Source organism: Microcoleus sp. PH2017_09_SFU_O_A (assembly GCF_020738625.1).
In the GTDB taxonomy this organism is placed as follows: domain Bacteria; phylum Cyanobacteriota; class Cyanobacteriia; order Cyanobacteriales; family Microcoleaceae; genus Microcoleus.
The window spans coordinates 187,747-245,417 of record NZ_JAEQCF010000007.1; the positions used below are offsets into that span (position 1 = coordinate 187,747).

51 protein-coding genes and 1 pseudogene (2 of these 52 only partly in view) are annotated in these 57,671 nt (G+C 44.1%); 32 read left to right on the forward strand and 20 right to left on the reverse strand.

Annotated elements, in window-relative coordinates; translation table 11 throughout:
* A protein-coding gene (locus JGK16_RS05215) for a response regulator (RefSeq protein ID WP_293189810.1) crosses the window boundary here: on the reverse strand, positions 1-961 show its 5' portion. The gene continues 959 nt to the left of window position 1, outside the view; the window shows 961 of its 1,920 coding nt (coding positions 1-961); it begins with the start codon at positions 959-961; its stop codon lies beyond the left edge, outside the window.
* A gap of 442 nt (positions 962-1,403) precedes the next feature.
* Positions 1,404-2,690, reverse strand: a complete 1,287-nt coding sequence (locus JGK16_RS05220; protein ID WP_293175564.1) for a chemotaxis protein — start codon at positions 2,688-2,690, stop codon at positions 1,404-1,406.
* Positions 2,691-3,116: 426 nt separating this feature from the next.
* Here JGK16_RS05220 and JGK16_RS05225 point away from each other — a divergent pair, with 426 nt between their 5' ends.
* The 4 genes from JGK16_RS05225 (at position 3,117) to mrdA (ending at position 9,079) form a co-directional block, all read left to right on the forward strand.
* On the forward strand, positions 3,117-5,660 hold the full coding sequence (locus JGK16_RS05225) for a GAF domain-containing hybrid sensor histidine kinase/response regulator (protein ID WP_293175562.1): 2,544 nt from the start codon (positions 3,117-3,119) through the stop codon (positions 5,658-5,660).
* Positions 5,661-5,731: 71 nt separating this feature from the next.
* Positions 5,732-6,097: a four helix bundle protein gene (locus tag JGK16_RS05230; protein ID WP_293189812.1), complete on the forward strand. Its 366-nt coding sequence runs from the start codon at positions 5,732-5,734 to the stop codon at positions 6,095-6,097.
* 117 nt (positions 6,098-6,214) lie between these two features.
* Positions 6,215-6,901, forward strand: coding sequence for an N-acetylmannosamine-6-phosphate 2-epimerase (locus JGK16_RS05235; protein WP_293175844.1), 687 nt, complete (start codon positions 6,215-6,217; stop codon positions 6,899-6,901).
* Positions 6,902-7,261: 360 nt separating this feature from the next.
* Positions 7,262-9,079: a penicillin-binding protein 2 gene (gene mrdA / locus JGK16_RS05240; protein WP_293175558.1), complete on the forward strand. Its 1,818-nt coding sequence runs from the start codon at positions 7,262-7,264 to the stop codon at positions 9,077-9,079.
* Positions 9,080-9,443: 364 nt separating this feature from the next.
* Here mrdA and JGK16_RS05245 read toward each other — a convergent pair whose 3' ends face one another.
* On the reverse strand, positions 9,444-9,671 hold the full coding sequence (locus JGK16_RS05245; RefSeq protein ID WP_293189813.1) for a hypothetical protein: 228 nt from the start codon (positions 9,669-9,671) through the stop codon (positions 9,444-9,446).
* Positions 9,672-9,728: 57 nt separating this feature from the next.
* Between JGK16_RS05245 and JGK16_RS05250 the strand changes: the two genes are divergently transcribed.
* From JGK16_RS05250 to JGK16_RS05275, 6 genes are all read left to right on the forward strand, one after another.
* Positions 9,729-10,307, forward strand: coding sequence for a pentapeptide repeat-containing protein (locus JGK16_RS05250; protein ID WP_293202846.1), 579 nt, complete (start codon positions 9,729-9,731; stop codon positions 10,305-10,307).
* Between the two features lie 110 nt (positions 10,308-10,417).
* Positions 10,418-10,990 carry a pentapeptide repeat-containing protein gene (locus tag JGK16_RS05255; protein ID WP_293189815.1) on the forward strand — a complete coding sequence of 191 codons (573 nt, stop codon included), beginning with the start codon at positions 10,418-10,420 and terminating at the stop codon, positions 10,988-10,990.
* A gap of 52 nt (positions 10,991-11,042) precedes the next feature.
* The gene (locus JGK16_RS05260; protein ID WP_293175550.1) at positions 11,043-12,116 is read left to right on the forward strand and encodes a pentapeptide repeat-containing protein; all 1,074 of its coding nucleotides are present in this window, start codon (positions 11,043-11,045) and stop codon (positions 12,114-12,116) included.
* 351 nt (positions 12,117-12,467) lie between these two features.
* Positions 12,468-13,001 (forward strand): pentapeptide repeat-containing protein, encoded by a 534-nt coding sequence (locus JGK16_RS05265; protein WP_293202847.1) that lies wholly within the window; start codon positions 12,468-12,470, stop codon positions 12,999-13,001.
* 325 nt (positions 13,002-13,326) lie between these two features.
* On the forward strand, positions 13,327-13,809 hold the full coding sequence (locus tag JGK16_RS05270) for a pentapeptide repeat-containing protein (protein ID WP_293175546.1): 483 nt from the start codon (positions 13,327-13,329) through the stop codon (positions 13,807-13,809).
* A 352-nt stretch (positions 13,810-14,161) separates the two neighbouring features.
* Positions 14,162-14,659 carry a pentapeptide repeat-containing protein gene (locus JGK16_RS05275; protein WP_293202849.1) on the forward strand — a complete coding sequence of 166 codons (498 nt, stop codon included), beginning with the start codon at positions 14,162-14,164 and terminating at the stop codon, positions 14,657-14,659.
* A 190-nt stretch (positions 14,660-14,849) separates the two neighbouring features.
* On the opposite strand, the gene JGK16_RS05280 is transcribed toward JGK16_RS05275, so the two are convergent.
* Positions 14,850-19,214, reverse strand: a complete 4,365-nt coding sequence (locus JGK16_RS05280) for a DNA/RNA non-specific endonuclease (RefSeq protein WP_293202851.1) — start codon at positions 19,212-19,214, stop codon at positions 14,850-14,852.
* A gap of 421 nt (positions 19,215-19,635) precedes the next feature.
* Complete coding sequence (locus JGK16_RS05285; RefSeq protein ID WP_293175540.1) at positions 19,636-20,664, reverse strand: hypothetical protein; 1,029 nt, start codon at positions 20,662-20,664, stop codon at positions 19,636-19,638.
* Between the two features lie 103 nt (positions 20,665-20,767).
* Here JGK16_RS05285 and JGK16_RS05290 point away from each other — a divergent pair, with 103 nt between their 5' ends.
* On the forward strand, positions 20,768-21,703 hold the full coding sequence (locus tag JGK16_RS05290; RefSeq protein ID WP_293175538.1) for a metallophosphoesterase: 936 nt from the start codon (positions 20,768-20,770) through the stop codon (positions 21,701-21,703).
* Positions 21,704-21,859: 156 nt separating this feature from the next.
* On the opposite strand, the pseudogene JGK16_RS05295 reads toward JGK16_RS05290, so the two are convergent.
* From JGK16_RS05295 to rpe, 3 genes and pseudogenes are all read right to left on the reverse strand, one after another.
* Positions 21,860-22,060 (reverse strand): annotated as a pseudogene (locus JGK16_RS05295) (transposase); the annotation flags it as partial.
* Positions 22,061-22,419: 359 nt separating this feature from the next.
* Positions 22,420-22,773 (reverse strand): hypothetical protein, encoded by a 354-nt coding sequence (locus JGK16_RS05300; protein ID WP_293191563.1) that lies wholly within the window; start codon positions 22,771-22,773, stop codon positions 22,420-22,422.
* 376 nt (positions 22,774-23,149) lie between these two features.
* A complete protein-coding gene (rpe, locus tag JGK16_RS05305; protein WP_293175534.1) occupies positions 23,150-23,851 on the reverse strand; it encodes a ribulose-phosphate 3-epimerase in 702 nt (233 codons plus the stop codon).
* A gap of 240 nt (positions 23,852-24,091) precedes the next feature.
* Here rpe and JGK16_RS05310 point away from each other — a divergent pair, with 240 nt between their 5' ends.
* Both JGK16_RS05310 and JGK16_RS05315 read left to right on the forward strand, forming a co-directional pair.
* Positions 24,092-24,466, forward strand: a complete 375-nt coding sequence (locus JGK16_RS05310) for a hypothetical protein (protein ID WP_293156757.1) — start codon at positions 24,092-24,094, stop codon at positions 24,464-24,466.
* 104 nt (positions 24,467-24,570) lie between these two features.
* Entirely contained in the window at positions 24,571-25,977 is a 1,407-nt protein-coding gene (locus JGK16_RS05315) for an LCP family protein (RefSeq protein WP_293191565.1), read from the forward strand.
* Positions 25,978-26,088: 111 nt separating this feature from the next.
* Here the strand turns inward: JGK16_RS05315 and JGK16_RS05320 are convergent, their stop codons facing one another.
* Positions 26,089-26,511 carry a DUF2809 domain-containing protein gene (locus tag JGK16_RS05320; RefSeq protein WP_293175530.1) on the reverse strand — a complete coding sequence of 141 codons (423 nt, stop codon included), beginning with the start codon at positions 26,509-26,511 and terminating at the stop codon, positions 26,089-26,091.
* Positions 26,512-26,670: 159 nt separating this feature from the next.
* Between JGK16_RS05320 and JGK16_RS05325 the strand changes: the two genes are divergently transcribed.
* Positions 26,671-27,312 carry a ceramidase domain-containing protein gene (locus JGK16_RS05325; protein WP_293191566.1) on the forward strand — a complete coding sequence of 214 codons (642 nt, stop codon included), beginning with the start codon at positions 26,671-26,673 and terminating at the stop codon, positions 27,310-27,312.
* Between the two features lie 433 nt (positions 27,313-27,745).
* Here JGK16_RS05325 and JGK16_RS05330 read toward each other — a convergent pair whose 3' ends face one another.
* Positions 27,746-30,436 (reverse strand): ABC transporter substrate-binding protein, encoded by a 2,691-nt coding sequence (locus tag JGK16_RS05330; protein ID WP_293191567.1) that lies wholly within the window; start codon positions 30,434-30,436, stop codon positions 27,746-27,748.
* 93 nt (positions 30,437-30,529) lie between these two features.
* Here JGK16_RS05330 and JGK16_RS05335 point away from each other — a divergent pair, with 93 nt between their 5' ends.
* Positions 30,530-30,667, forward strand: coding sequence for a hypothetical protein (locus tag JGK16_RS05335; RefSeq protein WP_293175524.1), 138 nt, complete (start codon positions 30,530-30,532; stop codon positions 30,665-30,667).
* 88 nt (positions 30,668-30,755) lie between these two features.
* Here JGK16_RS05335 and JGK16_RS05340 read toward each other — a convergent pair whose 3' ends face one another.
* Positions 30,756-30,989 carry an ATP-binding protein gene (locus JGK16_RS05340; protein WP_325315812.1) on the reverse strand — a complete coding sequence of 78 codons (234 nt, stop codon included), beginning with the start codon at positions 30,987-30,989 and terminating at the stop codon, positions 30,756-30,758.
* A gap of 224 nt (positions 30,990-31,213) precedes the next feature.
* On the opposite strand from JGK16_RS05340, the gene JGK16_RS05345 reads away from it, so the two are divergent.
* Positions 31,214-31,555 carry a hypothetical protein gene (locus JGK16_RS05345; protein ID WP_293175520.1) on the forward strand — a complete coding sequence of 114 codons (342 nt, stop codon included), beginning with the start codon at positions 31,214-31,216 and terminating at the stop codon, positions 31,553-31,555.
* Between the two features lie 97 nt (positions 31,556-31,652).
* Here the strand turns inward: JGK16_RS05345 and JGK16_RS05350 are convergent, their stop codons facing one another.
* On the reverse strand, positions 31,653-32,552 hold the full coding sequence (locus JGK16_RS05350) for an alpha/beta fold hydrolase (RefSeq protein ID WP_293175518.1): 900 nt from the start codon (positions 32,550-32,552) through the stop codon (positions 31,653-31,655).
* Positions 32,553-32,781: 229 nt separating this feature from the next.
* On the opposite strand from JGK16_RS05350, the gene speB reads away from it, so the two are divergent.
* The 9 genes from speB (at position 32,782) to JGK16_RS05395 (ending at position 44,291) form a co-directional block, all read left to right on the forward strand.
* The gene (gene speB / locus JGK16_RS05355) at positions 32,782-33,711 is read left to right on the forward strand and encodes an agmatinase (RefSeq protein WP_293175516.1); all 930 of its coding nucleotides are present in this window, start codon (positions 32,782-32,784) and stop codon (positions 33,709-33,711) included.
* A gap of 133 nt (positions 33,712-33,844) precedes the next feature.
* Positions 33,845-34,402, forward strand: a complete 558-nt coding sequence (locus JGK16_RS05360) for a thioredoxin family protein (RefSeq protein ID WP_293175514.1) — start codon at positions 33,845-33,847, stop codon at positions 34,400-34,402.
* A gap of 243 nt (positions 34,403-34,645) precedes the next feature.
* On the forward strand, positions 34,646-35,434 hold the full coding sequence (gene modA, locus JGK16_RS05365; RefSeq protein ID WP_325315809.1) for a molybdate ABC transporter substrate-binding protein: 789 nt from the start codon (positions 34,646-34,648) through the stop codon (positions 35,432-35,434).
* A gap of 166 nt (positions 35,435-35,600) precedes the next feature.
* A complete protein-coding gene (gene modB / locus JGK16_RS05370; RefSeq protein WP_293175512.1) occupies positions 35,601-37,595 on the forward strand; it encodes a molybdate ABC transporter permease subunit in 1,995 nt (664 codons plus the stop codon).
* A gap of 314 nt (positions 37,596-37,909) precedes the next feature.
* Positions 37,910-38,308 carry a peptide-methionine (R)-S-oxide reductase MsrB gene (msrB, locus tag JGK16_RS05375; protein ID WP_293175510.1) on the forward strand — a complete coding sequence of 133 codons (399 nt, stop codon included), beginning with the start codon at positions 37,910-37,912 and terminating at the stop codon, positions 38,306-38,308.
* Positions 38,309-38,437: 129 nt separating this feature from the next.
* On the forward strand, positions 38,438-39,166 hold the full coding sequence (gene pyrH / locus JGK16_RS05380; RefSeq protein WP_293156721.1) for a UMP kinase: 729 nt from the start codon (positions 38,438-38,440) through the stop codon (positions 39,164-39,166).
* On the forward strand, positions 39,153-39,701 hold the full coding sequence (frr, locus tag JGK16_RS05385; protein ID WP_293175508.1) for a ribosome recycling factor: 549 nt from the start codon (positions 39,153-39,155) through the stop codon (positions 39,699-39,701). Before pyrH ends, frr begins: the two co-directional genes overlap by 14 nt.
* 771 nt (positions 39,702-40,472) lie before the next feature.
* A complete protein-coding gene (locus JGK16_RS05390) occupies positions 40,473-40,943 on the forward strand; it encodes an NADAR family protein (RefSeq protein ID WP_293175505.1) in 471 nt (156 codons plus the stop codon).
* 345 nt (positions 40,944-41,288) lie between these two features.
* Positions 41,289-44,291 carry a GAF domain-containing protein gene (locus JGK16_RS05395; RefSeq protein ID WP_293175503.1) on the forward strand — a complete coding sequence of 1,001 codons (3,003 nt, stop codon included), beginning with the start codon at positions 41,289-41,291 and terminating at the stop codon, positions 44,289-44,291.
* A 33-nt stretch (positions 44,292-44,324) separates the two neighbouring features.
* Here JGK16_RS05395 and JGK16_RS05400 read toward each other — a convergent pair whose 3' ends face one another.
* The 3 genes from JGK16_RS05400 to JGK16_RS05410 all read right to left on the reverse strand — a co-directional run bounded on the left by JGK16_RS05400 (position 44,325) and on the right by JGK16_RS05410 (position 46,268).
* A complete protein-coding gene (locus tag JGK16_RS05400; RefSeq protein ID WP_293175501.1) occupies positions 44,325-45,092 on the reverse strand; it encodes a pentapeptide repeat-containing protein in 768 nt (255 codons plus the stop codon).
* 190 nt (positions 45,093-45,282) lie between these two features.
* On the reverse strand, positions 45,283-45,405 hold the full coding sequence (locus tag JGK16_RS05405) for a hypothetical protein (RefSeq protein WP_293175499.1): 123 nt from the start codon (positions 45,403-45,405) through the stop codon (positions 45,283-45,285).
* 218 nt (positions 45,406-45,623) lie between these two features.
* A complete protein-coding gene (locus tag JGK16_RS05410) occupies positions 45,624-46,268 on the reverse strand; it encodes a pentapeptide repeat-containing protein (protein ID WP_293191569.1) in 645 nt (214 codons plus the stop codon).
* Positions 46,269-47,319: 1,051 nt separating this feature from the next.
* On the opposite strand from JGK16_RS05410, the gene JGK16_RS05415 reads away from it, so the two are divergent.
* Both JGK16_RS05415 and JGK16_RS05420 read left to right on the forward strand, forming a co-directional pair.
* Positions 47,320-47,757 carry a helix-turn-helix domain-containing protein gene (locus JGK16_RS05415; RefSeq protein ID WP_293175495.1) on the forward strand — a complete coding sequence of 146 codons (438 nt, stop codon included), beginning with the start codon at positions 47,320-47,322 and terminating at the stop codon, positions 47,755-47,757.
* 406 nt (positions 47,758-48,163) lie between these two features.
* On the forward strand, positions 48,164-48,331 hold the full coding sequence (locus JGK16_RS05420; RefSeq protein WP_293175493.1) for a hypothetical protein: 168 nt from the start codon (positions 48,164-48,166) through the stop codon (positions 48,329-48,331).
* A 40-nt stretch (positions 48,332-48,371) separates the two neighbouring features.
* Here the strand turns inward: JGK16_RS05420 and JGK16_RS05425 are convergent, their stop codons facing one another.
* Positions 48,372-48,728 (reverse strand): metal-sensitive transcriptional regulator, encoded by a 357-nt coding sequence (locus JGK16_RS05425; RefSeq protein WP_293175491.1) that lies wholly within the window; start codon positions 48,726-48,728, stop codon positions 48,372-48,374.
* 285 nt (positions 48,729-49,013) lie between these two features.
* Here JGK16_RS05425 and JGK16_RS05430 point away from each other — a divergent pair, with 285 nt between their 5' ends.
* Positions 49,014-50,297, forward strand: coding sequence for an HhoA/HhoB/HtrA family serine endopeptidase (locus tag JGK16_RS05430; protein ID WP_293175489.1), 1,284 nt, complete (start codon positions 49,014-49,016; stop codon positions 50,295-50,297).
* A 244-nt stretch (positions 50,298-50,541) separates the two neighbouring features.
* On the opposite strand, the gene sbnB is transcribed toward JGK16_RS05430, so the two are convergent.
* Together sbnB and sbnA are read right to left on the reverse strand one after the other, a co-directional pair.
* Positions 50,542-51,567, reverse strand: a complete 1,026-nt coding sequence (gene sbnB / locus JGK16_RS05435; RefSeq protein ID WP_293175487.1) for a 2,3-diaminopropionate biosynthesis protein SbnB — start codon at positions 51,565-51,567, stop codon at positions 50,542-50,544.
* A 21-nt stretch (positions 51,568-51,588) separates the two neighbouring features.
* The gene (sbnA, locus tag JGK16_RS05440) at positions 51,589-52,641 is read right to left on the reverse strand and encodes a 2,3-diaminopropionate biosynthesis protein SbnA (protein WP_293191570.1); all 1,053 of its coding nucleotides are present in this window, start codon (positions 52,639-52,641) and stop codon (positions 51,589-51,591) included.
* Between the two features lie 234 nt (positions 52,642-52,875).
* Between sbnA and JGK16_RS05445 the strand changes: the two genes are divergently transcribed.
* Both JGK16_RS05445 and JGK16_RS05450 read left to right on the forward strand, forming a co-directional pair.
* Positions 52,876-53,814: a DMT family transporter gene (locus JGK16_RS05445; RefSeq protein WP_293191571.1), complete on the forward strand. Its 939-nt coding sequence runs from the start codon at positions 52,876-52,878 to the stop codon at positions 53,812-53,814.
* Between the two features lie 133 nt (positions 53,815-53,947).
* A complete protein-coding gene (locus tag JGK16_RS05450) occupies positions 53,948-54,856 on the forward strand; it encodes a formyltransferase family protein (protein WP_293191572.1) in 909 nt (302 codons plus the stop codon).
* A gap of 46 nt (positions 54,857-54,902) precedes the next feature.
* Here the strand turns inward: JGK16_RS05450 and JGK16_RS05455 are convergent, their stop codons facing one another.
* Complete coding sequence (locus tag JGK16_RS05455) at positions 54,903-55,049, reverse strand: hypothetical protein (RefSeq protein ID WP_293175479.1); 147 nt, start codon at positions 55,047-55,049, stop codon at positions 54,903-54,905.
* Positions 55,050-55,290: 241 nt separating this feature from the next.
* Here JGK16_RS05455 and JGK16_RS05460 point away from each other — a divergent pair, with 241 nt between their 5' ends.
* Together JGK16_RS05460 and JGK16_RS05465 are read left to right on the forward strand one after the other, a co-directional pair.
* On the forward strand, positions 55,291-55,548 hold the full coding sequence (locus JGK16_RS05460; RefSeq protein WP_293191573.1) for a hypothetical protein: 258 nt from the start codon (positions 55,291-55,293) through the stop codon (positions 55,546-55,548).
* Positions 55,549-56,257: 709 nt separating this feature from the next.
* A complete protein-coding gene (locus tag JGK16_RS05465) occupies positions 56,258-56,779 on the forward strand; it encodes a hypothetical protein (RefSeq protein WP_293202854.1) in 522 nt (173 codons plus the stop codon).
* Positions 56,780-57,223: 444 nt separating this feature from the next.
* Here JGK16_RS05465 and JGK16_RS05470 read toward each other — a convergent pair whose 3' ends face one another.
* Positions 57,224-57,671 carry the 3' end of a UDP-glucose/GDP-mannose dehydrogenase family protein gene (locus JGK16_RS05470; protein ID WP_293177056.1) on the reverse strand. The gene runs 941 nt beyond the window's last position, so only the last 448 of its 1,389 coding nucleotides appear in the window; the start codon falls outside the window, past its right edge; it ends in the stop codon at positions 57,224-57,226.

A 57,671-nucleotide genomic window follows, 5' to 3' on the forward strand; every position in this document is an offset into this window, starting at 1 on the left:
AAGAACCGACTAATTTGTGAGCTTGCTCCTGGGCTTCCCGCCGCAGTTGGTTGTCCAAGGTTCCGGTTTTCAGTTGGGCGATCGCGCGATCGAATATCACCACCTTTTCGATAAAATTAGCTTTTAACTTGCCCCGAATTTCCGCAACCACACTCAGGACTTGGAGGCGGCGCTCATCGTTGCTTAATTCCTGGCTGTGTGCGATCGATTCAGCAGGTACATTTTCTTGACTTTTAGCAGTTTCTGCCGTATCCCGGGCAACTTTTGGACTCTCAATCTCCTCCGGCAGACTTTTGAGCCGGTAGCCCAATCCATACACCGTTTCCACTAAATCTACAGTCATCCCGGCTGCTTTCAGCTTGTGCCGCAGCCCCTTGATATGAGCGGTAACGGCTTCTTCTTGAGGAAATTCGCCCGCCGACCAAATGCGATCGAGCATGGCACTGCGGCTGAAAATGCGCCGGGGATTTCTCAGAAAAAGTTCCAGCAGATTGTACTCTTTGGGAGTCAAATGCAGAACTTTTTCGCCATAAGTTACTTCCGTAGTATCCGGGTTGACTTGCAGTTTTTCCCAAGTCAAACTTGTACTCGACAAACTTGCCTTACCCCGGCGCAGCAAAGCCCGAATTCGAGCAATTAATTCTTGGAGATTAAAGGGTTTCACCACATAATCGTCTGCACCCGCTTCTAAACCTTGAACTCGATCGTTACTGCTATCTAGCGCTGTCAGCAATAAAATCGGCATTTGGCAGCCGGACGATCGCAATTCCCGACACAAACTAATACCGTCGAGTTTAGGAATCAGCACATCCAAAACAATCAAGTCGTAATCGTAGGCTTGTGCCAACTGCAAGGCTGTTTCGCCGTCTTCCGCCGTATTCACATTGTAATTATGAGCATTCAGCGCTCTGGTCAGCAAATTGATTGTAATTGTGTCATCTTCTACTAGCAAAATTTTCATAAGCCTAGCCTGTTATTTGACCAATTCTTGTGACTTTAAATCAAAATCTTGTGATGCAAATAGCGTTGCCTAACTCTTAATTTATTCGTATTAACCTCCTTCAAACAAATAGTATTGTGCAAATTGTAAAATTGTTACTTTTTATTTTTTCAGACCAACCGCCCCGACGATTATGAAGTTCTTGAAACACGAGCTTTTTTCCAGATATCACGACGATAACTCAAGGCGTCTTCCTTTTTCCTTCTCCTTCTCCTATATAGCGGTTCTCAAGCGTAGTGAGTATGCCCTGTTTGGCCGATGCCCCATGCCCTGTTTGCCCCATGCCCTGTTTGGCCGATGCCCGATGCCCTGTTTGCCCCATGCCCTATGCCCATTCGTACCTCATATGAGAGCTAGAAAGGCTATACATATCGAAAAGTTAAATCAGATGAGCCCTAGAATTTTAGGGCTTTTTCGACTTCAGCGCCTGCTGAATTTTTTGAATCAGATATTGCGATGAATCTTGCTGCTTAACTATATCTTCCCATTCAGAAATTTCAGCTTCAGCGTCTTCTAAATCTTTAACTAAAGAATGAGCAACAACACTTTTTTTAACTCCCAAATTTTCTTTAATGGCGGTCGGTGAATTGAAATCTTTTTCCGCTATTAATTCCTCCAACTCTAACAAAGCCATTTCCGCACGATCGATCTTGATGGTCACCGATTTAGCTACATTAGCACCCGCTCTTGCTGCCTCCGTGAGTTCGTGAACCCGAAGTTTAAATCGGCTGGCAATTTGCTCGATTTGGGTCCCCAATTCAAAAGTTTTACTTGCCAGTCTGCCAATTTCCAAACTCACCTTGCTCAGACCGCTGGGCTGATTTCCCATTTGATTGGTAACTACAGCCACCTGTACTGCTAAATGCCTGACTTGTTCGATCGCCTCCCCGATGGTTCGGGAAGTGCGGTTAACCGTTTCTAAATCATTAGCTATTGCTTTGCTAATACCCAAAATTTTCTGTGTATTATTGCAAATAGAATTAGCACCTTGAAAAGTAGCTTGAAATGCTTGGCGGCCTTCTGAAGAAATTAACTTCGCAATCCTCACAAATCGCTGATTTATTTGAGAAATTTCTTCAGCTTGTTTGACCAGTGTCACTTGCTCGCGACTCGGAGTATTCTGCAATACTTGGGCTTGAAGGTGTTGGGATTTTAGCAACTCCTGGCATTCATAAAATTTTGCCTGTTCTTGTTGAATGATTCCCATATATTTCTGTCTTTCTACTCTGTATTTTTGAATAAGCTTGTTAGCTTGAGCTAAAATTTTAGACTGGGCAATCACCAGAGTCCGAACGTCCAAAAGGCGGAAACTCTGATTGTCCATTACCACAATAATTGGTTCATAAATTAAATCTTTATGCCTGTTGAGAGACGCTTGTACGGCATCCTCAACTTTCCAGTTTTCCTCCATCAGCAAAGGCGGTATTCTCATAAAATCTAACAAGGCTCGAATCGGATGCTGACCGTAAATTTCTACGCGATCGGGGAGACTCATTTGTTCTCGAAATTTGACGCGAGAAATCATGCCCAATACCTGTGATTCGTGAGTAATAATCACTCCCGGTAGGTCTGGTTCTTGCTCGAATCTTTGAGCCACTACCTGTCCTGGAGTTGCAGCACTGACTTGGAAGTGGTGACACGGCAGATGTCCGATCGTGAAATCGGGGGTGAGTTGAGTTGGATTGCTCATTTACCCGGATAGTGTTAAGTAGAAGTTAACAAATTATATATTGATATTATACTGGATTAAGATTGTTTAAAGTAGTCAGCAACCCAGTCTTAAAAGAACTGAGCTTGTAAGAGTAATATCTCGCAAGCTGTGTTGACCAGCCTCAGCCTTAACTGGCTACGTTATTTGAGTCACGACACCGCAGAAAAACGGATACAAGCGCGCGACTTAAGTTGCGAGCAGCCCAAAATCTTAGCTCGAAGTTCCTGCTCCGGTGATTCACGAAGCTGCAAGTAAATCTAAAATCTAAAATCTAAGATCTAAAATCGACTGACTTCTTTGATCTCAAGTCTTTTGGAGCGGCCCCGTCTGCTGCGCCCCTGGTTCCCTCCCCAAAACAGCGGCATTCATATTTTGTCCTTTAAAACAACCGGGAAAATACCTAGATTGAAACCAAAAACCTTAAATCGAACTTTGCCGATCGCAACCTTTGAGGCTGCTTACCAGTTGTTACAGCAAATGGCTGAACTCCCGGGGGCGATTTGGCTCGCCGACGATGCGATCGCCAATCCTGAAAATGGGGAAGGAAACTCGTCCCAAAGGTTTGCAGCAGTGGTATCAGCTCGGTTTAGCGCGCTGCTGCGGGGCGAGGCATTAGATGAGTTGGCAACAAACGGACGCAAACACAGTGAAAAACATCTCACTTCGCAATTAAATGTGGATTTGACTTTCGATCCAGGGGCGATCGCCAAATTCCTCTCTCCCCTCGCAGACAAACTCGCAGAAATAACGCCCGCACCGCCAAGACAAATTGACATTCGCGCCCTCAAACAAGCAATTAAGAACATACAGCCGAACTCGGCAATTTTACAAAGCGAATTCACCCTAAATTTGCTGGATCTTCTCGCTACCGATGCCAGCAAAAACAGTCCCCTGCCCCTAAAGCTCCCAACAGAAATAGAGGGAAACTCAGCGTTAAAACCGATCGCTCCAGAAACGCTACACCACCAGATTGCCGAAGCCGTCAATCACTTACAAATTGCCAGTCCCTGCATTTCATTTTGTCAGTCTGTGGAAGATGCTTTGCAGCAGCAGCTAGAACAAGAGCGACTTTTGAATCAGGTGACAACTCAAATCCGCCAGAGTTTGGAATTACCAGTAATTTTGTCAAAAGCAGTTTCGAGAGTGCGAGAGTTTTTGGATGTCGATCGCCTGTTAATTTATCAATTTGAAAAAGTGCCAGCCCCCCACCATGCCGAATTAGGTAAAGAAATACCTATGGCGGTTTCTGGCGAAGTCAAAGAAAATCCCGGTTCTTACTTGTATTTAGGTCGCGTTACCTACGAAGCTTTAGCCAGCGATGCTATCTCGTCTGTACTGAATTTTAGTGAAGGCGCCCAGTGTTTTCCCGATGGAGTCATTGACAGAGAGAAATATCGCAAAGGTTTGGCTTTGTGCGTCACTGATGTGGAAATAACTTACTCTTCGCACTCTTGTTTTTTAGAGTTGATGCGGCGGGCGAAGGTGCGGGCGAAGTTGCTAGTACCGATCGTAGTTCAAGACGAATTGTGGGGGCTGCTAATCGCCCACCAGTGTACTGTGTGCGAGTGGGAAGAAAGCAAAAAAACATTTTTGCGGCAAATAGCAGAACATTTGGCGATCGCCATTTACCAAGCCGAACTTTATGCAGAAGTCCAGCAGCAAAAGTGTACCTCTGAACAGCGCGTCATAGAGCGAACGCAAGAACTGCGCGATGCCCTTGCTACCGCCCAGTCTGCCAGCCTCGCCAAAAGCGAATTTTTGGCAGCTATGAGCCACGAATTGCGGACTCCCCTCACCTGCGTCATCGGCATTTCGGACACGCTGCTGCGGTGGTCTTACGGCAAAGTTGGCACCAAAGAAGTACCAATTGCCAAACAGCGACAGTACCTGCAAACTATCCGGGACAGCGGCGACCACTTATTAGAATTAATTAACGATATTTTAGATTTATCGCAAGTAGAAGCAGGAAAAGCAGTATTAAAAATTAGTGAATTTTCAATTTCTAAATTAGCTTCTCAGAGCCTGCACGCCTTCAAAGAAAAAGCTATAGCTAAAGGCGTGGAACTCGTGCAAGAACAGCGGATCAAACAAGAGTGCGATCGCTTCACCGCAGACCCGCGCCGCTTGAGACAAATTCTGTTCAATCTTTTAGGAAATGCGATTAAATTTACTCCCGAAGGCGGGCGAATCGTCCTGCGAGTGTGGGTGACAGAAGATAAAACTCGGACGCCAGCAGTGCGACAGCCCGGTACTGCACCCCCAGGTAGCACCGCTGTTTTTCAAATCAAAGATACCGGCATTGGAATTCCCGAAGATCAGCGATCGCTCTTGTTTCAAAAATTCCAGCAGTTAGATTCCCCATACCGCCGCGAATACGGCGGCACCGGTTTGGGATTGGCATTGACCAAACAATTAGTAGAACTTCACGGCGGCGCGATCGAAGTCAACTCTACAGTTGATGTTGGCTCTACTTTTACAGTTTTTATACCAATGCAAACTAAAAGCAAAGATGAATCCACAAAATTCAAATATGAAAAATCGAATTCATCTTTACCGCTGCACTCTTCCTCCTTGCGGGGCAGCCTCGTCCTCGTAGAAGAAGATGAAGAAACTGCCATGCTGATTTGCGATATCCTGACAGCCGCAGGAATGCAGGTAGTGTGGATGATTGAAGGCTCGGCGGCGGTAGAACAAATTGAACTTTTGCAGCCCAATGCTGTGATTGTGGATATGCGTTTACCCGGGATGAACGGCTGCGAAATAATTCAACAACTTCGCCAAAAACCCGCTACTGAAAATCTCAAAATTCTGGCTTTAAGCGCTAAAGAAATTCCCGCAGATGAAATATCTTTTGTGACGGCGGGAGCTAACGATTGTTTGGCTAAACCGATTCACCCCGAGCAATTGCTTGACAAAATTCTTTCTTTAATGGCCGGGATTAATGGATAATGGGGCATGGGGCATGGGGCATGGGGTATGGGGCATGGGGCATTTAATATAATTGAGTTTTTGAGGTAATTATGGGAAGACCTGATTTTGAGGAATTAGAGGTTTATAAGTTGGCGGAAAGTTTGGCGAATCAGATTTGGGAGATTGTTAAAAAATGGGATTACTTCACAAAAGATACGATGGGCAAACAGATAGTTCGGTCTGCTGATAGTGTCTGTGCTAATATTGCTGAAGGAAGAGGTCGTTATAATGATCAAGATAATCGGCGTTTTGTAAAAATTGCCAGAGGCTCTTTGTACGAAACCGTAAACTGGTTAAGATTAGCCTATGCTAGACACCTTATCACCAGCGAAGAAGTAAGCAAATTCAAACCAATTGTCGATAAATTACTACCAAAACTTAACGCTTATTTGAGTTCAATAGGACACAGGGAATAAATCACAAAAAAAGCCCAATGCCCTGTTTGCCCAATGCCCGATGCCCCCTGCCCAATGCCCGATGCCCAATGCCCAATGCCCGATGCCCAATGCCCCATGCCCCATGCCCCATACCCCATGATTAACTGTCAAATTCCTACAGGATTAATTGTTTCTTGTCAAGCACCTGCTGATTCGCCGCTGCACGATCCGATCGTGATTGCAGCAATGGCTCGCACCGCCATCAATCGAGGTGCATCGGGCGTGCGGATTGACACCCCGGCTCACGTTGCAGCGGTGCGACAACAGGTATCGGCTCCCGTAATTGGCATTTGGAAGCAGCAATTGGCGGGATGCGAGATTTACATTACTCCTCGGTTTGAAGACGCACGGGCGATCGCACTTGCAGGAGCAGATATTATCGCCATTGACGCTACTTTGCGAAACCGCCCTGCTGGCGAAGACTTAAAGACGTTAATCGATCGCATTCACAAAGAATTAGGGAAATTAGTCATGGCGGATGTAGATACTATAGAATCTGCGATCGCCGCTGCTGAAGCTGGTGCAGATACTGTCGGTACTACTCTTTTTGGCTACACACCCCAAACAGAAAGTTTCTCGCCGCCCGGATTTGATTTGCTAGCGCAAATGGTAGCAAAGCTCAAGATTCCCGTTATCTGCGAAGGCGGAATCTCTGGGCCCTCCATGGCTCAAAAAGCATTGAATTTAGGAGCAACGGCTGTTGTTGTCGGTGGAGATATTACTGGAATTGATATTAAGGTGACAGCCTATGCGTCGTTCATTCAGTTGACAGTTGACAGTTGACAGTTGACAGTTGATCTGTTGTAGGGGCAGTGCCCCCGTGAGAGCCCTCTTAGTTGACAGTTGACCGCTTGAGGGCAACCTCTACCTGGAAGTCCGAGGATTGGAGTAATGAATCGTCTGATTTTAATTTCTACGCCAAACCCAGAGGCTTTCAAGCAATTATTTATGCTAATAGGAAAATAAATAGGAAATTGTAGAACAAGAACTGTACGGGATTTTACGTATTTATGTATCTGCCAATAGGCATATTTATGTCGGTCACTAAAGAGCTAAAAGTTGTCATCGCTGTATCCTCCCCGAAATAATCCGGATGAGAATTAGATCTGCCTGTTAATTCAATCAAAGAGCAGATTAATTAATATGGCTAGCGATTTTTCTTTTAACTCTAAAGTCCGATTAAACAAAAATACCTCGGACAATCCTGCACAGCAACGGAGTCGATCGCTCCAAGTGATGATTTTTATGCTGATCGTCACTACATTAGTGACGATGCCGATGTTTCGTCTAGCCGAATTGCAACTGGTACAGGGAGCCTACAACCGACAGCGGGCGGAAAATAACCGCATTCGCCCTGTCTCAGTCGCAGCGACTCGCGGTCAAATTTTAGATCGCAACGGCAAAATTTTGGCGGCGAACCGCGTATCGCGATCGGTGTATTTGTGGCCAAAAGAGCGATCGGCAAAGGATTGGCAAGAAGTCGCGGCTACACTGAGCCCGATCGTCAAACTTCCCGCCACCGAAATCATCAAAAAAATCGATGTAGCCGGCTACAAATCAGCCCTGCCAGTGCGAATTAGTAAAGATATCGATGTCGCTACTTTCGTCGCTTTGGGAGAACAAAGCAATACTTTGCGGGGAGTTGAAATTCGCGTAGAATCGAGCCGCGACAATCCCAACCAGCAATTAGCAGCTCACCTTTTGGGGTACGTCGGTGAAGCTACTTTAGACGAATTAAAAGCTAATCCTGCATATCCAATGGGGATGATCGTCGGTCAAATGGGAGTTGAAAAGTTAGCCAATCCAACTTTAGAAGGCGTTTGGGGGAACCGTTTGATCGAGGTGAACGCTAAGGGCGAGGAAATTCAAGATTTAGGCGTAAAAGAGCCTATTCCCGGCAAACCCGTGCAGCTAACTTTAGATTTAGATATGCAAAAAACTGCCGAAAAAGCTTTGGGCGATCGCCTGGGTGCCGTTGTAGCGATCGACGTGAAAACCGGAGCGCTTTTAACAATGGCTAGTTGGCCGACATTTGACCCCAACATTTTCACCCGCAAGGTGACTCAAACAGAATGGGATCGACTGCAAGGGCCAGAAAAACCATTTTTAAATCGGGCAGTTCAAGGCTATCCAGTCGGCAGCACTTTTAAGATTGTAACTTCTGTCGCCGGCATGGAATCGGGCAAGTTTTCTCCTGACTCGACTTTAGTATCATCTTCTTCAATTACGATCGGTGGCATTTCTTTCAACGAACACGGCGCGGGTCAAGGTGTTATCGGTTTTCGCGATGCTTTGGCCTTTAGCAGCAATACATTTTTCTATCAAGTAGGCATGGCGGCAGGCCCGGAACAAATGTCGAAATGGGCGTCTAAAATGGGCATTGGCGGGACGATTAATTTAGATATTTTGGGGATAGACGGTGCCAATCACGGTCAAGTGCCCACGCCAGCAGAGAAAAAGAAAATGTACAAGGAAGATTGGTATGTGGGCGATACCGTCACAATGGCGATCGGTCAGGGTTTGGTACTTTGTACTCCCCTAGAATTGGCTGTGATGGTGTCAACTGTTGCTAATGGCGGTTATCGAGTGCAGCCGCACTTATTGGCTTCTCAAACCAATACACCCCTCACGAAAAAAATCCCCACAGGAATTAAACCTTCTACTTTAAAGGTGATTAAAGAAGGATTGATGGACGTGGTGAAAAAGGGTACAGGCCGCGGTCTGAATGACGGTACAATTCCTTTAAGTGCTGGCAAGACAGGGACTGTGGAAATGCCAGGTCATCCTGACAATTCGATGTATGTGGGTTTTGCTCCCGCTGACAAGCCGGAAGTTGCGATCGCAGTTATAGTCGAAGGCGGAGGATTTGGTGCCGTCTCGGCCGCACCAATTGCTCACGAAGTATTTAAAACCTATTTTCAAAAACAAGGTTTTAAACCTACTAACAAGCCTTTCAAATAATAATTGATATTATAGCGAATCTAGCTCTCATATGAGGTATGTTGTTGGGCTTGGGCCCTATACGTCTAAGCGGTTATCGAGCTGTCAGTTATACCTCATCTTTTTGAGAAAGGCTATATGCCCTGTCAATTACGCTAAAAACCGTTTCTAGTGAAGACTTTAGTCACACCGTGTCAATTATCAGCCCTAAAAATGGTTTGTAGTGAGGAATGCAAGTCCGCATCCAAATCCGAGGACTGAAGTCCTCACTACAAACCAATCTTATTATGGTCGTTCGACGGGACATGATATTAATTCTTGACTGCTGACTGTTAATATTTTGTCAAGTAAGGTGCTCCCGCGCACCTTACTGTTGTCAATGCACTCAAAAGTTTTCTCCAACCAATCGTCTCACCTCCAAAGTCGATAAATTCATCATTTGCGCCACCTGTTCCAGATTCATCCCAGAATTTAAAACTTGAGTTAAGAGCGATCGCAAAGCTGACTCCGCTGCCAGCCGCGCTTGCTGTTCTTCCTTGTGAGCCTTCAAAGATTGAGCTATTTTAGTAGTATCAACATTTTTATTCTCAACAGATTCTAGAAATAAAGTCATGAACGAAGAAGAAAAAGAAGCAGAATATATCAGAATATACAACAGTAGAAAACAGTTGTGGTTTCTCTAATTCAAGTGAACTTGACCGGCGATCAGTGTAAGGATGGTTACTTTAGTGGAGTAAACTTGAGTGGGGCTAACTTCAGGGAAAGTGACTTGCAACGGCTGGTTTTTTACGGACAAGGAATCAATTTTAGTGGCTCAGATTTGAGCGACCTCGACTTGGCCTACGCGCATTTTGAAGATGCGGATTCGAGTGGGGCGAACCTGAGCGGAGCTTGTCTGTGGCGGGCTAACTTTCGCAGAGCGAATTTGACTGGGGCAAATTTCAGCAGAAGTGACTTACAGGAAACTGGTTTTCACATGACTAATTTGAGTAGATGCAAATTTAGTGGAGCCAAAATGATTGACACCGGGTTTGGTTTTTGTGACTTAATTGATAGTGATTTTAGGGATGCTAAGTTTCAAAATGGGGTGGGTTTTTCTAAGTGTGACTTGACGAGAGCTAACTTCTTTGGCACTGAATTTAAAATAAGTGAAGTTAACGATCACAAACCTGGAAGGGTTGTTTTCAAAGACGTTTACTTTAAAGATACCATCATGCCCGATGGCGCTATTTGGAATAGTGAAGACTAATCCGTCATTTTTATTCTCAACAGATTCTAGAAATAAAGTCATGAACGAAGAAGAAAAAGAAGCAGAATATATCAGAATATACAACAGTAGAAAACAGTTGTGGTATTCAAGTGTACTTGAGCGACCAGCAATCTAAGGAGCGCTACTTAAGTGGAGTGAACTTGAGTGGAGCTAACTTCAGGGAAAGTGACTTGCTACATCTGGTTTTGTACGGACAAGGAATCAATTTTAGTGGCTCAGATTTGAGCGACCTTGACTTGGCCCGCGCACATTTTGAAAATGCTGATTTGACTGGGGCTAACCTGAGCGGAGCTTGTCTGTGGCGAGCTAACTTTGGCAGAGCGGATTTGACAGGGGCGAATTTGACTCAAACCGATTTGCAGGAGACTAAGTTTTACGACGCGAATTTGAGTAGAGCAAACTTAAGTGGAGCCAAGATGATTGAGACAAGTTTTGATGATGCTAACTTAACCGATAGTGATTTTAGGAATGCTAAGTTTAAAGATAGAGTTCGTTTTTATCGGGCTGACTTGACGAGAACTAACTTTTTTGGTACTGAGTTGGATCTGGATGAAATTAGAGCTAACAAATCTGAAATGGCTATTTTTACAGATGCTCACTTTAAAGATACCATCATGCCCGATGGTACTATTTGGAATAGTGTAATCCCGGGAGTAGAATAGCTTTTTTAAAAGTAGTATTATTAAGAGTGTAAATAGATAAAGGTCGAAAGTTATGGACGCTGAAGAATTGCTCAGACGCTATGCCGATGGCGAGAGAGATTTCTCGGAAATTAGCTTGGTCGATGCCAATCTAGCAAACATGGACTTGAGTGGCATCGAGCTCAGTGGCGCTGATTTGAGAGGTGCTAATTTGAGAGAAACCAATCTCAGCGGAGCGCATCTAGCTTCTTCTAACCTGAGCACTGCTAATCTCAGTCGCGCTAACTTAAGTAATGCTTGCTTAGAAGAAGCTGACTTCAGTGATGCTGACTTAGGACTGGCTGACTTGGAAGGTGCTAATCTCAGTCACGCTAATTTGTGGGGAGCTGATTTGACGGATGCTTATTTGATTGATGCTAATTGTACCTCGGCAAATTTTAGCATGACATACTTGGTTGGCGCGAAAACTAAACGTGCCAACTTTCAGGGAGCGCAGATAGATACCGCTATTTTCCAAATGCAAAAGATGCTGTTTACAGATATCATCAATCGTTATGCGGCTGGGGAAAGAAATTTTAGCGGCTTGATGGTAGAGAGTCCCAATTGCAGCCGGGAACGCAGGTCTTGGGAGCTCGGACAATTAAAAGGATTGGATTTGAGCGGTATTATTTTGCGTAATAGTAATATCCAAGAGCTCGGGCCCTACATGAATGGAGTGATTTTGGGAGGAGCTGACTTGACTAGGGTTGATTTCGATCAAAGCAATTTTGAAAGAGCAGATTTGAGCAATGCTATTTTGCGGGAAACCGGTTTCTTCCAATCAGTTTTTGCCCATGCCAATTTGAGCGGAGCCGACTTTACGGGAGCTGGGTTATTTGAGAGTCGTTTTTTCTGTGCCGATTTCAGTAGAGCCAAATTGAATAAGGCAAGAATAGGCAGTTTCAGCTTTATCTGCAATAATTTGACGGAGGCAACCTTCAAGGGAGCTAGGTTACACAGTGTTGATTTTGATGAAGCCAAGTTGACTAAAACGGACTTCCGGGAAGCCGACTTCGGTGTGAAAGATGATATATTCGGGGTTAAATTTCGAGATTGCCATTTTGAGGAAACCCTCATGCCCGATGGCAGAGTGCGTAACAATAGTTAAGGTAAATAGACTTCCCTTTTTTTTGAGAGCAACAAAATGGATGTCGCTTTTTTTAAATTAAATTATGTATGTCGAATCGTACTTTTGAAGAGCAGAAGGGGTCAAAGGGCTAAAAGGGCGATCGGCTAATATTGAGCTTTAGTAAATGCAGTATTAATAAAAATGAAAATTAGACTTTATTAAAAGTCAATAGCCTGGTATGCTAAGCAAGCTTTCCAGGCTAATTTGTTTGATGTCTAGACGATCAGCCTTATGATTCGATTATTTCCGTTTGCTAACTTCTCCAAGCAGCTTTGTATTGATACAAAATAAAAGTAAAAGTGACAGTGCTATTATAAAAGTATAAACAGCTTGAACAAGACAGCTATGGATGTTGAAGAACTATATAGACGCTACGCGGCGGGAGAGAGAGATTTTCCTGGAGTTGATTTAAGTCATGCTGATTTAAACATTGCTAACGTGACATACATGGAAGACCTCCAACCAGGTCAGAATGAGTTGAGTGGTATCAATCTCAGCGGTGCTAACTTGACTAGAGCCAATCTGAGTTGTGTTAATCTCAGCGGTGCTAACTTGAGTAGTGCGAACCTAGACTCTGCCACCCTTGAATGTACGATATTGACTGGTGCCGATTTGAGGAAAGCCATTTTAGATTATGCCGAACTGGTATGCAATCTAATTGATGTTGACTTGAGAGAAGCTAGTATATTTTGTACGCGATTGATTGGTACTGACCTGACCAGAGCCAACTTGATGGGGGCAACATTTCAAGTCATGACAGAAGAAGATGGTTTAATTTTTTGCGATACGATCATGCCTGATGGCACTATTAATAGTAAAAATTGGCCCGAAAGAAATAAGTATAGCAACCGCCAACGCGGTTAGGATCTAAACTAGAAGTATTCCCTTTTGCTGCTTCTAAATTTTATTAAAAGTCAAGAGCCTGGTAAGCCAAGTCAGCTTTCCAGGCTAATTTGTTTGCTGTCTAGACGATCAGCCTTATGATTCGATTATTTCCTCTATCTCGTCTGGAATATTTGAGAAGAAGTCAAGGTCAGTCAACTCCTCGATTTGGTTAACAGTCAACTTCCATGTTCGCCAGTTTCTCCAAGCAGCTTTGTTTTGTATGTCTGGAAGACTTAACCCCAATAAAGTAAAGTAAAAGTGACAGTGCTATTATGAAAGTATAAACAGCTTGAACAAGAAAGCTATGGACGTTGAAGAACTATATAGGCGATATGCTGCGGGAGAAAGGGATTTCTCAGGAGTAGATTTAAGTCATGCTGACTTAAACTTTGATAAAGTGGGATATCCCGAAGAACTCGAACCAGGTAAAAATGATTTGAGCGGTATCAATCTCAGCGGTGCCAACTTGACCGGAGCCAGACTGATTTGTGTTAACCTCAGCGGTGCTAATTTGAGCAGTGCAAACCTAGAGTCTGCTACTCTAGAATGCACGATATTGACTGGTGCTAATTTGAGTGATGCTATCCTAGATTATGCTGAACTGGCATGCAACCTAATTGATGTTGACTTGAGAGAAGCCAGTATGTTTTGTACGAGATTAGCTTATGCTCACTTGACCAGAGCTAATTTGAGGGGGGCAATATTTCAAGTTCATGTAGATGGGTATGTAGTTTTTAGTGATACAATTATGCCTGATGGTACTATTAATAATGAAGAGTATGAGTAGCCTAAATAATTTGTGTAATAGCGTGTAATAGTAATGCTTGATGGAGTGGCTTTTTAGATATTTTTGCCTTCGATCAATTATTTATATTCGCTAGGTTTTAATTAATTAAAAGTTAATAGCCTGGTAAGCAAAGTCAGCTTTCCCGGCTAATTTATTTGAAATTTAGACCATCAACTTTCTGATTCGATTATTTCCTCAATCTCGTCGGGGATATTTGAGAAAAAGTTAAGCTCAGTCAACTCCTCGATTTGCTTAACAGTCAGCTTCCATGTTTGCTAACTTCTCCAAGCAGCTTTGTTTTGATACAAAGTAAAAGTAAAAGTGACAGTGCTATTATAAAAGTATAAACAGCTTGAACAAGACAGCTATGGATGTTGAAGAACTATATAGGCGTTACGCTGCGGGAGAGAGAAATTTCCCTGGAGTTGATTTAAGTCATGCTGATTTAAACGTTGCTAACGTGGGTGATATTAGAGACCTCCCACCAGGTCAGAATGAGTTGAGTGGTATCAATCTCAGCGGTGCTAACTTGACTAGAGCCGATTTGAGTTTTGTTAATCTCAGCGGTGCTAATTTGAGTAGTACGAACCTAGAATCTGCTATCCTATTGGGTACTATATTGATTGCTGCCGATTTGAGGGACGCTATCTTAGATTATGCCGAACTGGGAGGCGAACTGGTTGATGCCGACTTGAGAGAAGCCAACCTGCATTGTACGCGATTGATTGATACTAACCTGACTAGAGCCAATCTAATGGGTGCAGAATTTGCAGCCACCGGAGAAGGTCGTGTGATTTTCTGCAATACCATTATGCCTGATGGTACTATTAGGAATGACGATTGCTCCTAAAGGGATTGATAGATCGGTTTTGCTGGAAAAGGGTATTGGAGATGGTAGGATATACTTTGATTATCTCATTAGCACGGTCTAAGATTGATTTGATATAAGAAAAAGTCAAATCATCTTCAACTCATAGACTTTATTAAAAGTCAATAGCCTGGTATGCTAAGCAAGCTTTCCAGGCTAATTTGTTTGATGTCTAGACGATCAGCCTTATGATTCGATTATTTCCCCATGTTTGCCAATTTCTCCAAGCAGCTTTGTTTTGTATGTCTGGAAGACTTAACCCCAACAAAGTATTGAATGGGTGAGGAACTGGAAGTGGGAAATCTCCATTGGCATCTACCGATCCATTTGGATTAGTTGGGACGTGAGCTGGTTCAACCTCGTTGGGTGTCAAAATGCCGTAAGTTGTAGTGTTAGCAATTGTGACATTAGCAGGATTCAGTCCTGGTTGCTCTAAATCCAGTACGACCTTCCAAGTCCAACCAGGAATATTGATTCCTTTGCTTGTAAGAATCTGGGGATTTGTTAATCTGCTGGGTCTTGCTCTATGGCTTATACGTTGAGGATTTAGATTGCTTTCATAACCCCCAGCGACAACATAAAGCTCTTTTGAGTCAATATTAGTAGTGGATGCAAGCAAATCATCAAAACTCGTCCATGCTGGACTTTGCGGATTTTCATCTAGGCTGAGATCGTTGTTATCTTGATGCTGTGGAACTACATTCGTCATCAAAAAAGTCGCTATGTTGTCCTTTTCACTATTAGTTCGCTGAGACGAAGGTAGCATATGACCCCTTGAATACAAACTGTTGCTGTAGTCCTCATTTTTGACCCGACCCCAAGTTTCAGGAATACTTTGATCTTCGATAAATCTGAGATTTGAGCGCGCAACACTACCCAGCCACTTTTGATTCAGTTGCCAACTTACCCATTTAGGAGTTTTACTGCTGTCATCATAAGCAGTGGCAAACTGTGCTTTCTCTAGCAAATAGTTATTGCGCTCCGCAATAGCAAGATCAGTTGTGTTCCTTGCATCTGAGGGATTTCCAAACAGTAGATGTTGGCTTTTAAAAAATACATTATCTAAGTAAACATTACCGCCACCAACAACTTCAAACTTCAGAGTTGCTACTTGACCGCGCAAATTGTCAGGCACCTCTACTTGGAAAGTCTCAAACCCTTGAATTCCATAATCAATCCTTTGTGTATCTGCTAAATATGCACCTCTTGTACGATTCGCTCGCCTCAAGTTGATCGATGATGAAACGCCTAAAGGACTTCCATCTGCTGCTGACAAAGTGACCAAAACACTTCTTCCCGAACCTAGTTCTGCTTCGGGAACATGGAGGTCAAACCGTAAGTTTCCCCAATCAGGTACAACAAAACGATTGTGGGTAATACTTTTTCCTGATTCTAGCTTCAGAGCATAATTTGCTTGAGTTCGATCGACTCCAATTCTATCGAGTTCCGCGTGCAAAGCTGGAGCTTCTGTTGCAGATAACTGATTCACATCAACAAGATTGCTGGTAGACACACTCGGTGACGTTTCACCATTATGCAAAGACCAACCAGGAATCGCATCAGAAAAAATAGTCCGATTACCACCCTGCGGATTGAAAACAGCATCAAAATTGCCATTAAACAAAGTAGGAACCGCCCCATCTCCCCGCATCCTGGCATCATAAGTATTGTCAAAATCAACCGGGATACGCTCTACATTCGTTTGGGGACGCAACTCCGAACCGCCACCCAAAACCGAATAAAACCACCCCGTACCAATTCCCTCCCAAGGAGCAGCATCAACACCGTGTTCAAAACGCTCTTCCGGCGTATACCAAGGGCTAACGCGAGCGGAGTCTGTCAAAACAGTACCGCCAAATGAAAAGTCCTTATCGAATAAAGGTTCGCGATACCCATCGCCGCGTCGGCGGAAAAGAGGATTAACATCTAAGTCTTCATTGAAAGGGAAGTTAGTTGGAAAGAGGTCTGATGTTCCCCCATACCAGCTCAAAACACGTCCGTGTACAGCTCCCCTTCCAGCAATACCAACAGTAGGATCTGTTTCCTTGGTAAACCCAGCACGACTTTTATTATAATCTGGGTTGTTTTTATTAGTTCCCAGAAAAACCGACAAATCCGGTTTTCCCAACAGCGGAGCTGTAGCATCGGGATTTTCTGACCTCCAACCTTCTCGCGGCAACTTAAGTCCGGGGGCTGTTTTCCCATTCTCAGTAGACGGGAGATTCGGAATATCCCGACCCGCAGGCGAAACCGTACCGCTTAATAAATTCGGTACTGTCTGATAGTAATTATCCGCAAAAGTGACATTTTTCCACACCTGAACCTTTGGCTCGCGGAAATCGCCGAAATTCTCTGTCACCACATCTAGCCCCGGTTGATCGAAATCGTGGGGGTCTAAAGTTGTCATCTGAAGGTCGCGAGTATTGGAATTTTCTTTGCCGCCAGCATCAGGAAAATAAGAACCTAAACGCTGAATAATTTCGCTGTTAACAACAGTACCTCGACTGAAACCAACAAAGTGCAGCGGGGAATTGAAAAGTGCGCCTTGTTTAGCCGTGCTAGTTTCATCCTTCAACACTCCATCCAACTGCACGAGGGAAGTAAAGAAAGCATCTGCTGCCGCCTCTGTGAAGCCTGAATCAGGAACGGCCGATTCATTATTTTGCGACCAGTCATTCAGCAGCACTAACGGTTCATTGTTGTCAAGGTAGGGAGCTATATAACTCTCCAATTTAGTGAGATATTGCGGATCGTTTTGCGGGTTCAAACCTGATGGGAAGTCTCCGGGCACTGCACCATATTTGTTGACAGGAACCCAGTAACCTGTAGGCAGGTCGTACCTCATCATCAAACCGCCACCGTCGATACCTGCATTGGCAATGCTATTACCCAGTTGATAAAATTCTGAAGGAATTCCAGGGTTATTGAAAAAGGGAGGACTAAAAGGAGGTTTAAAGCCGTGGGTCAGCACGGTGACGCTGCTGAAGGTATTGTCACCGTTGAGGGCTGGCGGTAGCGGCGTCCAGAAATTACCAAACTCCTCGTTGCGTTTTCCTTCTTTATTCCAAGCTTCAACTGCCCAATTGTACTTCTGGCCGGCAGTCAGTTTGAGACTGGGAGGAAGTGTAAAGCTGGTATTGGTTCCCTGAGTAAATGTTTTACCGCCATCGAAAGTCCACTTGCCGATATTGGTGCTATCTTTCTGCCAAGTCGCAGTTAAAATGCGGTTGGGATTGAAATCGTTTTCTTGACCGTGGTAAGAAGATGTGTTCCAAGGTTTTGTCAGTAAACCTAACTGCTGGGGTTTGCTCAATCCTTGGTCGGAGAGAAATTTGTTACCGTTAGGATCTGGTAAATCAACTACTTTATCCCACGGCAAAAGTCCCTCACCTTCGTCAAACAGGCTGACGAAGAGATTAACTTCTGTAATGTCCTGATTCGGTGGACTGTCAAAACTCCATTGGAACTTTGGGTTAAGGGGATTTTCTGAACTCTTGCTAGTACCTATCGGCTCTTTCAAATCCAGCCAATCCAGCGGTGTCGCCGCCAAACCGCGAGGGTTTGTCACAGAAACGGGAGCTTTCTTACTTCCCGGCGGTACGCCGTAAGTATATTGATTGTTCGCGTCGGTCAGAATCTGAAAATCAGCAGCAACACTAACTGCTGGATTAATATTATCAATTGGAATCGCCGCCAAGTCAGCAATCGTAGCATTTCGTGCCGTAGCGCTGTTAAACAACGGCAGCCCAACACCCCGACCTTTATTATCTACTTGGAATTGACTGGGGTTGGTCAGCGTTTTGACAAATTCCTCCACATCAAAAACATAAACTTTGCCATTCGCACCGCTTAAATTTGGATAGGAAGCGTAAAGAAACTTGCTATCACTTGACAGCGCTAAGTCTGTAGCGAATCCATCTGGAATCGGTCGAGTTGCCGCTACTAATTGCGGATTTGTCAGCGGGTCTTTGATAATGCCGATGTTGCTGCCTGCTCGCGGGTCTCCATCTATGCTGGGTATTTCCTGACCGAAAAATTTCGTATCCGCATTCCGACCCACAACAAACGCATAACTCGCATCCGGTAAAACTGTTACCGAAACTCCCTCATTCACATCGAAGTAATCAAAAGTTGAACCCAGCCCTAAATTTGTATAGCGAGTAGTAGCAGCAAAACTTACGGGGTCGTTATTGGTAATATCCAGTACCCCAAATCCTTTGCTATCTTTGCCGCTGTTTGTAAATGTCATTTTCAGCGGATCGACCGTAGCAGCTAATCCTTCTACGCCTTCATCGGCTGTTACAGTTCCAATTAATTGATTCCATTTTTTGGGGTTCGCGCCGGGGCTGATTGGTCGGTCTTTGGGGTCGATGTTAACGGCGTAAATCTTGCTGTTCGCGCCGTTTGGTGCGGTAACAAATAGCTTTTTGCCGTCGCTGCTAAGGGCGATTTGCCGCAAACCGCTTGGGGCTGTGCCGACTGGGATGGTTTGGGTGACTTGGTGATAGGTTGGTGAAAATGGGTTTGCGGGATTCACCTAGCCGTAAGTTATATAATGGCGCCCGATGTCGCTTTCAGCGATCGCATCTGGGTCGCTGCTGGGATATTTAATTTCTACTTGTTGGACTTGAGTTAAAATTGTCATTTTTCAATTTTTCTCAAAATTAATTAATTTAATCTCTGGTGTAAATCAACTTTTTAAGGTTCGTAGTGAGGACTTCAGTCTTCTCTCATTTGATGAGGACTGAAGTCCTCACTACAAACCTAGCTAATTTGATGCTGCGTCCTGGACTTTCAGATGGATCTGACTGTTTGCAGATACAGAGAATTTAACGGTGCATCTCATTGTGGCAAGGGCGAAGCATTTCGGCACATAATTTATGAACCAGAATCAGAGATTTACTGCCGAAATGCTTCGCCCCTACGAATAGATTTGTAAAAAGGAGATGCTCCCGAATTTAAACTTTATTAATTCCTCTTTCTAAAATAATCATCTCCGAGCCAACAACCGGACTTCTAGCTATTAACTTTCCTTCCAAATTGGCAATTTGTAGCTTGCTGAAATCCAGTGAGTTAGCTTCTTTCCACATTTGACTGGCGAGCTGATTTTGCTCTACATCGCTGAGTTTGTACCAATCTTCAGCGACTTTGACAGTCAAAAGACCGATCGAGAAATCAGCATCAACAGACTTAACTAAACCGCCGCCCAGTCGATTAGTAATTTCAGCAACTTGATTTTGAATCGCCGCAATCAGCGACTGTTCCGGCGTCAGTGGCGGCGGCGGGAGAATTTCTACAGGTTCCGGTTTTTTCGGCGCTGCTAAATCGGGCAATTTGCTTTTAAAATTAGCGGGTGTAGGCTGAGAATTTGCGATCGCCTCTGGGGATTTCGCTGTTCCCGGCGCCACAAAATCGTCAAAGGTTGGGGATAGCTGTGCTGCTGGGATAGGCGCTTTTGCTAATTTCTGGGGCGGTTTTGCCGAGAAACTGTTGAAAGTTAAACCGATCGCAACGATGAGAATTGCAGCTAAGGAGGCGTTTAAAATTGGATCGGACAGCTTGGCGTTCGCAGATGCAGGTAGGAACGATCGAACTAACCGCACAATACTTTGCCAAAGTACGCCGACTTTCCCTAAAAAACTGCCGCCCGCGGGTTTAGATACAGGCTTTTTAGCGAATTTTACCCCAGCTTTTGGCGGGGGAACGCTGTTAACTTTCGCAGGCGGAGGAGGAGTTGTTGCTGAGTTGGAAGCAGTTGGTGCGGGCTTTTGGGGCTGCAAAGGAGGTTCTGCTGCTAATTTTTTTCCCCCTTTTCCCAAATTCCCAATCGAGGTCATCAAAGCTTTGATTTTCTCATTTGTGGGAACAGAACTGCTAGCATTTTTAGCTGTGGTGCGAGTCGCGGCCGACTTTGCTGGGGAATCTACCTCGGGTGTCGGAGATTCAAACGGTTCTGGAGTTGGTTGGTTTAGTGGTTCTTCTGACATTTTATCTGCCTTGGAGCGTTACAAATATATCTAAACAGGATAAATTTTAGGTGAGCCATCTCATCCTTAATTTATCATTTCATTAGTTCTACCCAAATTTCTCATGAGCATCAAACGCCGTCACTTTCTAATTTTAGGCAGTCTGAGCGCCCTAGGTTTGGCCGGAGTCTCGAAAATGCTTCAGCTTCGGACTTCCTGGGGTAAAGACGCCAATGCTGCTGTGCCTTCTAACCTTGAGGCCCAAAGGGCGATCGTCCCATTGCCGGCCTCACCGCCTATTTTACGCTTTATTTCGCTGGCCGACACCGGTACCGGCGCTGAAGGTCAGTATGCTGTGGCTGAGGCGATGGCGCAATATCACCGGGAAAATCCTTTTAACATAGCTGTTCTCGCCGGCGACAATATCTACAATAACGGCGAAATTGAAAAAATTAATGCTGTTTTTAAGAAGCCTTATCAGCCGTTATTGCAGCAAGGCGTTAAATTTTATGCTTGTTTGGGAAATCACGACATTCGCACTGCTAACGGCGACCCGCAAGTTAAATATCCGGGTTTTAATATGCAAGGTCGCTACTATACTTTTCGGCGCGATCCGGTACAGTTTTTTGCATTAGATACCAATGACAATGCTGACTGGAAAAATCAGCTTGTTTGGCTGGAGAAAGAGTTAAGCCAAAGCACTGCACCCTGGAAAGTTGTGTTCGGTCACCACCAGATTTATTCCTCTGGCGTGTATGGATTGAATCAACCTTTTATTAAGACTTTGACGCCTTTGTTTCAAAAATACGGCGTGCAGCTTTATATCAACGGACACGAACACAGTTACGAACGCACCCGCTCGATTGACGGTACGACTTATTTAATTTGCGGTGCTGGCGGAGGGACTCGTCCGGTGGGGCGTTCTGAGTGGACGGAGTTTTCTGCTAGCCGCCTGAGTTTTGCGACGTTTGATGTCTATGAAGACCGGATGTTTGTCAGTGCGATCGGTACTGACAAGCGGGTTTTTGACCGGGGAGTGCTAAAAGTGCGATCGGCTTAATTCAAATTATATTCAGGAGCAAACAAAATGAATAGGGGTTGTAGAGCCAATAAAACGGTTTTGTTTTAGAAGCAACTGTAGAAGGTACGTTGAGAGGTCAACGGCATCCCCTAAGTCTATCAAAACCGCATAAAATAGCCAACTAGCCCAGATTTAAATCTGGATTCCGTTGAGCAAACCTGTCCATAAATAACTTAAATTTAAAAGTCTCTTTACTGTACAAAAGATATCTTCAATTCGCCAGCGTCTTTGATACAAATCTGCCACTACATAGGGGGGTAATATTTTAGGTTCTCGGACACTTGTTAGATAAGAACGCCAGGATTTCTTTGAGCGAACTTGTACTAATCTTATAGTCCAATACGGTTTACTTAAAATTGTCCGAAGAGAGGAACGAAGCATAAGCCCTAGCCCTTTCAGGGCGGCTTCGCCAACGGGCAGGCACGCGGCTACGCAGTATCTATTTTTCATAGGGTTTTACCCCCAGGGCTGTCTTAAGTTAACCGTATTGTCTTATAGTCAAGGCTGGTGTTTTTTTGTCCCTGCACCTATCTAAATTATCTGGTTTTTGACATCATAAGTATTGGTTAATACCCGCTCGACCTGATAAGATGCACCTTTCTTAATCCGAGTAATAAATCCAATTTCTTGCTCGATTAATTTTTTCCAAAAAGCGAAATGATAGAAGCCTCCTACCATACAGCAAGATTTTTGGCTTAACTGTTTTTAGGAAATCTTCCTCGAACATGAGTATCTGCTTGTTTCGGATTTTCCCAAAAACAAATTTCTTCGGGAAGATGAGTTACTAGGTCTACGATTACTCCCATTTTTCCGGATAATTGACCAATTGGAAAATCTGATAAACTTTCTAGTTTACGAAATAATGCTTCTAATGTTGAGCCGTCAGCTATCCAGATATTTTCAAAGTTTTTTAAGGCAAATTGTACGCTATCTGGTAATGGTCTCGATTTTCTCATCAACCATTTTTGTCGAAAATGAGGTAGTAATTCTTTAAACACTTTTTCAAATAAAATTGCTCTCAAAGTTAAAAATATGAGTGATAATACCATTTTTTTAAAGTTATGACAGACTTTGGCAAACAGGGAAAGTGTATAAATTACAATGTCTTGTCGTGTTCGATCTCTATCGGATCTTTAGAAAAATGGTATAACGTGTGCTTACCCTGCGACGGTGACGGATGCGGAGGTTATTAAAGAGATTAAACGATCGCTTTTTAGTTGGCTAGTTCCTGGCTTTGTGAAGGATACCGTTAACCTGACGTTGCGGCTTAGATCTTGATACTTTTAGGACTGATAATGTCGGCTCAATATTCGACATCAACAGACGTTTAAATATCTCAAATAATTATCGCTTCACAGATGCCTGTGAAGCGATAATTTTCGGAAAAGTCTATTAGCAATTTATCGGACGCGATCGCATTTTCAATTAAACAGCCGCCAACTGTGGAGTCGGACGCTTGCTGTTGCGGATACCCTCGATCGCACCAGCATAATCCTTCGCCTTAAATACCGCAGAACCAGCTACGATCGCATTTGCGCCCGCTTCCAACACCTGCCAAGTATTATCCACCTTCAAACCACCATCCACCTCAATCCAAGGATCGAGACCTCTCTCGTCGCACATTTGGCGCAACTTGCGGATTTTCGGCACAACAGTCGGAATAAAACTTTGACCGCCAAAGCCCGGGTTGACGCTCATAATCAGCACCAAATCGCAAAGTTCCAGCACGTGCTCGATCAACTCCAGCGGTGTCGAAGGATTCAAAACCACACCAGCCATTTTGCCCAATTCCCGAATTTGACCCAGGGTGCGGTGCAAGTGAGGCGAAGCATTGTGTTCGGCGTGCACCGAAATAATGTCAGCACCAGCCTTAGCGAAGTCCTCCACGTACTTCTCCGGCTCCACAATCATCAGGTGGACATCCAGGGGCTTGGTAGTAACCGGGCGAATTGCTTCGACAATCAGCGGCCCGATCGTAATATTAGGTACAAAGCGACCGTCCATCACATCTACGTGAATCCAGTCGGCGCCAGCGCGATCGACAGCCTGAATCTCTTCTCCAAGACGGCTAAAATCGGCTGATAATATTGATGGAGAAATAACGATCGATTTTTGGGATTTGGTCATGGCTAAGTCTGTTCTCCTGTCTCCTGTGCTGTATCCAGTTTATCAAAATGCGGCTCTCCAGGTCGAAAAGTTGTCAATAATAGGTAAAGGCAGGTTTAGCGGCCAAATTTTGCCTCTAAGAGACAATCTTTGTGCAAAACCTGCCCTGCTCTCCGAATTTTGGTTTAGGATATAAATTTTGCCTCTAACAAATAACTTGTGTGCAAAACTAGACCTTCTACAAATTTTCAGTAGCGAATTATGAAAAATAAAGATCCCTTAGACAATCCCGAACTCGATCGGGCAAGTCTGTTTGTACTAATGATCCCAGTCATCGGCTTTTTCCCCGCCCTGTGGAATCTTTACCGCCGTCAGGGCAGCCCCGAGCGCAAAGCCGTCAGCCGATTGGCAATTGCCCTTGCATTTAGCTGGCTCTTAGGACATATTCTTTTAGAAGCTGGAGCGATTTCTGCGGAATCTTCGACACTTACCATGTTATTAATGAGTAGCCTGCTGACAACCAGCTATTTTATCGTTGCCCTGGGACTGATGGTTCGCCTCTGGAAGCGTCAACCGCTATGGTTGCCCGGAATTAGCCGCGTAGCCGAGCAAGTGGTCGGCAAACATTTATCATAATTTAGGGTTCTTTTAAGCCCCTACCGTATTGATTGACTGCGTTTTCAGCTTGATACTACATATTGTCACGATCTTTTTTATTTTTGTTGTGTGTGAGGAAGCCAGTGCCAGCTCAAAAAACTCCTAATCAAGACCCTATCAAACAATCAACCGCTCAACCTTCAACCAAAAAATCGCACCAACCGCATCGAGGCCGTTGGCTGGGTTTTGGTTTTGGTTTGGCTGGAGTAGCCATGCTCTCAGCCACAGCCGGAGCGCTGCTAGCCGTCTCCCTTTCCACAACGCCGCTTCAGCAACAAAAGTTGAGCCCTGAAGAAGCGGCGGTGTTTTCTCAAGGCGACATGGCAAAGCTCAACATGAAGATGCCGGAGCTGACTCGCCCAGTTAATATTTTAGTTCTAGGACTTAAGGTTCTGAGTTCAGACCTCGAAGGCCATCCCGATAAAGACAAGGGATACGATGTCTGGCAAAACTCTTTTAAGGGGTTAACCGATACTATGCTGTTGGTGAGGTTTGACCCTCAAAATAAAAAAATAAGCGTGCTTTCCATTCCGCGAGACACCCGCACCTATGTCGAAGGTAGGGGTGTCGTGAAAATCAACGAAGCTAATTACTACGGCGGCCCTGCTTCTTCAGCGAAGTCAGTGAGCGGACTGCTGGGCGGCGTGGGAATCGATCGCTATGTCACAGTCAATATTCAAGGCATCAAAAGTTTGGTAGATGCCCTGGGCGGGATTACGATTAATGTCCCTAAAGACATGAAGTATACCGATGAAAGTCAGCATTTATATATAGATTTAAAGGCTGGCAAACAACGTCTGAATGGCGAACAAATCGTACACTATTTGCTTTACCGACATGACGATTTAGGGGATATCGGGCGGGTACAGCGCCAGCAATTGTTGATGCGGGCTTTTGTGGAAGAGCAAGTTAATGTTGGTTTGCTCTCTCGGTTGCCGAAGATTTTATCGGTGATTCAGTCTCACCTTGATACTAATTTGAGTATAGAAGAATTGGTGGCTTTGGCTGGTTTTGCTACTCAAACCGATCGCGCTGGAGTGCAGATGTTGATGGTTCCGGGCAAATTCAGCGATCCTAAGGACTACAAGGCAAGTTTTTGGTTGCCAGACCAAAATGGCATCGAAACTCTGGTGGCAAAGCATTTTGACTTCGGTCAAAATACTTGGACAATCGAGAATGCTGATTCGACTTTTCTGAAGGTGGCGATTCAAGACAGTACGGGCGATCGATCGGCGGTTGAAGATTTTGTCAGGACTTTAACTCGGGCAGGCTATCGGAATGTGCAAGTTTCTAAAGCTTGGTCTGAACCGCTAGACCTAACGACGATTGTAGCTCAAGACGGGGACATTAAAAGTGCTCAAGCGATTCGCCAGTCTTTGGGTTTTGGAGAGGTGCTGGTTGAGAGTACCGGTTCTTTGCAGTCGGATGTGACAATCAGATTGGGTAAGGATTGGTTGAGTAAAAAAACTCAGTCTGGCGGAGGGCTTTAAGTCTTTTTAAACGGAGATATTTTTGCACTAATATCAGCAACAGGCAAGATGCCTGTTCCACAAAAATTAGATTTTATTGTGGAACGGGCATCTTGCCCGTTTATGAAAGGCTTATTGACAATGGTTCGATCGCCTCAGCCACCGCACCCACACCCAACCCAAAAAACTACCGATAAAATAAGACGGAAAATCCCACCAAGTAAAGGAGTTTCCCAATACCAATCGTCCCGGTAAAGTAGCTCTAGCTGCTTGTAAAAACGGAGGTTGCCACAGTTGCAGAAACTCCAATCCGCAGATAGCAATACACACTCCTATAGCAACCCAAACGAGGGAAGCTTGCGGCCACAAAAAAACTGTTAGCAAAATCCAAAATATTTCATAAGCTACGGCCCCGAAAAAATCGTTGAACCATTCCGGTGCAGGGCCGCGAGAAAACCTGACTGCGTAACCTAAAGGGATAATCACAGCAATGCTTATTAGCAAGGCTACTCGGTATTTGAAAAAACGGCGATCGGGATAAAATGGAGAATTCATTAAATTTGAGACAGGTTTTTTGTTCAATTTAACGATTGTACTGTAGTCTGAATTAGACATCTCCTAAAGAGCCACTCAAGGGCAGGCGTTCCGCCTAATCCCTACTTCCCACAAGAATTATGGAACAGGTCTATTATACTCTCAAAACAGTGACATGACATGAATGATTACATCGATCTTTACTGCGAACGTATTATTCCTGGTTTATGGAGTGAACCACTAAATGCTGTATCTAATATTTCTTTCCTCATTGCAGCATGGGCTATTTTTCAATTGACTCGGCAACAGCAAAAAGTACCGACTGGTATTTGGATATTGATTACTTTAGCCACCAGTATAGGTATTGGAAGTACCCTATTTCATACATTTGCGACAGAATGGGCAGGATTGCTAGATATGATTCCTATTGTGCTCTTTCAGCTTGTTTTTTTATGGTTATATAGCCGTCAAGTAGTTAGAATGAAATATGGATATGCAGGAGGATTGCTAGTAGGATTTTTATTTGCAAGCAACTTCAGCAATCAATTTACAAATGTACTCAACGGTTCTCTTTCTTATGCTCCTACTTTTTTAGTATTACTAGGGCTTGGACTATATCACTACCAACAGCAAAAGCGTGAGCCATTTGTTCTATTAGCAGCATCGGGGGTATTCTTGTTAGCCCTTTTATTCCGAACTGTCGATCGCGCAATTTGTCCTTACTTTTCAACGGGCACTCATTTTCTTTGGCATCTTTGTAATGGTATTTTGCTGTACTTATCGGCAAGAGCATTAATCCTAAACAGGTCTATGATGGAGTAGGGTTTACTTAAGAAAAATCTGACTTGCCCAAAATGGCTATATTGCCAGAAAATCGTCAGATGAAATTCATCAAAAGCATTAAGTAAACCGTATTGCAATACAATCCACTCCATCAAGAGAAGAGTTTTGAACCGTATTGGGGCGCTTTTGGCGCAGAGGGAAGAGTATTGCGAGGGTTTTGGATGTCGTAAAAAAACCTTTTATCCCTCCCCTCTCTGTGTTCTCTGTGTTCTCTGCGGTAAAATATTCTTAATATCTACTTCACCTCTTTATAATCCAAAAATCGTCAGATGAAATTCATCAAAAGCGTTAAGTAAACCGTATTGGTCTATGATGGAGTAGGGAGCGATCGCCTCTACCCCTCTCCACATCCCTAAGCACCTCTTCTAGCAACATCCGCTCTAAATGCCGGGAGTAAGCTAAAATCTGCAATCTACCGATCGACTGGCGCAAAATCGTAACCTGCACCAGATTTAGAATCGGGTACAATTTGCAAAAGAACTACTTTGCTATTGCGATCGCCACTCGACAAAAATCTAATTTCCCCCGTTGCACCGCTAACTTTGAAATCCTCAGCAGCTAAGGCTTTAGCCAGCATCACTCGCCCCGCTTGACCGCTATTCGGAGCAATTTTGCCGATCGACCTTCCCATCCGCAACACCTGCACCGCATCGTAACTCATCGCCGTCCGCCAGCTAACATCAATTCCCCACAAATTTCTAGCTAATTCTACAAATTTTTGATTTTTACTATCAGCAAAATGCCAAGGTACAGAAATTATAGCCCCGTTCAAAGCTGCTCCACCCTGTTTCAATAAATCCGTATTGTATAGAGCATCACCGCCAATTATTGGCAAACCTTTTTGATTATTTTTAGCGATTTCCAGGAATGAATTTACAGTATCTGAATCTGGTAGGAAAACTAACACATCTGCTTCCATCCCATCGATGTGCGTCGCCGAATTTGGCTCAGATAAATCTACTTCTTTAACAACTTGACCGCCTTCCAGAATCAAAGTAGTAGAAAAAGCTGTTTGCAGAGACTTGCTATAAGAACTTTTGGAATTGTAAAAAACCGCAGCCGTGCTTTTTTTCATACCAGTTAACATATAGCGAGCTAAAGCCGTACCTGTAAATTGGTCGCTCGGTATCGTCCGAAAGAAATAGTTTACTCCGTCAGGGCGCCTCGGAACCGTTGCTAATTCAATGCTCGTGCTCGTAGGTGCGATCGCCACCATTTGATTTTGACTGTAAATTGGAGCAACTGCGATCGAAGTTTTGCTGGTGCCGTGACCGACAACCGCTAAAATACTGCTATCTGCAATCAGACTGTTCGCAATAGCCTTCGCCCGATTTTCATCGTTACCGTCATCAGCAATAACCACCTTTAAAGGCACTCCCGCCTTAATTGCTTCGTCTTGAGCTTGAGCTATCCCGCGCAAGATTTCCGCCGCCCCGCTGAGATTGTCGCCAATCGGAACTACTGCGGCAATTTTCAAAGCTTGTGCAGTACCGAGTCGAGCGTTATTGAGATAAATTAAAGTTTCCGCGTCTGTGCGATCGACTTTTACAGCCGCTTCTAGCTGACTTACCGCCGTTTTGAAGTCACCGCTGGCGATCGCGCGAACTCCTGCTTGCTTGTCAGGATTTGCCGTGCTAGCGAACAAAATGCGATCGCCCGCACTGATGTAACTGCTGGCATCTACAGGCGAGGAAGTTTCGGCATTTTCCGGTGTCACCCCAGGCAAAGAGGGCAATTGAGAATCGCTAGGATTCAGACTTCTCTCAGCTAAGTGTACAGCATCTTTGAGGATACTTATCAACTCTTTTTTGAAGACAAAAGCACCCGCACCTAAAGCAATTAAAAATATCAAAAATACATAAATAAGCCAGCTTTTGTTACTGCTTTTTTGAGAGTTATCTTGCTCGTGACTGCTCGCCAAAGTAGCCACTGTTGGCTCCTCCAAAGCTGCTAACATTTCCTTAGCATTAGCGAACCGACTTCGGGGGTGAAATCTAATCGCTTTATCCAGAACTGCGGCAAATCTCACACTCACCTTTGATGAATGATTCTGCCAAAGCATCTCCCGAGTTTGGGGGTCAGTTTCTAAATCCTGGGGCCACTTTCCAGTTAGTAAATAAATTGCCGTCAATCCCAAACTGTATAAATCGCTCGAATATTCGGGTCTCCCAGCGGCTTGTTCCGGAGCCATAAATTGGGGCGTTCCAATGGAGATTGTTACATCATTTAACCCAGCAGTTATCCCTTGATTAATTGTTTCCTTAACTACGCCGAAATCTATCAAAACTGGTTCGTCGTCAGACTTGCGTAATATAATATTTTGGGGTTTAATATCTCGGTGGATAATCTGTTTTTCGTGTATATAATCCAAAACTATTAGCAGACTTGTCAGGATTTTTTTAACTTCCTCCTCGTTCATTCTTCCAACAACTTTGACTCGGTTGTTAAGCGTTTCCCCGTCTATCCATTCCAGCGCCAAGAAAAATAAACCGTTTTCCTCAAAGTGCCCGTAAAGTTTGGGGATTTGAGAATGCCCTTCGCCCAACTTTTCCAAAACAGCAGCTTCTTGAGAGAAACGCTCTCGAACACTTTGATCGATATCAGGATTATTTGTCTGCGGCTTAAGCTGCTTAATGACGCAACACCGGTGCGAAGGCATTTGCGTGTCTTCGGCCAACAATGTTAAGCCAAAACCTCCTTCTCCCAACTTCTCAATTACCCGGTACCGATTGTTTAAAAGTTGTTCTGATTCTGGGTTGGGTTCCGGCGGCTGCAAAATCTCGCCGTTGATTTGCACGGGACTTTCTACTGCGAGAATTCCATATTTGCCACTCCCGTTTGGTTCGGTATGAATTAGCATGGATGTGTCGCCGTTGTCTTTTAACTTTCTCTTGAGTTCAAAAATGCGATCGACTATTATTTTCTCTTCGTCACCTGTTGGGGGACGCTTGTACAACACATTAAAAATCGCTGTCGGTGCGACATATTTGCCGTAGTGTTTGCTCAACAGCAGCAGCACGATATACTCTTCTTTGTTTAGGTCTATGCACTCGGAAGCTAGCTTGACGGTGCGGGTTTTAGTGTCGATGCTCAAGTTGTCCATACCGAAAAGTTTTATTGATAACTGAGAAATTAATAAAAATGCAAGTAATTGGTAAGAAATCGAGTATAGCCTTTATCAGGCAGATCTGGTACAATGACAGCACTGGGTAAACTACTGGAGAGATGTTTAGCTCGTCAACTGGATGGAATGCTCGTACCAGAGGCTGCAAAACAGGCTCGATCGCACGAGCGAGAAGGGACAATATCCTTAACCCTTAGACTTATTGTATAAATCTTCTATCGCTCCCGAAACCGCAGATAAACGCAGATAAACGCAGATGTATTTCCAGATAAGTCTTCTTAAAAATTTTCAAGTTCCGTTAATAGCGATCGCCCACAGGTAAGCTCAGTATAAACGCTGTTTGACCGAGGATAGCAGTATCTAGTTGAATATCGCCACCGTGGGCCCTTGCGATTTCCCATGCTAGGCTTAGTCTCAATCCCGATCCTGCTATTTTTTGGATCTGAGTGAAGTAGCCGCGATGGAAGCGCTCAAAAATACGATCGCCCTCGCTCAAAGAAATATCCTGAGAACTATTGACAATTTTCACAATGACTCTTTTTTCCTGATTGCCTGTATGTTAAAATTGCAATTGCAAAATTTGATAAAGTCAAAGGAGCAATACGAAGGACAGTTTTAGATCTAATCTAGTATCTCAAACCCTTGATGGCTATAGGGATGACTATTTTTTCAATCTTTAAGTCTCGCCCGCTCGTTTCAAAAAATCATTAAAAATGCCAGGGCTTACTCGCGATACGCTTAAGAAAAGTCATAAATATGGATAAATTACTGACAGTCCCTTTAGCAAGTTTTCCGTTGGTGGGTACTAAAAAGCAAATCACTAAATATTTAATACGCCTAAAAGCAATGCACTGTACATGGGAAGAAGATGGTAAGTATTATTTGATCGATCCTAAAAAAAACTATCTTCCTAATACGCTAAAATGTTGCACCATACGTTATCACATTGAGCGAGAAGATGATGATAAAAATTCTGACTCGTTTGTATATTATTTAACCAATCTTAACTACATTTCGCCTCAAGCGTTTCAAGAACATGAGCTAAAACCCTTATTTTGGGACTCATTGTTAAGATGTTGCGGTATTGAGGTTGACTAAAATATTAATAGATGAAATTTTAGCAATACTATTGCTATCCCCATCAGCATTACCAGGCTCCAGCCTGGTAACGAGTAGAAACTTCAACTGTCAACTATCAACTGTCAACTGTCAATTGTTTAATCCATTCGAGTAAAATCGGATTCACTAATTCCGGGGCTTCATCCTGGGGACAATGGCCTACGCCCTCCAGCGGAATAAACTTTTCTACAGCCGGAAACTTGGCTAATTCTCGCCCGAGGGCGATCGGCTCCCAAGGGTCTTTTGCGCCCCATATAATCAAAGCAGGACAGTTCAAACGCGGTAACAAATCCTCCGGTAAGGGGCCTTGAGAATAGCTGATAAATGCTACAAATACATCCACTGCGCCGTTGTCTCGCGCTGGTTTTAACAAGATTTCTACAAGTTCGTCGCTGACAGCTTCGGGACGGTGATAGGCTTGCAAAAGCACTTTTTTGACTGTATTCGGCGTTGCTAATTGTTTGAAAAATAATTGACTAATCCATTTGACATTTAAAATCTTTTGTGCTATTGGCGCTCCAAAACTGCGATACCAAGGCATTTCGGCGCGTTTGCGATCGTGCAACAAGCGCAGGGAACAATTGAGTAAAATTACACCAATGGCGATATCTGGAAAATCGACAGCGGCTTGCATAATTGCTACGCAGCCGATCGAATTTCCCACCAAAAAAGCAGGCCCGCCCGCAACTTCCCGACAAAAATCAGCAATCAACTGTCCCCAAGTCTCAAAAGTATAATCAATCTCCAGCTTGGGTGCGGGTTTCGCAGAACCGCCAAAACCGATAAGATCGATCGCAAAACAACGACAATCAGCAGCCAACGCCGGTAAATTCTTGCGCCAGTGGCCCCAAGACGCGCCGAAACCATGGACAAACACCACCGCAGGGCCCTGGGAACCCGCAGTCTGATAGCAAATCGGAAAGCCTTTCCACATCCAGGTTTGAGGCCGGGCAGCAGTTAACGTAGAAGAAGTCATATAGGTAAAAAAGTGAAAATTTAAGGGTGCAAAGGACTAAAGTCCTTACTACCAACCGTATCGCAATTCGAGGCAACCACGGAAATATACGCAAACCTTCCTTCCCTCCTCCCTCTGCGCCCTCTGCGCCCTCTGCGGTTAAATCCTCTTTCTCCTTCCTTTGTAGTTAGAGCCGCTATTATGTCAGGATTAAAGATGCTGCATTTTTTGCCTTATTCAAACTTCCCCTATGCCAACGATCATCTCAACTTCTGTCGTACCCTTTCTCGGTTCCGAAATTGTACCCGACTACGACACAGCCAAAGTAGTTATTTTACCAATTCCCTACGAAGCAACAACCACCTATCGGCGGGGGTGCGAAAACGGGCCGGCTAAACTGCTAGAAGCTTCTCACCAGCTCGAATGCTACGACGAAGAACTCGATCGCGAAGTTTGCTACGATGTTGGTATTTATACCGCATTGCCGATCGCCGATACCCGCAACCAGCAACCAGTATCATCCCTAGAAATGCTGCAAGTCACGCAACAAACCGTGCACCAGCTAATTACCGAAAATAAGTTTGTCATCTCCCTCGGAGGCGAACACAGCATCACCGCCGGCGTTGTCGAAGGCTACCGCCAAGGATACCCCGACGAACCCTTCACAGTCGTGCAAATAGACGCCCACGGCGACTTGCGGCACGAATACGAAGGCTCGATTCACAACCACGCCTGCGTGATGCGGCGGGTTGTCGATATGGGCTTACCGACACTGCAAATCGGGATTCGCGCTATCTGCAAAGAAGAAGCCGACTTGATTAAAGCCAAACAGCTAAACGTGTTTCGAGCTCGGGAAATAGCTAATCAACCGGATTGGGCCGATCGCGCAATTGCTAGCATAACAACCAAACGAGTATTTTTGACGATCGACCTAGACGGCATCGATCCGACATTAATACCAGGAGTTGGCACGCCGGAACCAGGTGGGTTAAATTGGTATTCGCTCACCGGATTTTTACGCCGGTTATTCGAGTCCTACGAAGTCATCGGCTGTGACATCATGGAACTAGCACCTGTTGTAGATTCTGTAGTCTCAGAATTTACCGCCGCCAAACTAACATACAAAATGATTGGATATCAAGCTCTGGCGAAAGGTTGGCTAAAGCAAGACGAGGAATAAATCGCCAAGTCCGAATTCAAATAGGCTGTTAGTCAGGCTATAATTAAGGTAAAGTCCAAAAATAACCTATTAGATTCGCACCGATCCTTTCATCTTTCATCTTAGAAAATACTGCTCCTCACATCCTGAAAAAATGAGTTTAATCAGCGAAACAACAGGTACTCCCATTAACGGCTACGCTCCCGATTTTGAACTTCCGGGAGTTGACGAAGACGTTCACCATTTATCTCGATATTTAGAAAAATTTCGAGCGATAGCGGTGATATTTTTGTGCAATCAGTCTCCCTGCGTCCAGTTGTATCTCAATCGCCTCAAACAACTGCAAGCAGATTTTCAAGATAGAGACGTTACTTTAATCGGGATTAATGCTAATGATGCCAACCAGCATCCCGACGAAAATTTTGAAAATATGAAAATTTTTGCAGCCAACAATCAACTCAACTTCCCGTACATCCGAGATATGGCTCAAGATGTGGCTGAAAGTTTTGGGGCTTCTCATACGCCGGAGGTTTTTTTGTTAGACCAAGACGGCAGATTGCGCTATAAAGGTTTAATAGACGACAATGCCGACAATTCAGAAGCGGTGCAATTTTCTTATTTGCGAAGTGCGATCGACCAATTGCTGAATGACCAACCGATAGAACCTTCGAGTACAGAGGCGATCGGTTGTGCCCTCAAATGGCGGGAATAGACGGCGGTTGAAACCGCCAGAAAGTCAAACATAGACGGCGGTTGAAACCGCTCCTACACAAACATAGACGGCGGTTGAAACCGCGTCTACACAAACAATGTCCGCCTCCGCGGACTGAAGAAGATAACATATTTTAACCGCTTGCTCTTCAACCCGCGGAGGCGGGTTTTGTATGTATCGACGCGGTTTCAACCGCCGGGTCTTCAACCGCCGGGTCTTCAACCGCCGGGTCTTCTATTTCCCATGAACTCAAAAAATACACATATTCTCAATTTAATTATCGCAGGAATGGTGGCGATCGCACTACTGATTAGTTGCACTCCAGCCACAACGCAGCAGCGCACATCTTTAACCATATCCGCTGCAATCAGTCTTTCGACAGCCTTAACAGAAATCAAAACAGTATATCAAAGCAGCAATCCCAATGTTAATATTACCTATAATTTTGGTGCTTCCGGCGCCCTAGCCCAGCAAATTCAGCAAGGAGCCCCAGTAGATGTATTTTTTAGCGCCGCTACCAAACAAATGGATGCTTTGCAGCAAGCTAATTTGCTCCTCAACCAGACACGACGAAACCTCCTGACAAATCGCCTGGTATTGATTGCACCCAAAAATAGCGCTGTTTTGACCGATTTTAAACAGTTGACAGATGTTAAAATCAAGAAAATTGCGATCGGCGAACCCAACAGCGTCCCCGTCGGACAATACGCCCAAGAAATGCTAACTAAACTAGGATTGTGGCAGCAAATTAAGCCAAAATTAGTGCTAGGAAATAACGTCCGCCAAGTGCTGACATTTGTCGAAAGCGGAAACGTTGATGCTGGCATAGTCTACGCCACTGACGCCAAAACATCCGACAAAGTAACTGTACAGCTAACGGCCGCCGCAAATTTGCACTCGCCCATTGTCTATCCCCTAGCAGTTATCAGAAACAGCCGCCATCCCGCTGCCGCAAAAACGTTTGTTGAGTTCTTGGCGGGCGATCGCGCTAAAATAGTATTTCAGAAATATGGATTCGGTTTAGCTCGTTAATTAGCTAAGATTAAGACGGCGGTTGAAACCGCGTCTACACAAACGAAGTCCGCCTCCGCGGACTGAATAAAATAACATAATTTTAATCTCCTGTTCTTCAACCCACGGAGGTGGGTTTTGTCTGTATAGACGCGGTTTCAACCGCCCGGTTTTATTAATCCCAAATATGGAATTCGACTTATCTCCATTGTGGATATCCCTAAAAGCATCCGCCATCGCCACATTTCTTACATTCTTTCTCGGAATCGCCGCCGCCCGCTGGATGCTTTCAACTCGCATCCGAGGTAAAGCCTTAATTGAAGGCATTTTCATCTCTCCCTTAGTTTTGCCGCCCACAGTAGTCGGATTCTTGTTGCTGCTGCTGTTTGGGAGAAATGGCGCGATCGGTCAATTGTTGCTAAAATTCGACTTAACAATCCTCTTCACTTGGCAAGCCGCCGTCATTACAGCCACAGTCGTATCATTTCCCCTGATGTACAAAACTGCTTTGGGATCTTTTGAGCAAATTGATGCCAATCTTCTCAACGCAGCCCGCACTTTAGGCGCCTCCGAATGGACAGTTTTTTGGCGGATTATGCTACCTCTAGCCTGGCCGGGAATTTTAGCAGGAACTATTCTCGCATTTGCCCGCGCTTTGGGTGAATTTGGCGCGACTTTGATGTTAGCTGGGAATATTCCCGGACAAACTCAAACTATCCCGATGGCAATTTATTTTGCTGTGGAAGCTGGGGATATGAGGCAAGCTGCTATTTGGGTTTTGATTGTGCTCAGTCTTGCTTTGACGATGCTCACTGCTGTTAATTTTTGGACTGATTTACAAAAAAAATCTCCCCAACCAAATCCCCACTATACTAATCCTAAGTCAGCCACAAAACTGGTTCAGGCTTATCCTCGGGACGGGCAAGATGCCCATCCCACAATTCTGGACGGGCAAGATGCCCATCCCACAACTCATTTAGGATTGGGATATAAATGGGACGGGCAAGATGCCCATCCCACAACTTATTTAGGATTGCCATATAAACGGCAATCTCATATTCCCAAAAATGCACCAAATCTTACCCCAAAATACCCAACAAAACAATCGCAAAGTGGACTTTTTCTAAACATCTTTAAACCTCTTTCTGGCTTTGCCTTAAATGTCGGTTTCGATATCGGGCAGGAAGTGCTGGGAATTTTGGGCGCGTCGGGTTCTGGCAAGAGCATGACTCTGCGCTGCATCGCCGGTTTGGAAACTCCAACTAGCGGTAAAATTGCAGTCAATGGTAAGGTTTTATTTGACTCAGTACAGGGCATTAATGTGCCTTCTAAAGACCGCCGTATCGGTTTTTTGTTTCAAAACTATGCTTTGTTTCCGCACTTGACTGTGGCTGAAAATATTGCCTTTGGCTTGCAGCATTTATCTACAAGCGAGCAACAACTTCGAGTCAAAGAACAATTAATTTCGGTGCAAATGTCGGGACTTGAAAATCGCTATCCGCAGGAACTTTCGGGTGGCCAGCAGCAGCGGGTGGCTTTGGCGAGGGCGATCGCGAGTTCGCCAGATTTGCTGCTGTTAGACGAACCGTTTTCGGCTTTGGACACGCACTTGCGGAGTCAACTGGAACGGGAGTTAATGCAGGCTTTGGCTAATTATCGAGGCATTACTTTGTTTGTCAGCCACAATTTAGAGGAGGTTTATCGGGTGTGCGAGAATCTGTTGGTTTTGGCTGATGGAAGTGCGATCGCCTTTGATACCAAACAGAACATTTTCGATCGCCCGCGCAACTTCACCGTCGCCCAGTTGACTGGCTGTAAGAACTTCTGTGCTGCTAAACCGATCTCCGAAACTGTCGTGGAGGCGATCGACTGGCGCTGCGATCTGACTGTCGCCGAACCAATTCCCAAATCTCTAGTTTCTGTAGGAATTCGGGCTCATCAAATCAGTTTTGTTAGCGCCGCGCGCGATCGCGAAAATACATTTGCTTGTTGGATCGCCTCAACCGTGGAAACTCCCCACCGGGTGACATTATATCTCAAGTTGCACTCGCCTCCCCACGATTCCCAAGATTATCACTTGCAAGCTGAAGTTTTCAAGGAAAAGTGGCGGGCGATTAAAGACAATCCTTTTCCCTGGTATGTTCATTTGGAGCCAATTAGGTTAATATTAATGGAGGCATGATACCAATTTTTTATGAGGTGGCTCCCGAATCAGATCCCCCCTAACCCCCCTTAATAAGGGGGGGACAAGATTCTTCTCAAAGTCCCCCTTCTTAAGGGGGATTTAGCGGGATCGGATTCTATGCAACGACCCATTAAATTGGTATGAGTTAACTAGCTATAGCCGAAGGAAGAAGATAGATGTGAAGATGCAATAAAATCAATGGTTTTAGCAATTAATAACGTCCTAACTACCTTAGTCGTTGCTATATATACAGTCAACAGTCAACAGTCAACAGTCAACAGTCAACAGTCAACAGTCAACAACATTAAACCATGACAGACAAAGTTAAGAAAACCGATGCCGAATGGCAACAGCAACTAACGCCAGAACAGTTCAAAGTCACCAGAAAAAAGGGAACAGAAAGAGCTTTTAGCGGCGAATATCACGACAACAAAAAGCCGGGAATTTATAAGTGTATTTGCTGCGGCACTGAGCTATTTGAATCAGAAACAAAATACGATTCCGGTACCGGTTGGCCGAGTTTCTACGCTCCCATTAAAGAAGAAAATGTCAGGAATGAGGCGGATAATGCCTTGTTCATGCGCCGTACTGAGGTACTGTGTGCTGTTTGTGACGCTCATCTCGGCCACGTATTCAACGATGGGCCTAAGCCAACCGGTCAGCGTTACTGCATGAATTCTGCTGCTCTTGATTTCGATCCCAAGGAATAAATTTAGTCGAGAGTTCTCACCCAGGTGTGCTGGAACAAGCTCAAAAGCCTGTTCCAGCCAATTGATGTTCAAAATGCACCCGTGCTGCTATCTTATGGTGGAGACAAAAGAGTAAAAAATAGTGGCGGCATGGGGATGGTTTATCAGCGGGTTTTGCTGAAGCTCAGCGGTGAAGCGCTGATGGGTAGCTTGGGCTACGGTATCGATCCGGTAGTCGTTGGGTCGATCGCCCAGGAAGTGGCGAAAGTCGTTTCCGAAGGGATTCAAATCGCGATCGTTGTCGGCGGCGGCAATATTTTTCGTGGCGTGAAAGCTGCTTCGGCAGGGATGGATCGGGCAACAGCCGACTATGTGGGCATGATTGCTACGGTAATGAATGCTATCACTTTGCAGGATGCACTGGAACAAGCAGGAGTGCCAACAAGGGTACAATCGGCGATCGCCATGCAAGAAGTAGCTGAACCCTACATTCGGCGGCGCGCCATTCGTCACTTGGAAAAAAAACGGGTAGTGATTTTTGGTGCCGGTTCTGGTAATCCTTTCTTTACTACTGATACTACAGCCGCTTTGCGGGCGGCTGAAATTGATGCAGAGGTGATTTTTAAAGCGACGAAGGTAGATGGGGTGTACGATTCTGACCCCCACGTCAACCCAGACGCACGCAGGTATCAAACCCTCACCTACGCCCACGTCTTGAACCAAGACTTGCGGGTGATGGACAGTACCGCGATCGCCCTGTGCAAAGAAAATAATATTCCTATTATGGTATTTGACCTCTCGGTATCGGGCAACATCTACCGTGCCGTAATGGGAGAATCTATTGGAACTCTTGTCGGAGGATTTTGTGAAGTTAGCTGAAGCAGAAGATCATATGCAAAAGGCAGTTGAGGCTACTCAACGGTCTTTTAATACTATCAGGACGGGACGCGCCAACGCCTCCCTGCTCGATCGAGTCATGGTAGATTATTACGGAGCTCCAACTCCGATCAAATCCCTTGCCAATATCGGAACCCCGGATGCGACAACGATCAACATTCAACCGTTCGATCGCACAGCGCTTACCTCAATCGAAAAAGCAATTTCCCTGTCCGATGTAGGCCTCGTACCTAACAACGACGGTTCAGTTATTCGCTTGAACATTCCACCGCTTACAAGCGAAAGACGCCAAGAATTCGTCAAAATGGCCTCGAAGTTTGCCGAAGAAGGTAAAGTCGCAATTCGCAATATCCGTCGCGATGCCGTTGACTCGATTCGCAAGCAAGAAAAAAGCAGCGATATCTCTAAAGATGAATCGCGAGACTTGCAAGATAAAATTCAAAAACTGACGGACAAGTACATTGCCAAAATAGAAGATGTTCTGGCATCGAAAGAGAAAGACATCACGACAGTTTAGAGTCTGAGAAATTGGGCATGGGGAAAGTGCAGCAATCTTAGCCGGAAAAAGGAAAATAAAGTATAGCCTTTCTCAAAAAAGTGAGGTATGCCCTATGCCCGGTTTGGCCTATGCCCACGGAGCCCTATGCCCACGGAGCCCTATGCCCACGGAGCCCTATGCCCATGAGTACCTCATATGGGGGATCGAAAGGCTATATGTATTCTTAAATCCCAATTTCTGGCGATCGATTCCTCATTCCCAATTCTCGATCGTTAATTACAATAGAAATTACATCGTTTCCGTTGCCTCAGCATCGGAATCATAATTTTTTCATGAAATCCCCACTTGCAACCGCGTCAGACAATAACAACTGAGTTCTTTGACTTGTACTCCTAGGGCGCGCACCGCACATCATCAGAGAAGCTGCTGCGCCAGATCGATTTCTCTGGCGATTGAGAGGCATAGAAGGCGATATAAAGAAACGAATTAACGATTTTTGATGACGATCGAAATATACAATTTAAATGCACAAGTGCAATTCGTCAAGCGAGTATCTCAGCTTTTTATTTGAGTGCGAGCGGGACAACACTCAAATAATACCAATTTTCAACGAAATAACAGTATTATTGTTCCCCCCCTGATTCATGGGGGGGCTAGGGGGGGTCGAAGAGTGTTGCACACTCTTCGATAAATGGTATAAAAAATGCTTTTTATCAAAATTAGATGCTCCCTTCGTCAATACTGTAAAATTGAAAATGTAAAATTTAATATCTAATATCTAATATCATTATGATAATTTATTTTTATAAAGTAGAGGATCCTTACGGCTGCTTTTCCAATTTTTCACTACACGACATTTGCTTGTACGGTCAAGATTGGTTGACTGTGGAACATTACTATCAAGCCCAAAAATTTGTCGGTAGCGCTGATGAAAGATTAGTGGCCGCAATTCAATCCGTACCAACTCCTCAGGAAGCCGCCAAATTAGGCCGCGATCCAAACCACCAAATGCGCCCTGATTGGGAAGCGGTAAAAATTCCCATTATGCGCGAGGCAGTTTTAACTAAGTTTCTCACTCATTCAGACATTCAAGCTATTCTCCTCGCCACAGGGGATCGAGTGATTGTGGAGGATTCGCCAACAGATTACTACTGGGGGTGCGGCTGCGAGGGAACGGGCCAAAATCATTTGGGTAAAATTCTGATGAGCGTGCGAAGCGAAATTAGTCAGCGCCCGGGGCCAGATCAAAACTCACATTAATCTATCATTATATGAAGTTATACAAACTAATGTCAACTTATCCTAAAAATAAATAATTCTGAGACTGAGAATTCAAGATTGCAAGAAATTGATAAGAGGATTAAAATAATAATTATCATTTGGTTAAGTCGCCCTGTCTGTAGAAGGTAAGGAATACACCACAGGCGATCGCCGATTTTTGTTCTTCAGGGTGCCACAGGGGATACACGGTCGTCACTAAGCAGTACGCCACGGATTAATAGTAAAGCTCGGTTTAGTCAAAAACTCAGGCTCGTAAAGTTGAGTTCGATCGCGAATGTAGATCAAAACTTCTTATTATCATTCCATAATTGCCAAAGGAGATTTATGCAAATCACAGAAAATACGCAAGAATTACATCATAAACTAGACAAAGAAGTTTTGGTAAGGCGAATCACAGAACGCATCCGCCAATCTCTAGAATTAGAAGATATTTTAACCAGTACAGTAGCAGAAGTGCGGTCTTTTCTGAAAACAGATCGCATTATGATCTACAGGTTTAGTGCCGACGGCTGCGGAGAAGTTGTTGCCGAATCAATTAATAATATATATCTCCCTTCCTTGAAAGGTCTCCATTTTCCAGTAGACGACATTCCTCCCAGCGCGCGGGAGATGTATGTCCGTATGCGCCAGCGGACAATAGTAGATGTTAACTCCGAGACGATCGCCCTCAGTCCCGTTGATGCTGCGGATACCGGTCAACCTTTAGTAAATGAAGAAATCCACTATCGCTCGCTCGATCCTTGCCACAAAGCTTACTTGATGGCAATGGGAGTCCAATCTTCCTTAGTCGTGCCAATTTTGCACCACAGGAGTGTGTCGCAACAGAACAAAACAGAGATCTGCGAGGCCCCCGCCTGCGTAAGTAGATGCGAGCCTGGAAGCGATCGCCAAACTCACATCGAACTGTGGGGACTGTTAGTGGCTCACCACTCCTCCCCCCGCAATATTTCATCCACAGATTTAGAAGTAGTTCAGCTCGTAGCAGATCAATTGTCGATCGCCATCGGCCACTCGCTCCTGCTCCAAAAAACCCGCTCTCAAGCATCTCGGGAAGCCACCGTCAGTCGCGTCGCAGCCCTGTTGTACGGTCAGATCGACATTCAACTACAACAGGCTTTGGAAGCCACTGTCACTGCTTTGGGGGGGAGTGGCGGCCGACTCTATCTCAACCCCCGGAAAATCAACAGCGAACAGTTACCGGTTCCCCAGATCGATCGAAGATTTCCCATTGCCCCTACTGCGATCGATGCTACCTTTGAACTGTTCGTCACAGGGACTCAACCGACACTTCCCCATTGGGAAACAGTCAGCGCGATCGAAGCTCATCCCCTCTGGCAACAATGGCTAACCACAGGATTGAAAAATACCCCCGATTTTCCCAAATTCCCAATTCCCAATTCCCAATTCTGGGCTTGGATAATTACAGACTTATACAAAGAATCTCTATTTAGAGTGTTAGTTCCAGCTTTCCAAGGAACTCAAATTCGGGGTTTGCTGGTAATTCCCCTCCACTACCAACAACAAGTAGTTGGCTGTTTGACCGTTTTTCGCAATGAAATTGATACCGAAAAAATGTGGGCGGGGCGCTTTGACAGCAGTGTTGCACAAATCCTTCCCAGACAATCCTTTGAAGTCTGGCGAGAAATCAAAAAAGGTCAGTCGCCCGAGTGGAAATGGGAGGAGATCGAGCAAGCTTTAGCGATAGGGAGCCAATTTTGTTCGGCAATTGGGCAGTACCTTCTTCATAAAGAAGTGCAAGCCCTGAATGCCAACTTAGAGCGCCAAGTTCAAGAGCGTACCGCCCAATTGCAAAAATCCTTAGAGTTTGCCCAAGTATTGACGCGAGTCAGAGACCAAATTCGCAGCACCTTGGATTTAAAGACCATACTGCAAACTATTGTGCGGGAAGTGAGAGTTTTGTTAAATACCGATCGCACGGTAATTTTCCAATTTGGTGCCTGCGAACACGGCGAGGTAGTTGTTGAAGCTGTTCGCGGCCACTGGCAGTCAATTTTAGGTATCAAATCTCCACATGAATGCTTTCCCGAAGACTCAGACTGCTTTTATCGATCGGGACGGATGCGAGCAATTAATGATATTTATACTGAGGATTTAACGCCCTGTCACCGCGAATTTTTGGAAAACTTGCAGGTGAGGGCAAGTTTAATTGTGCCGATGATCGGCAAAGATGCCGAATGTTGGGGGTTGCTGATTGCCCACGAGTGTTCTGGGCCGAGGGTTTGGCCAACCGCAGAACAAGAGTTACTGCAAAATTTGGCCTCTCAAGCTGCGATCGCCATTCATCAAGCAGAACTTTATCAAGAAAGTCTGAATGCAGCAGCAGCCGATCGAACAAAAGCCGAACAACTAGCTAAAACCGTCACTGAACTGAACAATACCCAAGCCCAACTGATTCAAACCGAGAAAATGTCCAGTCTCGGACAACTGGTGGCCGGCGTCGCCCACGAAATCAATAACCCCGTTAACTTTATCTACGGCAATCTCTCCCACGCCAGCGAATACAGCAAAGATTTGCTCTGCTTGGTGGATCTCTACCGCCAGCACTATCCCAATCCCAACCCAGAAATTAGCGAGTGTGCCGAAGCAATCGACATCGAATTTCTTGCCACAGATTTGCCAAAAATTTTGGGTTCTATGAAAGTAGGAGTTGAGCGCATCCGCCAGTTAGTTGTATCTTTACGCAATTTTTCCCGGCTCGATCAAGCTCAAAAGAAAGGCGTTGACATTCACGAAGGCATCGACAGTACCCTGTTGATTTTGCAGCACCGGATCAAAGCCCAGTCGGATCGCGCCACCGTAGAAATCATTAAAGAATACGGCAATTTGCCCTTAATTGAATGCTATGCCAGCTCGCTCAATCAGGTATTTATGAATCTGATCGGCAATGCCATTGACGCCATAGAAATGGGACAAATAGATCGAGTTGTGAATGTTAACTCCCTAGGGGCAAGTACAGCCGTGACATATTTGAGTTCGCAACAACTGGATGTCGGGACAGTAGATATAAAGGTCAATACCGAGTGTTTGATACCTGATTCACCATCCCCTTGCATTCGGATTCGCACCGAATTAATTGATGAAAAAACAGTAGGAATTTGCATTGCAGACAACGGTCACGGCATCCCCAAAGAGTTAATTTCTCACATTTTTAATCCCTTTTTTACTACTAAACCCGTCGGTCGGGGGACGGGTTTAGGACTGTCTATCAGTTATCAAATTGTAGTTGAGAAACACCAAGGGGTACTCAAGTGTGTTTCTGTACCCGGTCAGGGTACAGAGTTCTGGATCGAGATTCCTCTGAATTAGTAAGTTAACAGTTAACAGTTAACTTACTAACAACTATAGAAAATTCAGCAGAAGAGAAGTGAGCGACTCCAGAATACTCATAAAGCTGCCGCCCCCAGTGCGCGGCTCCGTTGGCTTTTGGCGGGCCACAATTGCTTCTGCTAGCTGCTTTGACAATTCCTGACCTTGGGGATTTCCTTGAGTGGTAAAGAGTTGGTTTGCTCTTGCAACATCTTGAGCCGCGCCGGCGAAGTCTCCCAAGTCAGCGCGAGACATACTGCGCGCAAAATAAACCGCAGCTATATCCGATTTCAGATTCAGGGCTTGATTGTAATAGTCAATGGCGTTTCTGTAGTTTCCCGCTTGAGCTTCCAGCACTCCCAATCGGTAGAAGTCTTCTGCGGTACCAATATTAGTTGGCATTCCTCTAGCACCCAGCAGTTGGGCGTTAGTTAAATTGGCGTCAGTTAAATTGGCGTTGCTGAGATAGGCGCTTCTCAAGTCAGCACCGCTGAGGTTTGCCCCCGTCAGGTTTGCTCCCGTCAGGTTGACGCCAAACAAACTGGTGCCGCTGAGGTTTGCCCCGCTGAGATCTGCCCCAGTGAGGTTGGCTCGGCTGAGGTTAGCCAATCTCAAGTCAGCGCCTTTGAGATTTGCTCCTGTTAAGTTGGCTAAAACCAGACCAGCGCTGCTGAGGTCGCAGTTTGGGCACTGTCGGGTGGCTAGTAATTGTTGCGTGTGTTGAATGTTCTCGGCCTGTGCAGGGGCTAGAGGGGCGATCGCGCTCAGCAGCGTTGCAGCAGCCATGATTCTGAGTTTCATCTTAAGCATCCAAAATCCCAATTAATAAATCTAAAATAGCTTTTATCGCAGCAATTGAAAATCTAGATCGCAGACATTGCTAAATATTGCCAGATTCTCAGCTATCTATCCCAGACATCATACATAGGGCTGACGCACGAGTGGTCAGAAACCGGGTTTTTTAGGAAAATCTTTCGTTGTAGTCCACAGATTAGGTGAAAAACCCGGTTTCTTTGCCCTTAATCCGTCCAGGACTGATACATTGAAATTCACCAGAAAGAATTGGTTGAAAGCCCCAACCCTTTGAGGGAGAAATGAAAATCAGACTATTCATTACTCCAATCCTCTTCCTTCTAGGTAGAGGTCGCTCTCAAACTGTCAACTGTCAACTGTCAACTGTCAACTGTCAACTGTCAACTGTCAACTGTCAACTGTTGAAGGTCTCACCAGAGTTTCAAATAAACGTTTTGCTATCAATAAATTAGGGTAACAAAAAAAATGTTACCCTTAGTATTGGTTCTCGCCAACCATAACATTTAAGACGTAAATTAATCAATCGTGAATCGTACCGTCAGGCATCGTCGCACCCTTAAGATATACTCCGCTCAGGTTAACTTTTGTCAGGTTTGCTCCCAACAGGTTTGCCCCGCTTAAGTCTGAGGCACTTAAAATTGCTTCAGTCAAATCTGCCCTAATTAGGCTCGCTCCCATTAAGTCGGCTCCGCTGAGGTCTACTTTAGTTAAGTTGGCTCCAATTAAATCTGCTTCTGTGAGAACGGCCCTTCGCAAGTTTACTCCGTAAAGGTTTACTCCGTGCAAGTCTGTACGAGAGAGTGTTGCCCGAGATATGTTGGCTCCGATTAAACTTGCTTGGATCAGGGAAGCTCCACTTAAGTCTGCTTTGCTAAGATTTGCTCCCATCAACTCAGCTCGATACAGGTTAGCTTCAGCTAAAAGTGCTTCGGTGAAGTCGGCTCCAGCTAAGTCGGCTCTGCTCAAATTGATCTGGCACAAATTGGCTTTGCCAAAGTTGACTCTGCTGAGTTTGGCTTTGCTGAGATTGGAGCCAATCATGTCGGCTTCAGACAGATTGACTCCAATCAATTCTGCTTCGTAGAGGTAGACTTCGTGCAGGTAGACCCCACTAAAATTTCTTTCTCCTATTCCGTATAGCTTGAGCAATTCGTCAACGTTCATTTTGGCTTCTCTACACCTTTTAAATGAACAATACTCTCCGCAAGCTGCTTGCACCGGATCTTCTGCCATTTTAGACTTGAGATGCTAAAAGATTCACGCCCAGTACAAGACTGCCCTAGACCGTTTGGGGAGGTTGAAGGACAAAACAGGATGCTTGTTCACCTGGGTAAAAATGTTTAACAAAAATGTCAATGTTATCGTACTTCCTAACTAAATCAAAGAATTCTCGCTGGAAAGTGCGATCGAGGCCATAACTTTTTATGGCTAGTTGAGGTTACTGAGTATTTGTGTGATAACGATCACTAATTAATGTTAGTAGTATCACATAGAAGCAACGTTTTCGATCACGACAGGCAGGCGAAAATAGCCGATAGTGGTACTGTGATGTTGAAAATTTGACAATCCCACGGTAGACGTGTTTTACTCAACTGGCGATCGAGCAAGTAATTTCACAGAGGCCTGCCCGCGTGCCGTGAAAGTTGGTTGCACCGTCACTCGGCGCGATCCGCTTCGGCCCATCAGAGTGCTAATGTCTCAGGATTTCTCACAAAGGGAAAGCCAGAAATACACTTCTGGGAGCAGGATAATCTGTGTCTAAATGTGCTTCTAGCTAGCGTACAGACCAAGGTTATATGCTAGCTATAAATCGCCAAGACATTCGCAAAAATTACCAAAAAACACCAGAAAAACCATGATATATGTTTAACAAAAAGAGAATAAATGGTATTCCTTAAAAGTCAACTATTGCAGCTAATGTTGCGGTCGATCAGTTAACTGATATCAGTATTAGCAATGATGCTTGTGCCATCCAATACCAAACTGACTCATAAACCGGGTCTTTCACCAAAAGACGCGTTCCAGCCCTTGCTCCAGGTAAAAAAAAACAAGCTTCTGAGCATCTGAGTAAGTCCAGGCATGAAAAAGTTTAATTGAGATAGCTTGTCTATTCCTTTCTTGGCAAGCAAAAGGCGAGCATTTAGGAGGGGAGAAGATTTTTCTCCCCAGTCAAAAAAAACAATTGTATAGTGCGAATCCTCGTGAGGTAATTGATATGGCTGGAGTATGTAAACTTAGCATCACAGAGACCACAGAAGAACTAAAAAGCCTGTTAACCGAACAAAAAACGGCAAGCGGCTTTCAAAAAATTCAAGCACTTTACCTGTTCAAAATTTGTCACGTTAAGACAGTTAAAGAATTGGCAATGACGATCGGCGTAAACCGCATTACTGTGCAGCGGTGGCTGAGAAAGTACAGATCTGATGGACTTGAAGGACTCCTGGAAACCAAGCACAGCGGTGGCAGGAAGCCGGCGATTCCTCCTCTGGCCCGCGCTAGTTTGGCAATGCGCCTCAGCGATCCCCAAAAAGGCTTTAAAAGCTATGGAGAAATTCAAGAGTGGTTGCAGCAGGAATACAGCATAGAAGCTTCCTATAAGGCCGTTTACGCAACAGTCAGATACCAGCTCAAAGGCAAGTTGACGAAAGTTTAGATAGACAGTTCATCCCAAGTCTGGTTAATCACCGTCCAATTGTTGATACTCAGAGTTTAAAGCTGTTGATGACTTTGGTTGTCACTAAAAACTCACTACTTCTTTTTGAACTAAGATCGCTCTCACCAACTGCCGATCGTATAAATTATCTGTTGTGCCGATTGGGTTGAGGGGGAAAATATTTGATGGTTTTCCCTGGTTGGTGAAAGATGCTTAAGCAATGCGCCCGAATTCATAACTTGCAAGTTGTGTCTAATTTGCAGGTTTTGTTATAGAAGAATGAAGAAGTCATTAGTCATCAGTCATCAGTCATCAGTCATCAATAACGGCTTGCTTCAGGATAAAAAGAAGGAAGAAGCCAGCCTTTAGTTATCGTCGCGAGAGACTTTTCTTTGCAGTTGATCGCATGAGTAAAGCGATCGCGCGCCAGAACTTCCCAACCATCAGTCATCAGTCATCAATAACGGCTTACCTCAGGAGAAAAAGAAGGAAGAAGGCAGCCTTTAGCGATCGTCGCGAGAGACTTTTATTTGCAATTAATCGGATGAAGAAAGCGCACGCCAGAACTTCCTAACCATCTGGCGGGGCTGGTATATGTAAAAAAATGGCAGCGACTAAGGCAAAAACCGATCCAAAGCAGCTTTCAACTCTTCTATTTCGGTATCGATATTGCCTTCTTTCGCGGCTCTGGCAATGCACTGAGTTAAATGTTCGTCAAGAATGATTCTTGCTACGCGATCGAGCGCGCCTCGAACTGCTGCAACTTGCACGAGAACTTCGGGACAGGGACGGTTTTCTTGTACCATGGTTTTGATGCCCCGGACGTGTCCCTCAATCCGAGATAAGCGATTAACCAGCCGTCGCATCGATTCTTCATCGTGATGGTGAGGGTGGACTGATTGATTGTCGTGATGGTGGTGGTGGGAATTTGAGGGTACGGATTTGTCAGTAGAAGTGTCAGATATAATCATCAGGGTTGTGCCATTTGAGATTTGAGATTTGAGATTTGAGATTGGGGAATGAGTTATTCCGTAATGGTTTAGAGCGCTGGACTACAGTTGAATTCTTTTTTTGAAGCTGGTATTACTAGGGAAAATTTTCAAGTTAGAATTGAGAATATGTTGAGTTTGTGCTGGCTCCAGACTCGTGTATTGTAGCTCTCTAAATATATTTAGGATCTTCATAGCGGCAGATTATTGAGTCCGCTCGATCGCACGCCTTTACCAGAATAACCCAGACTAACAAAGATTGACGCTATGCGACTATTTAAGTTTTTTGGCTCCGCACCCCGCACCGATCGCTGGTTCGGACTCATCTTAGGAATGACGATCGCCCTGAGCGCTCTCTTCATCAATGCTGCACCCGCTTCTGCCGCAGACGGCAAAAATCCGCCCAACTGGCAGGAACAGCCCAAAAAAGCCGTGCAGCAAGTACATTGGAGTTCCCCAGCAACTCTCCCAAATCCGCAAATGCTAGCGCTGCGGAGCCCGGAACTCCCGGTGGCTGTGGCGGCAGATACCAGCAGTTTTGTGACGGCGGCAGTCGATCGAGTCGGGCCTGCTGTTGTCCGGATTGATACCGAGCGCACTGTCAGCCGCAACCTCGACCCCTTAATGGAAGACCCCTTCTTCCGCAGATTTTTGGGAGAAGATTTGCGGAGCATGACGCCCAGACAAGAACACTTGCGGGGTCAAGGTTCTGGCTTCATCATTGACAAAAACGGGATTGTGTTAACCAATGCTCACGTGGTTGACAAAGCCGATCGAGTAACTGTCACCTTAAATGACGGCCGGACATTTCCAGGAGAAGTCCAAGGTACTGACGAAGTAACAGATTTGGCTGTTGTCAAAATTAATACCAAAGGTGTTAACTTGCCCGTGGCAGCACTGGGAGATTCCGATGCGGTGAAAGTCGGTGATTGGGCGATCGCCGTGGGCAACCCCCTCGGATTTGACAATACCGTCACTTTAGGCATTATTAGCACTTTGAAGCGATCGAGCGCAGCCGTCGGCATTCCCGACAAGCGCCTCGATTTCATTCAAACAGACGCCGCCATCAATCCCGGCAATTCCGGCGGGCCGCTGTTGAACAGCAGAGGAGAAGTGATTGGCATCAACACGGCGATTCGGGCGGATGCAATGGGTATTGGGTTTGCGATTCCGATCGACAAAGCGAAAGCCATCTACGCCCAGTTAGCCAAGGGAGAACAAGTCAGCCATCCGTTTTTGGGGATTCAGATGATTGCTTTGACTCCGGAAATGGCCAGAGAGAATAATTCTGACCCCAATGCTCCTTTGATTGTGCCCGAAGTTACAGGGGTATTGGTGATGCGAGTTGTACCCAATACGCCTGCTGAGAAAGCCGGGATTCGGAAAGGAGATGCGATCGTTCAAATTGAGGGCGAGAAAGTGACTCAACCCGAACAGTTGCAAAATTTGGTGGAAAATAGCCAAATTGGTCAAATTTTGAAACTGAAGGTGCGCCGCGGTTCCCAGGTTAAGGAAGTTGCCGTGACAACTGCTCAATTGAGGGATTTTTAGAGCTGAAGGGGAAGGGGGGAAATTGTTAAAAACTCCCCCCAAAAAGTTTGTAGTGAGGACTTTAGTCCTATCTTGATAGTTCTAGCTAATAAATGACTTAAACGGAGTGGAAAATATTGAACTCAAAAAAGTCACACAGCTCTAATTTAATGGGTTATGGAGGTTCCGATCGCTCCTGTGCGATCGACCCACAACAGTCAATCAACTCTCAGCAGTCGATCGATCATAGCAATCGATATGTTATCTATATTCGTGTGGGTTCGTAAAAAAAATCTGGAATGGAAACAGTTATTTTTTCCAAGACTGCCCTTTGATATACATAATAAGCAACAGCAAGATCAAGGATTCCCATACCAAATGGCGAATATACGGTTGGCTTGTGTATGTCTAAAGTGAGTTTTCCTTGAATAAGTTGATCGATAGTTCCTGTAACAAAATCTCGGTTTCCAACTTCTTGCTCGGTAAGATGCAAAGATGTTGCAGATTTTAAACAGTGATCTACATCATCGACAATGTTGTTTGACTCAAGAATAATTTTTGATGATAAATCTCGCAAAGATAAATGCAAAATAATTGGATTGTGGGAAAAGACACTAATATCGTCAATATATGGTGCATCAGCCGTTGTAGTAAAACTAATCAAATCACAAGATGAAATCAGGTTTTCTTTGGTCGATGAGATTTGAACTTCCTTGATTCCTCTCTCTTGAGCATACTCTTTCATCGCCATACTGTACTCATCAGCTAAGTCAAACAAATCTAGTGCAGATATTGTCCAACCAGTATTTAGCAAAAATTTCAAGACATAACGAGCAATTAGTCCGCATCCAACAATCCCCAATCTTTTGACTGTTTTTGGTTTGATAAGATTTTGGGCTGCTAAAACTGCTGAAGCGGCGGTTCTAGAAGCACTTATAATCGAGCCTTCAAGACAGGCTATTGGATATCCAGTTTCATAATCATTGAGAATAATCACCGCAGATGCACGAGGGATTCCATGGGCGATATTTTTGGGAAAACTGGCAATCCATTTTATCCCTGAAATATTGAATTCTCCTCCCAAATGTGCAGGTAAAGCAATGATTCTCGCTTCTGGCTTTTCTGGATATTTCAAAAAATAACTATCTGGGTTTATGGTGTTTTTGTCTCCATGAGTAAGATATGCTTTTTGAACTAAATCAATTACATTCGCATAGTTAGTTTGGAGTATTTCATTAACTACTGAACCAGAAATAACTGTAAAATTTTGCTCTATGGTGTTTGTTTTCATGGAATTAATTTTTATTGGTCTTTATATTGCGTTAAGGCAATGAGGAAAGCGTTCCGAAACCCACCGATCGTCATAAATTGTATCTAGGTAGCTCTCTCCTAAATCAGGACTTATTGCTACTATACTTTTCGCTGCATCCAGTTTATGTGCATAAGCTTTGATGCCTGCCAAAACTGTTCCAGTCGAACCTCCGACTAAAAATGTTTTTTCGCGTAGTAAATATCGACACATTTTTATCGTGTCCTCTTCTTTAACTACTACAATATCATCAATTAGACTTTTATCTACCAATTCTGGTTTTCGACTTGTACCTAGTCCTGGAATATATCTTTTACTAGAAGGTAAATCGAAAGTAACCGAGCCAAAGGTATCAACTGCAATAACTTTTGTTTTTAGCTTGCGATCTCTAATGTATTCAGCACATCCCATTAATGTACCTGTAGTACCTGCACCAATAAATAAGTAATCAACCTCTGAAAAGCTTTCAAAAATTGAATGTGCTGTACTCAGATAATGTGCATTTTTGTTCTCGCAGTTCGCATATTGATTCAGCCAAAATAAATTTTTATTTTCTTTAAGCAATCGCTTAATTAAATCAATTCTGCTATTTAAAAATCCTCCATTTTTATCTCTATCTTTAACAATTACAAGCTCGGCTCCGAACAATTTTATATATTTCTCATTCCTAGACGAAATGTTTGGATCGCTGATACAGGTAAAGCGATATCCTTTAGTCGAACAAGCTAGGCTAGCCGCCACTCCTAAGTTACCAGACGAAGATTCGATAATATGGGTACGATCCGGTGATATCTCTCCTTTTTCTTCGAGAGCCTCTATCATACGTATAGCAGGTTTTATTTTGATAGACCCTGCTGGATTAAATCCTTCAACCTTCAAAAATATATCTGCTTTCAAAGACAAAAAATTGTTTAATTTACAAAAAACTTTGTCGAGAACCAGTTCCAAACAGTTTTCAGCAATCAATGGAGATATCATCAAACCTGAGCAAGATGATTTGAAATTCTCAGACAAAATTAAGGGTGTTTCCGTATCTGGTGCATCGTAAAAATTCATAAATTTCTTAAAAGTCTTGGATGGAGAAGAAACAGTTTATGTGATGTTTTTGTTTTACATACTTTCGAGCTTTCTCTATCAATAATATCATGATGTTATTGCTTCTGGGATGGGGGGGGGGTACCCCTCATCTCAAAATGACATTCCACAAGTATTATGGAAGATAAGAATGTTAAGTATCTGAACAAAAAAACTACAAAAAATTTGTATTGCTTGAAGGAATGATTAACAACTATGCTCACATCTGACTCAAAAAAGATTAAGTTATTACGTTATAAGGGACTTATTATGGTGCTGGTGGGGGCCACCTTATGGGGACTTTCTGGTACGGTGGCACAAAGGCTTTTTCAAGATGAGGGATTTACTCCTGGTTGGCTGGTAACAATGCGCCTGCTAATCTCAGGAATATTGTTATTAATAACTGGATGTTTCCGAAAGAATTTCCATCAAGTTTTTGCTGTGTGGCACGATCCCAAAGATCGGATTCGATTAGTGATTTTTGGAATTATTGGTATGTTGGGAGTACAGTATACCTATTTCGTGGCAATTCAAACCGGTAATGCTGCTACAGCAACCTTATTGCAATATCAGGCTCCATTATTTATTATGGTTTACTTAGCAATAAAGTACAATCGAATTCCGAATTATCAAGAGTTTATAGCCCTAGGATTTGCCCTGTTAGGTACATTTCTTCTCGTAACAAATGGATCTGTTCACCAGTTGTCTGTCTCCAGCACATCAATAGCATGGGGATTAAGTTCTGCAATTGCACTTGCATTTTACACATTATATCCATCAGGTTTGCTACAACGTTGGGGTTCTGAAGTAATCATTGGGTGGGGCATGATTATAGGAGGTATTGCATTATGCCCGATCGCTTCTCCTTGGCAAATTCAAGGTCAACATTGGTCTGTAATTACTGGTTTGTTAGTAAGTTTTGTGATTGTATTTGGCACAGCAATCGCTTTTTATCTCTATATAGACAGTCTTCGATACATTACACCTACAGAAGCCAGTTTATTAGCCAGTGCAGAGCCTTTGTCGGCTGTAGCTGCATCAGTTATTTGGCTTCGCTTACCACTGAGTCTTTTTGAAGGTATCGGTGGACTATGTATTGTTAGTACAGTGTTGATGTTGTCGCTACGTCCCAAAAATCCCAGCAAAACATTATAAAAATCAACTAGAAATATCGTCGATCGGAGGGAGAAACAATCAGTTTTTTGATATGTCTATATATCAAGAAAAATTATCAGCTTGCAGCCGTTAACTAAACTGTAATTTAAATCAATAGAGGTTCATACTAACCGTGAAAACAAACAATCAGCCTTGTAATTTTTTCTTAATGACTGAAAATAGCTTTCATCCAACTTATTTAGTGTCACAATGGTACACCAAATTCCAAGGAAACCCATTTTTTAGAGGTATTCTCATACGAGATGATAAAAATGATGCTTCACACCAGAGTAAAGAGCGATTTCATCAATTACATCAGAAGGAAAAACTTTTAACAAGTGATTCTCTACAGGAAATCCAAACATTATATGGTGGACTTAGTAAGACGGAAGAAGCTATGATAAGATTATTTGGAATACCTGCATTGGCACAAAACTCATTTCAAAAAAGTATCTTTTTAGGTAAAACTATAAATAGTGAAAAAGTGAAGGAGTGGCTACAAATAGAATGTAAAAATGAAGGTAAGATTTGTATGTTTGTGTTTTTGGATAAGATTCTTAGTCCTTGGTGGATTGAATTGACAGAAGGTAACATTATTAATGCTCATTCTGCTGTTCTTCCTTATGCAAGGGGTATGTTTGCTGTCGAAAATATGGCATCTCGTGGTGATATTGAAGAATTTAAACGAGTTGCTGGAGCGTCTGTTCATTATGTAGATGAAGGCGTAGATACTGGCCCTATTATTCGGGCTGTCAGAATACAAAATCCCTTTGAATTTCAATCTTTGTCGGAGGTAAAAGCTTATAGTTATAAGCTGGCTTTCGATCTTCTGATACAACAAGCTTCAGAAATGATCGAAAATCCTCAAATACAATCTGTGGGGATCAAAGCCTATCCTACACTCATCAGTCCTGTATTTTCTAGAAAAGACTACACTCCCCAGGTCGAAGAACTCGCCGAAAAGAGATTTATAGAAATGAAACAAGATTCAGTCAACGCTATAAAAACAAAAACAACCTATAAGAAAATTCCTACGGGATAGATCCTCGACTTCTTTAAGAATTCGGGGATCTGGGTATAAAGTAAAGTCACCAGCCAGCAGATGCTTCCCAGTCGGTAATCGCTGCTTGCTGCCATGCTTCATCCTCATCGGTTAATTCATCGCTCAGTTCATCCAGCAATAAACAGGCTTCTACCATTGCCTGTTGTTCTTGTTGTTTGCGCCATGCTTGCAATAAAACCTCAACTAGCCGACTGCGATTTCTACACGCTGGTCAATGTAACGCACTAACTCATCTGGCAAAGAAGATATAGCCATCCTAAATCATTATCAAGGTTATGATATAATTATATGCAATACTTGATTGTCACAAAAAGATGAATAAATTACAACCACAAAAAGTATCCGCTCAATAATTCGGGGTAGCAGAGGAAAAAAAGTAAGCAGAGTGCACAAAGTGTTATAAAATAGGACACATGACGCCAAAGACTATTTCACAAGACAAGTCATCCTCCAATATACTGCAAACCATCGACCCCTCAGGTATTGCAGACCAATCAATGCGTCAGACAGTAGAGCTCTTACTGAACCTAATAGAGCAATTACAATTAAAAGTCAAAGACTTGGAGTCAGAGAATCAACGGTTGAAAGATGAAAACAACCGATTGAAGGGAGAACAAGGAAAACCAGACATCAAAGCCAACTCCAAAGGATTCAAAAGTCAGCACTCATAGCGAAAAAGAACGAAAAACGCCAACCAAAAAAGCACAAAAAAGGCAGTAAGAACGCCACAATTAAAATAGATCGAGAAGAAATACTAGAATACCCCACAGACCAACTGCCAGCAGACGCAGAATTTAAAGGATACGAACAAGTAATCATCCAAGATATCAGCTTGGCAACCGACAACATATTGTTCCGTAAACAGAAATATTACTCACCCTCACTCCGAAAAACTTATGTAGCAGAATTACCAATGGGCTACGAAGGAGAATTTGGACCAGGAATCAAAGCCTTAATCATCAGTTTGTACGCTAGGGGGTAATATGAGGATGCGGTAAACTACTGGAGTTTTTAGCCGATCTAGGTATTTCCATCTCAGCAGGTTATTTATCCAACCTGCTAATCAAAAACCACTCGGGTTTTGAAACCGAGAAAAAAGAAGTTTATGATTCAGGACTAGCGAGTAGTCCTTGGCAACACTTCGACCAAACAGGTGCGCGTGTAGGTGGAGTCAACCATACGACCAATATCATCTGTAACCCTTTATATACAGTATACTTCACAACAGCCAATAAAGATAGACTGACCGTACTGAAAGGATTACAGCCAGGACGAGAACTGAAATTTATTCTAAATCCACTGACATTCTCACTAATTGAGGACTTCAAAATCCCGATTAAATGGCAAAACGCTCTCCAGCTATTACCTCAAGAAACGGTGTTGGGTGAGTCAGAGTTTAATCACCTACTCAATAAGTATGTACCCAAACTGGGCGCTCAACAAGTTACCAGGATTAAGGAAGCAGCAGCTATTGTTTTCTATCATCAGCAAACTGATTGTCCAGTCGTACAAACTCTTTGTTGTGATGATGCTCCCCAATTCAAGTTAATCACTGCCGATAGAGCGCTATGTTGGGTACATGAGGGAAGGCATTACAAGAAGTTAAGCCCGGTATTCCATTGCCATCAAGTAATTTTAGAGCAGTTTCTCGATGATTTTTGGGATTACTATCGGGAATTATTAGCTTATAAAAATGCTCCCAGTCCTGAAGCTGCACTGCTTTTAAGGTCGAAATTTCTGCTGCTTTTTGAAACTCCAAGCGGCTATGAATTGTTGGATGAACGCAAACAATTAACTGCGACAAAAGTATCGGAGTTGCTGAGGGTTTTAGAGCACCCTGAATTACCTTTACACAATAATCCCGCTGAGTTAGCTGCCCGAACTTGCTGTGCAGCGACGTAATATTAGCTATGCAACTCAGACGATTGAGGGTACGAGGGCATGGGATACTTTTATGTCTCTTGTTGCTACTAAGGAGTCAGTTGGGAATCAGTTTTTAAGGGTTATGTGCGCGACCGAATTTCTCAACTTGGAATTATTCCCTCTCTGTCCACTATTATTCGCGAAAAATCTTCTCTTTATCCCTTGGGCTTGTCTTGGCAACTAGATTAACTGCTACCCCTACTTATTGAGCCGATACGTACGTATGTATGTTGATGTAGACCTTGGCAGGGCTCTCGCATGAGGACAAAAAAATGGTTGGCGATCGCGATCTACTGTCGCCCTCATGCGAGAGCCCCTACATAATACATATTTTGTTCTTTTTGTCAAAATATTCTACTGTACCGACGCTCTAGGTGCGCAATGCGCACCTTACAGGATAGAGGTTATCCTCCAAACTCTTTCTTATCTTCCAATCCCGACATATTGGAAACCAGCCGCTTCTAAAACCTTCTTATCTAAGAAATTGCGGCCGTCAATCATCACCGCATGAGCCATCAATTTGCCCATTTTATCGTAATCTAAATTACGAAACTGTTCCCAGTCAGTCACCAACACCAAAGCATCGCAACCGTCAGCCAATCTTTCCGCATCGGTTTCCACCAAAACTCCCGACAAACCGTGACGCATCCCAGTTTGAGAAACAATCGGATCGTAAGCTTTAACTTTCGCTCCCAATCTGTTTAAATTCTCGATTAAATTCAGGGAAGGAGCATCCCGCAAATCATCAGTATCCGGCTTGAAAGTCAAACCCAAAAGTCCGATTGTTTTGCCTTTAAGAATCTTCAAAACTTGCTGCAACTTTTCAATCGCAATCGAGCGCTGGCGTTCGTTCACTTCCACCGCCGCTTTC

What these genes read in the sequence shown, in the direction of transcription:
- JGK16_RS05460 (WP_293191573.1), top strand. Translation starts at nt 55,291, where the DNA reads ATGACGCCAAAGACTATTTCACAAGACAAGTCATCCTCCAATATACTG.
- JGK16_RS05300 (WP_293191563.1), bottom strand. Translation starts at nt 22,773, where the DNA reads ATGGTATTATCACTCATATTTTTAACTTTGAGAGCAATTTTATTTGAA.
- JGK16_RS05345 (WP_293175520.1), top strand. Translation starts at nt 31,214, where the DNA reads ATGGATAAATTACTGACAGTCCCTTTAGCAAGTTTTCCGTTGGTGGGT.
- modB (WP_293175512.1), top strand. Translation starts at nt 35,601, where the DNA reads ATGGAATTCGACTTATCTCCATTGTGGATATCCCTAAAAGCATCCGCC.
- JGK16_RS05310 (WP_293156757.1), top strand. Translation starts at nt 24,092, where the DNA reads ATGAAAAATAAAGATCCCTTAGACAATCCCGAACTCGATCGGGCAAGT.
- sbnB (WP_293175487.1), bottom strand. Translation starts at nt 51,567, where the DNA reads ATGAAAACAAACACCATAGAGCAAAATTTTACAGTTATTTCTGGTTCA.
- JGK16_RS05220 (WP_293175564.1), bottom strand. Translation starts at nt 2,690, where the DNA reads ATGAGCAATCCAACTCAACTCACCCCCGATTTCACGATCGGACATCTG.
- JGK16_RS05395 (WP_293175503.1), top strand. Translation starts at nt 41,289, where the DNA reads ATGCAAATCACAGAAAATACGCAAGAATTACATCATAAACTAGACAAA.
- JGK16_RS05290 (WP_293175538.1), top strand. Translation starts at nt 20,768, where the DNA reads ATGAGCATCAAACGCCGTCACTTTCTAATTTTAGGCAGTCTGAGCGCC.
- JGK16_RS05270 (WP_293175546.1), top strand. Translation starts at nt 13,327, where the DNA reads ATGGACGTTGAAGAACTATATAGGCGATATGCTGCGGGAGAAAGGGAT.
- modA (WP_325315809.1), top strand. Translation starts at nt 34,646, where the DNA reads ATGAACTCAAAAAATACACATATTCTCAATTTAATTATCGCAGGAATG.
- JGK16_RS05320 (WP_293175530.1), bottom strand. Translation starts at nt 26,511, where the DNA reads ATGAATTCTCCATTTTATCCCGATCGCCGTTTTTTCAAATACCGAGTA.
- JGK16_RS05245 (WP_293189813.1), bottom strand. Translation starts at nt 9,671, where the DNA reads ATGACTTTATTTCTAGAATCTGTTGAGAATAAAAATGTTGATACTACT.
- pyrH (WP_293156721.1), top strand. Translation starts at nt 38,438, where the DNA reads ATGGGGATGGTTTATCAGCGGGTTTTGCTGAAGCTCAGCGGTGAAGCG.
- mrdA (WP_293175558.1), top strand. Translation starts at nt 7,262, where the DNA reads ATGGCTAGCGATTTTTCTTTTAACTCTAAAGTCCGATTAAACAAAAAT.
- JGK16_RS05445 (WP_293191571.1), top strand. Translation starts at nt 52,876, where the DNA reads ATGCTCACATCTGACTCAAAAAAGATTAAGTTATTACGTTATAAGGGA.
- JGK16_RS05260 (WP_293175550.1), top strand. Translation starts at nt 11,043, where the DNA reads ATGGACGCTGAAGAATTGCTCAGACGCTATGCCGATGGCGAGAGAGAT.
- rpe (WP_293175534.1), bottom strand. Translation starts at nt 23,851, where the DNA reads ATGACCAAATCCCAAAAATCGATCGTTATTTCTCCATCAATATTATCA.
- JGK16_RS05400 (WP_293175501.1), bottom strand. Translation starts at nt 45,092, where the DNA reads ATGAAACTCAGAATCATGGCTGCTGCAACGCTGCTGAGCGCGATCGCC.
- sbnA (WP_293191570.1), bottom strand. Translation starts at nt 52,641, where the DNA reads ATGAATTTTTACGATGCACCAGATACGGAAACACCCTTAATTTTGTCT.
- JGK16_RS05390 (WP_293175505.1), top strand. Translation starts at nt 40,473, where the DNA reads ATGATAATTTATTTTTATAAAGTAGAGGATCCTTACGGCTGCTTTTCC.
- JGK16_RS05425 (WP_293175491.1), bottom strand. Translation starts at nt 48,728, where the DNA reads ATGATTATATCTGACACTTCTACTGACAAATCCGTACCCTCAAATTCC.
- JGK16_RS05350 (WP_293175518.1), bottom strand. Translation starts at nt 32,552, where the DNA reads ATGACTTCTTCTACGTTAACTGCTGCCCGGCCTCAAACCTGGATGTGG.
- JGK16_RS05285 (WP_293175540.1), bottom strand. Translation starts at nt 20,664, where the DNA reads ATGTCAGAAGAACCACTAAACCAACCAACTCCAGAACCGTTTGAATCT.
- msrB (WP_293175510.1), top strand. Translation starts at nt 37,910, where the DNA reads ATGACAGACAAAGTTAAGAAAACCGATGCCGAATGGCAACAGCAACTA.
- JGK16_RS05415 (WP_293175495.1), top strand. Translation starts at nt 47,320, where the DNA reads ATGGCTGGAGTATGTAAACTTAGCATCACAGAGACCACAGAAGAACTA.
- JGK16_RS05360 (WP_293175514.1), top strand. Translation starts at nt 33,845, where the DNA reads ATGAGTTTAATCAGCGAAACAACAGGTACTCCCATTAACGGCTACGCT.
- JGK16_RS05420 (WP_293175493.1), top strand. Translation starts at nt 48,164, where the DNA reads ATGAGTAAAGCGATCGCGCGCCAGAACTTCCCAACCATCAGTCATCAG.
- JGK16_RS05235 (WP_293175844.1), top strand. Translation starts at nt 6,215, where the DNA reads ATGATTAACTGTCAAATTCCTACAGGATTAATTGTTTCTTGTCAAGCA.
- JGK16_RS05325 (WP_293191566.1), top strand. Translation starts at nt 26,671, where the DNA reads ATGAATGATTACATCGATCTTTACTGCGAACGTATTATTCCTGGTTTA.
- JGK16_RS05430 (WP_293175489.1), top strand. Translation starts at nt 49,014, where the DNA reads ATGCGACTATTTAAGTTTTTTGGCTCCGCACCCCGCACCGATCGCTGG.
- JGK16_RS05230 (WP_293189812.1), top strand. Translation starts at nt 5,732, where the DNA reads ATGGGAAGACCTGATTTTGAGGAATTAGAGGTTTATAAGTTGGCGGAA.
- JGK16_RS05405 (WP_293175499.1), bottom strand. Translation starts at nt 45,405, where the DNA reads ATGAATAGTCTGATTTTCATTTCTCCCTCAAAGGGTTGGGGCTTTCAA.
- JGK16_RS05330 (WP_293191567.1), bottom strand. Translation starts at nt 30,436, where the DNA reads ATGGACAACTTGAGCATCGACACTAAAACCCGCACCGTCAAGCTAGCT.
- JGK16_RS05410 (WP_293191569.1), bottom strand. Translation starts at nt 46,268, where the DNA reads ATGAACGTTGACGAATTGCTCAAGCTATACGGAATAGGAGAAAGAAAT.
- speB (WP_293175516.1), top strand. Translation starts at nt 32,782, where the DNA reads ATGCCAACGATCATCTCAACTTCTGTCGTACCCTTTCTCGGTTCCGAA.
- JGK16_RS05335 (WP_293175524.1), top strand. Translation starts at nt 30,530, where the DNA reads ATGACAGCACTGGGTAAACTACTGGAGAGATGTTTAGCTCGTCAACTG.